This window comes from Streptomyces sp. NPDC031554, assembly GCF_055580685.1.
Window position 1 is genome coordinate 172,614 of the sequence record NZ_JBVIKX010000001.1, and the last position, 56,668, is coordinate 229,281.

The 56,668-nt window shown below is 71.9% G+C and carries 49 protein-coding genes and 5 tRNA genes (1 of these 54 running past the window's edge); 20 read left to right on the top strand and 34 right to left on the bottom strand.

Annotated features, from left to right (window positions below; translation table 11 throughout):
* Nucleotides 1-1,990 carry the 5' portion of an ATP-dependent DNA helicase RecG gene (recG, locus tag ACZ5FU_RS00730; RefSeq protein ID WP_451526273.1) on the bottom strand. Its footprint begins 215 nt before the window's first position, so 1,990 of the gene's 2,205 nt are visible here — the first part of the coding sequence; its start codon is at nt 1,988-1,990; its stop codon lies off the left edge, out of view.
* Between the two features lie 167 nt (nt 1,991-2,157).
* Here recG and ACZ5FU_RS00735 point away from each other — a divergent pair, with 167 nt between their 5' ends.
* Both ACZ5FU_RS00735 and ACZ5FU_RS00740 read left to right on the top strand, forming a co-directional pair.
* Nucleotides 2,158-4,002, top strand: coding sequence for an HSP90 family protein (locus ACZ5FU_RS00735; RefSeq protein WP_451526272.1), 1,845 nt, complete (start codon nt 2,158-2,160; stop codon nt 4,000-4,002).
* The gene (locus tag ACZ5FU_RS00740) at nt 3,999-6,983 is read left to right on the top strand and encodes a tetratricopeptide repeat protein (RefSeq protein ID WP_468644997.1); all 2,985 of its coding nucleotides are present in this window, start codon (nt 3,999-4,001) and stop codon (nt 6,981-6,983) included. The genes ACZ5FU_RS00735 and ACZ5FU_RS00740 overlap by 4 nt, the downstream gene beginning before the upstream one ends.
* A 219-nt stretch (nt 6,984-7,202) precedes the next feature.
* On the opposite strand, the gene ACZ5FU_RS00745 is transcribed toward ACZ5FU_RS00740, so the two are convergent.
* Entirely contained in the window at nt 7,203-8,960 is a 1,758-nt protein-coding gene (locus ACZ5FU_RS00745; protein WP_468644999.1) for a DAK2 domain-containing protein, read from the bottom strand.
* Between the two features lie 256 nt (nt 8,961-9,216).
* On the opposite strand from ACZ5FU_RS00745, the gene rpmB reads away from it, so the two are divergent.
* On the top strand, nt 9,217-9,402 hold the full coding sequence (rpmB, locus tag ACZ5FU_RS00750) for a 50S ribosomal protein L28 (protein WP_004924906.1): 186 nt from the start codon (nt 9,217-9,219) through the stop codon (nt 9,400-9,402).
* Nucleotides 9,403-9,579: 177 nt separating this feature from the next.
* On the opposite strand, the gene thiD is transcribed toward rpmB, so the two are convergent.
* On the bottom strand, nt 9,580-10,431 hold the full coding sequence (gene thiD / locus ACZ5FU_RS00755; RefSeq protein WP_451777382.1) for a bifunctional hydroxymethylpyrimidine kinase/phosphomethylpyrimidine kinase: 852 nt from the start codon (nt 10,429-10,431) through the stop codon (nt 9,580-9,582).
* Entirely contained in the window at nt 10,428-11,393 is a 966-nt protein-coding gene (locus ACZ5FU_RS00760; protein ID WP_451526268.1) for a thiamine-phosphate kinase, read from the bottom strand. Before ACZ5FU_RS00760 ends, thiD begins: the two co-directional genes overlap by 4 nt.
* Before the next feature lie 206 nt (nt 11,394-11,599).
* On the opposite strand from ACZ5FU_RS00760, the gene ACZ5FU_RS00765 reads away from it, so the two are divergent.
* Together ACZ5FU_RS00765 and ACZ5FU_RS00770 are read left to right on the top strand one after the other, a co-directional pair.
* The gene (locus tag ACZ5FU_RS00765; RefSeq protein WP_451526267.1) at nt 11,600-11,833 is read left to right on the top strand and encodes an Lrp/AsnC family transcriptional regulator; all 234 of its coding nucleotides are present in this window, start codon (nt 11,600-11,602) and stop codon (nt 11,831-11,833) included.
* Between the two features lie 20 nt (nt 11,834-11,853).
* A complete protein-coding gene (locus ACZ5FU_RS00770; RefSeq protein ID WP_451526266.1) occupies nt 11,854-12,354 on the top strand; it encodes a DUF3515 domain-containing protein in 501 nt (166 codons plus the stop codon).
* 67 nt (nt 12,355-12,421) lie between these two features.
* Here ACZ5FU_RS00770 and ACZ5FU_RS00775 read toward each other — a convergent pair whose 3' ends face one another.
* From ACZ5FU_RS00775 to ACZ5FU_RS00785, 3 genes are read right to left on the bottom strand one after another with little or no spacing between them, the layout of a single operon-like run.
* Nucleotides 12,422-13,579: a D-alanine--D-alanine ligase family protein gene (locus ACZ5FU_RS00775; protein ID WP_451526265.1), complete on the bottom strand. Its 1,158-nt coding sequence runs from the start codon at nt 13,577-13,579 to the stop codon at nt 12,422-12,424.
* A 58-nt stretch (nt 13,580-13,637) separates the two neighbouring features.
* A complete protein-coding gene (locus tag ACZ5FU_RS00780; RefSeq protein ID WP_451526264.1) occupies nt 13,638-14,648 on the bottom strand; it encodes an NAD(P)H-dependent glycerol-3-phosphate dehydrogenase in 1,011 nt (336 codons plus the stop codon).
* The gene (locus tag ACZ5FU_RS00785; protein WP_451526263.1) at nt 14,645-15,436 is read right to left on the bottom strand and encodes a lysophospholipid acyltransferase family protein; all 792 of its coding nucleotides are present in this window, start codon (nt 15,434-15,436) and stop codon (nt 14,645-14,647) included. The genes ACZ5FU_RS00780 and ACZ5FU_RS00785 overlap by 4 nt, the downstream gene beginning before the upstream one ends.
* Nucleotides 15,437-15,606: 170 nt before the next feature.
* On the opposite strand from ACZ5FU_RS00785, the gene cofC reads away from it, so the two are divergent.
* Nucleotides 15,607-16,245, top strand: a complete 639-nt coding sequence (gene cofC / locus ACZ5FU_RS00790; protein ID WP_469044048.1) for a 2-phospho-L-lactate guanylyltransferase — start codon at nt 15,607-15,609, stop codon at nt 16,243-16,245.
* A 10-nt stretch (nt 16,246-16,255) separates the two neighbouring features.
* Nucleotides 16,256-16,459, top strand: coding sequence for a hypothetical protein (locus ACZ5FU_RS00795; RefSeq protein ID WP_392240329.1), 204 nt, complete (start codon nt 16,256-16,258; stop codon nt 16,457-16,459).
* Between the two features lie 151 nt (nt 16,460-16,610).
* Here the strand turns inward: ACZ5FU_RS00795 and ACZ5FU_RS00800 are convergent, their stop codons facing one another.
* From ACZ5FU_RS00800 to leuC, 4 genes are all read right to left on the bottom strand, one after another.
* The gene (locus tag ACZ5FU_RS00800; protein ID WP_451526261.1) at nt 16,611-17,276 is read right to left on the bottom strand and encodes an HU family DNA-binding protein; all 666 of its coding nucleotides are present in this window, start codon (nt 17,274-17,276) and stop codon (nt 16,611-16,613) included.
* A gap of 137 nt (nt 17,277-17,413) precedes the next feature.
* Nucleotides 17,414-17,644, bottom strand: coding sequence for an SCO5555 family protein (locus ACZ5FU_RS00805; RefSeq protein WP_451526260.1), 231 nt, complete (start codon nt 17,642-17,644; stop codon nt 17,414-17,416).
* Between the two features lie 271 nt (nt 17,645-17,915).
* Nucleotides 17,916-18,509 (bottom strand): 3-isopropylmalate dehydratase small subunit, encoded by a 594-nt coding sequence (leuD, locus tag ACZ5FU_RS00810; RefSeq protein WP_451526259.1) that lies wholly within the window; start codon nt 18,507-18,509, stop codon nt 17,916-17,918.
* A gap of 6 nt (nt 18,510-18,515) precedes the next feature.
* Nucleotides 18,516-19,946: a 3-isopropylmalate dehydratase large subunit gene (gene leuC / locus ACZ5FU_RS00815; RefSeq protein WP_451526258.1), complete on the bottom strand. Its 1,431-nt coding sequence runs from the start codon at nt 19,944-19,946 to the stop codon at nt 18,516-18,518.
* 207 nt (nt 19,947-20,153) lie between these two features.
* On the opposite strand from leuC, the gene ndgR reads away from it, so the two are divergent.
* Nucleotides 20,154-20,870 carry an IclR family transcriptional regulator NdgR gene (gene ndgR / locus ACZ5FU_RS00820; protein WP_028806673.1) on the top strand — a complete coding sequence of 239 codons (717 nt, stop codon included), beginning with the start codon at nt 20,154-20,156 and terminating at the stop codon, nt 20,868-20,870.
* Nucleotides 20,871-20,999: 129 nt separating this feature from the next.
* Here ndgR and ACZ5FU_RS00825 read toward each other — a convergent pair whose 3' ends face one another.
* The gene (locus tag ACZ5FU_RS00825) at nt 21,000-21,503 is read right to left on the bottom strand and encodes a DUF4188 domain-containing protein (protein ID WP_468645009.1); all 504 of its coding nucleotides are present in this window, start codon (nt 21,501-21,503) and stop codon (nt 21,000-21,002) included.
* Between the two features lie 80 nt (nt 21,504-21,583).
* Between ACZ5FU_RS00825 and ACZ5FU_RS00830 the strand changes: the two genes are divergently transcribed.
* Nucleotides 21,584-22,228, top strand: a complete 645-nt coding sequence (locus tag ACZ5FU_RS00830; protein WP_451526256.1) for a MerR family transcriptional regulator — start codon at nt 21,584-21,586, stop codon at nt 22,226-22,228.
* Nucleotides 22,229-22,331: 103 nt separating this feature from the next.
* On the opposite strand, the gene ACZ5FU_RS00835 is transcribed toward ACZ5FU_RS00830, so the two are convergent.
* The 9 genes from ACZ5FU_RS00835 to ACZ5FU_RS00875 form a co-directional block, all read right to left on the bottom strand.
* Nucleotides 22,332-22,404: transfer RNA gene (locus ACZ5FU_RS00835), tRNA-Glu, on the bottom strand.
* A gap of 28 nt (nt 22,405-22,432) precedes the next feature.
* Nucleotides 22,433-22,504, bottom strand: a tRNA-Gln gene (locus tag ACZ5FU_RS00840).
* Between the two features lie 20 nt (nt 22,505-22,524).
* Nucleotides 22,525-22,597 (bottom strand) — tRNA-Glu (locus tag ACZ5FU_RS00845).
* A 62-nt stretch (nt 22,598-22,659) separates the two neighbouring features.
* Nucleotides 22,660-22,732, bottom strand: a tRNA-Glu gene (locus ACZ5FU_RS00850).
* Nucleotides 22,733-22,771: 39 nt separating this feature from the next.
* A tRNA-Gln gene (locus ACZ5FU_RS00855) sits at nt 22,772-22,843 on the bottom strand.
* Nucleotides 22,844-22,935: 92 nt separating this feature from the next.
* Nucleotides 22,936-23,667, bottom strand: a complete 732-nt coding sequence (locus ACZ5FU_RS00860; RefSeq protein WP_451526255.1) for an HAD family hydrolase — start codon at nt 23,665-23,667, stop codon at nt 22,936-22,938.
* A 215-nt stretch (nt 23,668-23,882) separates the two neighbouring features.
* Nucleotides 23,883-25,376, bottom strand: coding sequence for a glutamate--tRNA ligase (gene gltX, locus ACZ5FU_RS00865; RefSeq protein ID WP_451526254.1), 1,494 nt, complete (start codon nt 25,374-25,376; stop codon nt 23,883-23,885).
* Complete coding sequence (locus ACZ5FU_RS00870) at nt 25,369-26,145, bottom strand: fumarylacetoacetate hydrolase family protein (RefSeq protein ID WP_451526253.1); 777 nt, start codon at nt 26,143-26,145, stop codon at nt 25,369-25,371. Before ACZ5FU_RS00870 ends, gltX begins: the two co-directional genes overlap by 8 nt.
* Nucleotides 26,146-26,276: 131 nt before the next feature.
* Nucleotides 26,277-26,462: a hypothetical protein gene (locus tag ACZ5FU_RS00875; RefSeq protein WP_451526252.1), complete on the bottom strand. Its 186-nt coding sequence runs from the start codon at nt 26,460-26,462 to the stop codon at nt 26,277-26,279.
* Nucleotides 26,463-27,058: 596 nt separating this feature from the next.
* On the opposite strand from ACZ5FU_RS00875, the gene ACZ5FU_RS00880 reads away from it, so the two are divergent.
* The 8 genes from ACZ5FU_RS00880 to ACZ5FU_RS00915 all read left to right on the top strand — a co-directional run bounded on the left by ACZ5FU_RS00880 (nt 27,059) and on the right by ACZ5FU_RS00915 (nt 37,637).
* Nucleotides 27,059-30,805, top strand: a complete 3,747-nt coding sequence (locus ACZ5FU_RS00880) for a sensor histidine kinase (RefSeq protein WP_451777396.1) — start codon at nt 27,059-27,061, stop codon at nt 30,803-30,805.
* A 9-nt stretch (nt 30,806-30,814) separates the two neighbouring features.
* A complete protein-coding gene (locus tag ACZ5FU_RS00885) occupies nt 30,815-31,228 on the top strand; it encodes a roadblock/LC7 domain-containing protein (RefSeq protein WP_003993189.1) in 414 nt (137 codons plus the stop codon).
* A 113-nt stretch (nt 31,229-31,341) separates the two neighbouring features.
* Complete coding sequence (locus ACZ5FU_RS00890) at nt 31,342-31,740, top strand: DUF742 domain-containing protein (RefSeq protein WP_019058642.1); 399 nt, start codon at nt 31,342-31,344, stop codon at nt 31,738-31,740.
* Entirely contained in the window at nt 31,721-32,296 is a 576-nt protein-coding gene (locus ACZ5FU_RS00895; protein ID WP_030793795.1) for a GTP-binding protein, read from the top strand. The genes ACZ5FU_RS00890 and ACZ5FU_RS00895 overlap by 20 nt, the downstream gene beginning before the upstream one ends.
* Before the next feature lie 380 nt (nt 32,297-32,676).
* Nucleotides 32,677-35,967 (top strand): nitrate- and nitrite sensing domain-containing protein, encoded by a 3,291-nt coding sequence (locus tag ACZ5FU_RS00900; RefSeq protein ID WP_469044051.1) that lies wholly within the window; start codon nt 32,677-32,679, stop codon nt 35,965-35,967.
* A gap of 10 nt (nt 35,968-35,977) precedes the next feature.
* Nucleotides 35,978-36,391 carry a roadblock/LC7 domain-containing protein gene (locus ACZ5FU_RS00905; protein WP_030948713.1) on the top strand — a complete coding sequence of 138 codons (414 nt, stop codon included), beginning with the start codon at nt 35,978-35,980 and terminating at the stop codon, nt 36,389-36,391.
* Between the two features lie 96 nt (nt 36,392-36,487).
* Nucleotides 36,488-37,075 (top strand): DUF742 domain-containing protein, encoded by a 588-nt coding sequence (locus ACZ5FU_RS00910; protein ID WP_469044052.1) that lies wholly within the window; start codon nt 36,488-36,490, stop codon nt 37,073-37,075.
* Complete coding sequence (locus ACZ5FU_RS00915; protein WP_451526248.1) at nt 37,056-37,637, top strand: GTP-binding protein; 582 nt, start codon at nt 37,056-37,058, stop codon at nt 37,635-37,637. Before ACZ5FU_RS00910 ends, ACZ5FU_RS00915 begins: the two co-directional genes overlap by 20 nt.
* Nucleotides 37,638-37,795: 158 nt before the next feature.
* On the opposite strand, the gene ACZ5FU_RS00920 is transcribed toward ACZ5FU_RS00915, so the two are convergent.
* Together ACZ5FU_RS00920 and ACZ5FU_RS00925 are read right to left on the bottom strand one after the other, a co-directional pair.
* Complete coding sequence (locus ACZ5FU_RS00920) at nt 37,796-37,990, bottom strand: acyl-CoA carboxylase subunit epsilon (RefSeq protein WP_451526247.1); 195 nt, start codon at nt 37,988-37,990, stop codon at nt 37,796-37,798.
* 56 nt (nt 37,991-38,046) lie between these two features.
* A complete protein-coding gene (locus ACZ5FU_RS00925) occupies nt 38,047-39,642 on the bottom strand; it encodes an acyl-CoA carboxylase subunit beta (protein WP_451526246.1) in 1,596 nt (531 codons plus the stop codon).
* A gap of 413 nt (nt 39,643-40,055) precedes the next feature.
* On the opposite strand from ACZ5FU_RS00925, the gene ACZ5FU_RS00930 reads away from it, so the two are divergent.
* From ACZ5FU_RS00930 to ACZ5FU_RS00940, 3 genes are all read left to right on the top strand, one after another.
* Nucleotides 40,056-40,664, top strand: coding sequence for a YceI family protein (locus tag ACZ5FU_RS00930; RefSeq protein WP_451526245.1), 609 nt, complete (start codon nt 40,056-40,058; stop codon nt 40,662-40,664).
* 501 nt (nt 40,665-41,165) lie between these two features.
* Nucleotides 41,166-41,801 (top strand): hypothetical protein, encoded by a 636-nt coding sequence (locus ACZ5FU_RS00935; protein ID WP_451526244.1) that lies wholly within the window; start codon nt 41,166-41,168, stop codon nt 41,799-41,801.
* Nucleotides 41,802-42,120: 319 nt separating this feature from the next.
* A complete protein-coding gene (locus tag ACZ5FU_RS00940; protein WP_451526243.1) occupies nt 42,121-42,903 on the top strand; it encodes a serine protease in 783 nt (260 codons plus the stop codon).
* A 135-nt stretch (nt 42,904-43,038) separates the two neighbouring features.
* Here ACZ5FU_RS00940 and ACZ5FU_RS00945 read toward each other — a convergent pair whose 3' ends face one another.
* The 11 genes from ACZ5FU_RS00945 to ACZ5FU_RS00995 all read right to left on the bottom strand — a co-directional run bounded on the left by ACZ5FU_RS00945 (nt 43,039) and on the right by ACZ5FU_RS00995 (nt 56,660).
* Nucleotides 43,039-44,400 carry a hypothetical protein gene (locus ACZ5FU_RS00945; protein ID WP_451777402.1) on the bottom strand — a complete coding sequence of 454 codons (1,362 nt, stop codon included), beginning with the start codon at nt 44,398-44,400 and terminating at the stop codon, nt 43,039-43,041.
* 136 nt (nt 44,401-44,536) lie between these two features.
* The gene (cimA, locus tag ACZ5FU_RS00950) at nt 44,537-46,141 is read right to left on the bottom strand and encodes a citramalate synthase (protein ID WP_468645019.1); all 1,605 of its coding nucleotides are present in this window, start codon (nt 46,139-46,141) and stop codon (nt 44,537-44,539) included.
* Between the two features lie 328 nt (nt 46,142-46,469).
* Nucleotides 46,470-47,081: a TetR/AcrR family transcriptional regulator gene (locus ACZ5FU_RS00955; RefSeq protein ID WP_451526240.1), complete on the bottom strand. Its 612-nt coding sequence runs from the start codon at nt 47,079-47,081 to the stop codon at nt 46,470-46,472.
* Nucleotides 47,062-48,129: an agmatine deiminase family protein gene (locus tag ACZ5FU_RS00960; protein WP_468835698.1), complete on the bottom strand. Its 1,068-nt coding sequence runs from the start codon at nt 48,127-48,129 to the stop codon at nt 47,062-47,064. The genes ACZ5FU_RS00955 and ACZ5FU_RS00960 overlap by 20 nt, the downstream gene beginning before the upstream one ends.
* Before the next feature lie 11 nt (nt 48,130-48,140).
* Nucleotides 48,141-49,850, bottom strand: a complete 1,710-nt coding sequence (locus tag ACZ5FU_RS00965; protein WP_451777404.1) for an urease subunit alpha — start codon at nt 49,848-49,850, stop codon at nt 48,141-48,143.
* Nucleotides 49,847-50,551 (bottom strand): urease subunit gamma, encoded by a 705-nt coding sequence (gene ureA / locus ACZ5FU_RS00970; protein ID WP_451777407.1) that lies wholly within the window; start codon nt 50,549-50,551, stop codon nt 49,847-49,849. Before ureA ends, ACZ5FU_RS00965 begins: the two co-directional genes overlap by 4 nt.
* 185 nt (nt 50,552-50,736) lie before the next feature.
* On the bottom strand, nt 50,737-51,825 hold the full coding sequence (locus tag ACZ5FU_RS00975) for a branched-chain amino acid aminotransferase (RefSeq protein WP_451526236.1): 1,089 nt from the start codon (nt 51,823-51,825) through the stop codon (nt 50,737-50,739).
* A 246-nt stretch (nt 51,826-52,071) separates the two neighbouring features.
* Nucleotides 52,072-53,115: a 3-isopropylmalate dehydrogenase gene (locus ACZ5FU_RS00980; RefSeq protein ID WP_451777409.1), complete on the bottom strand. Its 1,044-nt coding sequence runs from the start codon at nt 53,113-53,115 to the stop codon at nt 52,072-52,074.
* Nucleotides 53,116-53,349: 234 nt separating this feature from the next.
* On the bottom strand, nt 53,350-53,481 hold the full coding sequence (locus ACZ5FU_RS00985) for a hypothetical protein (protein WP_401477846.1): 132 nt from the start codon (nt 53,479-53,481) through the stop codon (nt 53,350-53,352).
* A 366-nt stretch (nt 53,482-53,847) separates the two neighbouring features.
* Entirely contained in the window at nt 53,848-55,479 is a 1,632-nt protein-coding gene (gene pruA / locus ACZ5FU_RS00990; protein ID WP_451777411.1) for an L-glutamate gamma-semialdehyde dehydrogenase, read from the bottom strand.
* A gap of 254 nt (nt 55,480-55,733) precedes the next feature.
* The gene (locus tag ACZ5FU_RS00995; RefSeq protein WP_451526233.1) at nt 55,734-56,660 is read right to left on the bottom strand and encodes a proline dehydrogenase family protein; all 927 of its coding nucleotides are present in this window, start codon (nt 56,658-56,660) and stop codon (nt 55,734-55,736) included.
* Between the last annotated feature and the right edge of the window lie 8 nt (nt 56,661-56,668).

Here is a 56,668-nt window from a genome sequence, read left to right on the forward strand (position 1 = left end):
GGCGCTGTTCGAGGTCGATGCGGGACAGCTCGAAGCCGTCGAGGGTGGCGGCGACCGCGCCGAGCCGGCCGCGGGCGGGACTCGCCTCGGGCATCTCGGTGACGAGGAGGCAGAGTCCCGCGGCCGAACCGCGGCCGACCCGGCCGCGCAGCTGGTGCAGCTGGGAGACGCCGAAGCGGTCGGCGTCCATGATCACCATCGCGGTGGCGTTCGGCACGTTGACCCCGACCTCGATGACGGTCGTGGCGACCAGGACGTCGGTGTCCCCGGCGGCGAACCGGCGCATGACGGCGTCCTTGTCGTCCGGGGGCATGCGGCCGTGCAGCACCTCGATCCTGAGCCCCTGGAGCGGGCCTTCGGCGAGCTGGTCGGCCACATCCAGGACGGCGAGCGGCGGGCGCTTGTCGGCCTCGTCCTCCGGGGACTTCTTCTTCGCCTTCCCGGCGCCGTCCTCCTCGTCGCCGATGCGCGGGCAGACCACGTACGCCTGGTGGCCGTTCTCGACCTCCTCGCGGACCCGCTGCCACGCGCGGGCCAGGAAGTGCGGTTTGTCGGCTGCGGGGACGACGTGGCTGGCGATGGGCGAACGCCCGGCCGGGAGCTGGTCCAGGACGGAGGTCTCCAGGTCGCCGAAGACGGTCATGGCGACCGTGCGCGGGATGGGCGTGGCGGTCATGACGAGCAGGTGCGGAGGCTGCTTGCCCTTGCCGCGCAGGGCGTCCCGCTGCTCGACGCCGAACCGGTGCTGCTCGTCGACCACGACCAGTCCGAGATCGTGGAACTGCACCTTGTCCTCGATCAGCGCGTGCGTGCCGATGACGATGCCGGCCTCGCCGGTGACGAGGTCGAGCAGCGCCTGCCGCCGGCCCGCGGCTCCCATGGACCCGGTGAGCAGCACGACCTTGGTGGCGTGCTCGACGCCGCCCAGCATCCCGCCCTCGGCCAGGTCCCCCATCATCTCGACGACGGAACGGTGGTGCTGCTGGGCGAGGACCTCGGTGGGCGCGAGCATGGCGGCCTGCCCGCCGGCGTCGACGACGGCGAGCATGGCGCGCAGCGCCACCATCGTCTTGCCCGAACCGACCTCCCCCTGGAGCAGCCGGTGCATCGGGTGCTCGGTCGCCAGGTCGTCGAAGATCTCCTTCGAGACCTTGCGCTGGCCCTCGGTGAGGGTGAAGGGGAGGCGGTCGTCGAAGGCGGAGAGCAGGCCGTCCGGGGCGGGTCTGCGGGCGACGGCCGGGAGTTGGCCGTCGGCGTGGCGGCGGCGGGCCAGGGCGACCTGGAGGACGAAGGCCTCGTCCCACTTCAGGCGGGCGCGGGCGTCGTCGACGTCGGCCTTGGTCTGCGGACGGTGGATCCTGAGCAGGGCCTCGGGGAGGGCGAGCAGGCCGCGGCCCTCGCGCAGGGAGTCGGGGAGCGGGTCGAGGGCCTCCTGGGCGCTGGGCAGGACCGTCTGGATGGCCTTGCCGATCTTCCAGGACTCGAGTTTGGCGGTGGCCGGGTAGATCGGGATGAGGGCGCCGGCCCAGGTCTCGACCGTTTCGTCGGTGTCGCCGCGCAGCAGTTCGTAGGCCGGATGGGCCAGCTGGAGGCGGCGGTTGAAGAGGGAGACCTTGCCGGAGAACATCGCGCGGGTGCCCGGCAGGAGGTCCTTGTGGGGCTTGTGCACGCCGTTGCCGAAGAAGACCAGCTGGAGGCGGCCGCTGCCGTCCGTGATGGTGACCTCCAGGCGCTGGCCCTTGCCGCGGGGGGCCCTGGCCGAGGCGAAGGTGTGCAGCCGGGCGTCGGCGACCTGGGCGACCACGGTGACGTGCTCGTCCATGGGGAGGTCGGCGAGGTGCGTGAGCTGGCCGCGCTCCTCGTATCTGCGCGGGTAGTGGTGCAGGAGGTCGCCGACGGTGTGCAGGCCGAGGTGCTCGGCCATCACCTTCGCGGTCGGTGGGCCGAGCACCTTCTTGAGCGGTTCTTCGAGCGCGGGCACGAGATCCATTGCACACCACCCCACTGACATTGCCGTACACGTGTCCTGAAACCCCTGGTCAGGCGGCTCGTTCGGGCTCTAGGATGGCGCGCTCCGGCCATCCCCCGCGGTCACCGCCCCACCGGGACCGCCCGACCCCGCGCCGTCGAGCCTCCCCAAGCCGCGGCGCAGCAGCGATGGACTCCCAGACCTCACCGTCGTCCCAGGCATCCCCGTCACCTCACACCTTCCAGGTCGATCTGCGCGGCCTGGTGGACCTGCTGTCCCATCACCTCTACTCCAGTCCCCGGGTCTACCTGCGCGAACTGCTCCAGAACGCCGTGGACGCCATCACCGCCCGGCGGGCGGAGGAGCCCGGTGCCCCGGCGCGGGTGCGGCTGTCCGCCGCGGGCGGGGAGCTGCGGGTGGAGGACTCCGGTGTCGGGCTCACCGAGTCCGACGTGCACAGCCTGCTGGCCACCATCGGACGCAGTTCCAAGCGCGCCGACGGCCTGCAGGAGGCCCGTTCCGACTTCCTGGGCCAGTTCGGCATCGGGCTGCTGGCCTGCTTCGTGGTCGCCGAGCGCATCCGGGTGGTCAGCCGCAGTTCCCGCACGCCCGGCGCGCCGCCGGTGGAGTGGACGGCCCGTGACGACGGTTCCTACACGGTGCGGACGCTGCCCCACGAGGAGCACCCCGAGCCGGGCACGACCGTGCACCTGGTGGCGCGGGCCGGTGCCGGCGAGTGGCTCGCCGCGCAGCGGGTCCTCGAGCTGGCGCGCGACTTCGGCTCGCTGCTGCCGTACGACGTCACGGTCGGCGAGGAGGCGGTCACCGATCTGCCGGCGCCCTGGGACCGGCCGTACGCCTCTCCCGCGAACCGGCGGGTGGCGCTGGCCCGGCACTGTCACGAGCTGTTCGGGTTCACGCCGTTGGACTCGATCGAGCTGACCGTGCCGCTGGCCGGCATCCGCGGGGTGGCGTACGTGCTGCCGGCCGCGGTCAGTCCGGCCCAGCGGGCCGGTCATCGTGTGCACCTCAAGGGCATGCTGCTGACCGACCGGGCCGAACAGCTGCTGCCGGACTGGGCGTTCTTCGTGCGCTGTGTCCTGGACACCGACAGCCTGCGGCCCACGGCCTCGCGCGAGTCGCTGTACGAGGACGAGACGCTGGCGGCCGTGCGGGAGGCGCTGGGCGAGCGGATCCGGGCCTGGCTGACGGGGCTGGCCGCCGGGGATCCGGAGCGGCTGGAGGCGTTCCTCGCCGTGCACCACCTGGGGGTGAAGTCCCTGGCGCGGCACGACGGGGAGATGCTGCGGACGATGCTGCCGTGGCTGCCGTTCGAGACGAGCGACGGCAGGCTGTCACTGGAGGAGTTCGCGCAGCGGCACCCGGTGGTGCACTTCACGCGGACCGTGGAGGAGTACCGGCAGGTCGCGCCGATCGCGTCGGCACAGGGCGTCGGGGTCGTCAACGGCGGTTACACGTACGACAGCGAACTGGTCGAGGCGCTGCCGTCGGTGCGGCCGGGGACGGTGGTCGCCGAGCTGGACGCGGACACCGTGACCGCGCACCTGGACGCCGTGGACGCGGCGGAGGAGCTGGCGCTGTCGGGTTTCCTGGCGGCCGCGCGGGCGAAGCTCGACCCGCTGGGCTGTGACGTCGTCCTGCGCGCCTTCCACCCGCTGTCGGTGCCCGCACTGCACCTGGACGACCGGGCGGCCCGGCACGAGCAGGCGCGGGCGGACGCCGAGGCGCGGGCCGACGACCTGTGGGCGGGCATCCTGGGCTCCCTGCGCGGCAGCGCCCCGCGCGCGCGGCTGGTGCTCAACCATCTCAACCCGCTGGTCCGGCGGATCGGTTCCCTGCGGGACGCCGAGCTGATCGGCACCGCCACGGAGTCGCTGTACGGGCAGGCGCTGCTGATGGCGCAGCGGCCCCTGCGGCCGGCGGACTCCGCCCTGTTGAACCGGGCGTTCATCGGCCTGCTGGAGTGGGCCACGCACGGGAACGCGACACCTGAGGAGGACGGGCGGCGATGACCGCGATCACGGACTTCGACTCCCTGCGCCGGGCGATGGCGGAGAACGGCGAGCAGCCGGAGGGACCGGCCCGCAACGCGCGCGCGGAACTGCTGCTCGCGGAGGCCGAGAGGCTGGACATCCCGCTCGCCGTGATCGAGGCGCTCGGACACCAGCTGAAGGTCTACAACTACAGCTCCGAGAAGGACAAGATGTTCGTCCCCTTCGCGCGCCTGCTGCGCATGTGGGACGAACGGCCCGAGGACTTCGACGCGCACGAGACGCACGCGCTGCACTGGGTCTTCAAGTGGGTGTCGGCCGGCATGCTCGACCAGCCGCACGTTCCGCTGGCGTCGGTGGAGAAGTGGCTCGGCGAGATGGAGCACCGCTACCGGCTCGCCGGGCACTCCGAGCGGGCGGTGCGCAGCGCCGAGCTCAGCGTGGCCGCGCACGTCGGGGACGTGGAGCGGGCCGAGCGGGCGTTCGCCGCCTGGCTGGCCGCGGAGCGCGACGGCATGGCCGACTGCCACGCATGCGAGCTGCACGGCCAGGGCTGGTGGCGGGCGGAGCGGGGCCGGGACGCGGAGGCGCTGGAGCTGTGGGCGCCCGTCCTGGAGGGCGCGTACACGTGCGCGCACGAGCCGCACACGGTGCTCGCGTCGTCCCTGGTGCCGCTGTTGCGGCTGGGCCGGGTGGACGAGGCCCGGGCCAACCACCTGCGCGGCTTCCGGCTGGTGCGGGCGATGGAGAGCATGCGGGGCGCGTACGCCGACCACGTGGAGTTCTGCGCGCTGACCGGCAACGAGGCGCGGGGGCTGGAGCTGCTCGCGGAGCGCCCGGCGTACTTCACGGACGAGGGCCAGCCGCGCAGCAGGCTGGACTTCCTGAGCGTGGTCGTGCTGCTCATGGAGCGGTTGTCCGCCCTGGGCCTGGGCGGGCAGCAGGTGCCCGGGCCGGCCGGGCGGGCGTGGACGGCGGCGGAACTCGCGCCCCACGCGCGCGAGGAGGCGCTCGCGCTGGCCGCGCGGTTCGACGCGCGCAACGGCACGTCGCACGTCGGCGAGCGGGTACGCGCGCGGATGTCGCAGCGGCCGCTGGTGGAGCGGCTGCCGCTGGGGGTGCGCACGGCACGCCCGTCGGCGCCCGCCGCCGTCCCCCCGGCGCCGGCGGCCACGGCGGCGGCCGGGGAGGGGGCCGGCACGCCGGATCTGCCGGCGCTGCTCGCCGAGGCGCGGCGGCTGTCGGACACCTTGCGGCCGCACGCCGTGGAGGCGTGGGCGGCGGTGGCGGAGGCCGCCGGGGAGGCCGGGGACACCGGGCTGGACGCGCGTGACCGCGCCGAGATGGCCGACCACCGGGCGATGGGGCTGGGCGCGGAGGGCGCCGAGACGTTCGAGCTGGCGGCCGGGCTGTACGCGGAGGCGGGCGACCCCGGCGAGGCTCTGGCGGCACGCACGCGTGCGGCCTACGTCCGCGCGCTCGCGGGAGAGCTGGACGAGGCGGTCGCCGCGGTCGCCGAGCCGTACGACCGGGTCCTCGCGCTGTACGCCGAGGGCGGCACGCAGATGCGGCAGGCGGCGGGGGTCCTGATGGGCCGCGCGCGGATACTGATGCGACGCGTGCACGAGGCCGACGGACCGGTCGCCGCACACGTGCCGGCGGAGGCCGAGGCGGCCGTCCGGGAGGTGCTCGCGCTCGTGGAGGGGCGGACCGGGGACGACGTACGGCTCGTCGCGCGGGTCGCCGAGGGGCACGCGATGCTCGCGGAGCTGGCCGCGCGCTCGGGCGACGCCGCGGCGGGCGCCGAACTGTTCGCACGGGCCGCCGCGGAGTTCGTCGGGGCCGGGCTGCCCTGGTTCGCCGTGGAGTACGAGGCCAGGCTGGCCGCTCTCGCGCACCACCTGGGCGACATGGCGGAGGCGGAACGGGCGCTGCGGGCGGCCCTGGAGCACGGCGGCGGCTTCCTGGAGCCGGTCGGCCGGGCACAGCTGCACCTCCAGCTCGCCGAGGTCGTCGGGGGCCGGGGGCAGGCCGCGGAGGCCGCCGAGCACGCCCTGGAGGCGGCGCACTGGGCCGACGAGGCGGGCGAGGGCCCGACGTTCGGGGCGTGGGCGCGGCACCAGCTGGGCGGGTTCCTGGTGCGGCAGGGCCGGTGGGCGGAGGCCGCGGAGGTGCTGGAGTCGGCGCTGGCGGACCTGACCGTCGAGACGCACGGCGACGGGGCGGTCGTCCAGACACAGTGGTGGCTCGGCGACTGCCTGAGCGAGCTGGGCGAGCACCGGGCCGCCGCCGAACGCCGCCTGCAGGCCGCCGAGACCGCCCGGCACTGGCCCGAGCAGCACGACCACGCCACGCTGGCGCACCTGGCGGCCGAATCCCTCGGCCAGGCCGGGCTGCACGCGGACGCGGACCGGGCGTACGCACGCGCGGGCGAGCTGTGGCGCTCCCTGGGCAACGTGCACGGGCTGGTGCGCTCCTTGCGCGCGCGTGCCTGGCTGGCGCTGCGCGCGCAGGACGGCACGGGGGCGGCGCGGGAGCTGATGGCGGACGCCGTCGGGGAGTGCGCCGACGCGCTGGAGGTCGCGGACGACGAGGAGGCGCGTCTGCGGCTGGTCTTCGAACTCGGTCACACCCACCGTCAGTTCGGCGATCTCCTGGCCCGCTCGGCCGCCGAGGACGCCGACGACGAATCGATCCGCGCCGCCATGGACGAGGCACTGTCCCAGATGTCGGAGGCGGTCGCGGTGTTCGTCCCCCTCGGGGCCGCCGCCCTGCCGCCGCGCACCGGTGCCGAGCTGGCCGCGGGCTGGCTGGAGACCGACCTGGGCCGTCCCGCGCGGGCGGCCGCACGCGCGCGTGCGGTGCTCGCGGCGTACGCGGACGCGGAGCGGGACCCGGACTTCGAGGGCGGGGACGAGGAGACCGTACGGGCGCGGCGGGCGGAGGCGGAGCAGCTGCTGCAGGCGGCGGAGGCGGAACAGGAGGCGACGCGGGAGCCGTAGGCACAGGAGCGGTGGGCGCCGACGCCCCGGCCACGAACGCCTCGGTCACGCGGGCAGCGGGCACGGGGGCAGCGGGTGCAGGGGCGGGCGGTGCGGGCCGGGTTTCGGGAGCGGGCGCAGGGGCGGGCGGTGCGGGCCGGATTTCGGGAGCGGTGCCCGTCGCCTCCCCGGCCGGTCCCGCCGTCTCCCCCGGCCGGGCTCATCGTCTCCCCGCGACCGTCATTCCACGCCGATCAGCAGCAGCGCGCCCTGCCGTCCCCCGCGGTACACCACCGTGTCGACGGCGAGGTACGCCTGCCGCACCCGCGCCTCCAGCCGCTCGGCGACGCCCTCGGGGGCCTCGTCGCCGAGGACGAGGGTGACGAGTTCCCCGCCCGCCGCCAGCATGCGGTCCAGGACGGCCTCGGCGACGGCGGCGACGTCGGCGCCGATGACGGCCACGTCGCCGTCGACGAGGCCGAGGACGTCGTCGGCCTGGCAGATGCCGGCCGTGGTCCAGGACTGGCGTTCGGCGACGGCGACCTCGGCGTGGCGGGTGGCGCCGGCCGCCGAGGTCATCGCGACGACGTCCTCGTCGAAGCGGCGGTCGGGTTCGTGCACGGCGAGCGCGGCGATCCCCTGGACCGCGGAACGGGTCGGGATGAGGGCCACGCGGATGCCCTCCGCGCGTGCCTGCTCGGCCGCCGCGGCCGCGGTGTGGCGCAGATCGGCGTCGTTTGGCAGCAGCACGACCTCGTGCGCGTGGGCCCGCCGTACGGCCTGGACCAGTTCACCGCTGGCGGGCGGCTCCCCGGGGCGCGCGAGGACGGTGGTCGCACCGGCCTCGGCGTACAGACCGGCCAGGCCCTCGCCGGGCACGACGGCGACCACCGCCCGCTGGACGCGCTCGCGCGGCGGACGCCCGCCCCCGCGCGCGTGGACGTCGTCGTCGGCGAAGTGCGTGACGCGGATCCGGTACGGCCGGCCGGCCTCCACGCCCGCCTCCACGGCCGCGCCGGCGTCGTCCACGTGGACGTGCACGTTCCACAGTCCGTCCCCGCCGACCACGACGAGCGAGTCGCCCAGGGCGTCGAGCCGTTCCCGCAGCCGGGCGACGGCGGCGTCCTCGGCCTCCAGCAGGTAGATCACCTCGAAGGCGGGCCCGCCGTTCCCGCCACCGTCCTCGGCACGGGACTCCGCGCAGGACTCCGCGCAGGTCTCCGCACGGGACTCCGCGCCCGTCCCGGCCCCGGGGGCCCGCGGGTCCACCGGGCCCGCGGCGCGGTCACGCCCCCCGCCGGCCGCGAACGCGCCGGTCCCGGAGGGCACCGCCGCCGTCTCCCCCGTGAACGTCTCCACCAGCGCCGCGAGCACCGCCACCAGTCCCCGTCCGCCCGCGTCCACCACCCCGGCACGTTCCAGGACGGCCAGCTGGCCCGGTGTCGCGGCGAGCGCCGCGCACGCGCCCCGGTGGGCCGCCTTCGCGACCGTCCCGCAGTCGCCCTCGGCGGCCGCCGCCGCGTCGGCGGCGGCCGCGGCGACCGACAGGACCGTGCCCTCGACCGGGTGCGCCACGGCCTGGCGGGCGGAGTCGGCGGCGCGGCGCAGCGCCAGGCGCAGTCCCGCCGCGTCGGTGTGCGGCCCCTCCCCCTCGGCGGCGAACACCTGGGCCATGCCGCGCAGCAGCTGCGCCAGGATGGTCCCGGAGTTCCCGCGCGCGCCTATGAGCGCTCCGTGCGCCATCGCGCGCGCGGCGTCGGCGAGGGAGGGGGCGCCGTGCGCGGCGGCGCCGGCCGCGTGGCCGTCGAAGACCGCCTCGACCGCGGTCGCGGCCGACTCCACGGTCAGGTACAGGTTGGTCCCGGTGTCCCCGTCGGCGACCGGGTACACGTTGATCGCGTCGATCTCCTCGCGCGCGCGTCCCAGGGCCCGGAGCGCGAGACCGCACCAGGTGCGCACCGCGAGAGCATCGAAGAATGTCTGCGGCACCTGCGGCACCTGGGCCTCCCTGAGCTGCTGGACTGGGACGCAGCGTAGACCGTGGGCGGGCGTCGGCCGGTGGAGGGCGAGCGCGGGGCCCTCTGAGCAGCCATGGTAGTTTCGTTGTACTGGCGCAGCCGTTGTATGCTGCTCCGGTTGCCCGATCCCATCGGGCCATCCCCCTGGCACCGCCACTCAGATCTCTGATCCCATGATCTTGATCCCGGCATGCCGGGATCAACCGTAAGTGCATCTGAAGTCTTTGGAGTGACCCGTGGCTGCCAACTGCGACGTCTGCGGCAAGGGGCCGGGCTTCGGCAACAACATCTCGCACTCGCACCGCCGTACGCCCCGTCGCTGGAACCCGAACATCCAGCGCGTACGTACCGTGGTCGGTGGGACGCCGAAGCGCGTGAACGCTTGCACCTCGTGCATCAAGGCCGGCAAGGTCTCGCGCTGACGCACATCCCCCACCTCTCGGCTCCGTCCGAGGCGGGGGGACCCCCGTCGCGCGCGGCCCTGCTGGTTGCTGAAAGAGCCGGTCCACCTCTGGTGGGCCGGCTCTTTGCATCACCCGGAGGCCCGAAGGCCCGCGCCCGCCTCACCACCGGCCTCCGCCTCACCACCGGCCTCCGCGTCACCGCGCGGGGACCGTCCTCCTCGTCGCCGCCCCCTCGTCACCGTCGTCCTTCGTCGCGTCCCGCACCCCGAGCCTCCAGCCGTGGTCCACGGGACCGATCCCGCCGCCGAGGGCGAAGCCGGCGGCGATCGCCCCGGTGACGTACTCCTTGGCCGTCGCCACCGCCCGCGGCACGGTCTCCCCCTTGGCGAGCTGAGCCGCGATCGCCGAGGCGAGGGTGCAGCCCGTGCCGTGCGTGTGCCGGTTGTCGAGCCGGGGCGCGCGCAGCCAGTGCTCCTCACGGCCGTCGGTGAGCAGGTCGACGGCGTCGCCGGGCAGATGACCGCCCTTGATCAGCACCCACCGCGGGCCGTACGCCAGGACGGCCGCCGCGGCCTGCCGGAGTCCGCGCTCCGAATCGACCCGTACGCCGGTCAGGCCGGCCGTCTCGTCGAGGTTGGGCGTGGCGACGGTGGCGACGGGAAGCAGCTTGGTGCGGACGGAGTCGAGGGCCGAGGCGGCCAGCAGCGGGTCGCCGTGCTTGGAGACGCCGACCGGGTCGACGACGATCGGGGCGTCGGTGCCGGCGAGCAACTCGGCCACCTCTTCGACGAGTTCCGCGGAGGAGAGCATCCCGGTCTTCACGGCCTGGACGCCGATGTCGTCGACGACGCTGCGGTACTGGGCGCGCACCGCCGCCACGGGCAGGTCCCACGCGCCCTGGACGCCGAGGGAGTTCTGGGCCGTGACGGCGGTGATCACGCTCATGCCGTGCGTGCCGAGCGCGAGCATCGTCTTGAGGTCGGCCTGGACGCCCGCGCCGCCGCCGGAGTCGGAGCCGGCCACCGTCAGCACCCTCGGGGGGATCACGACTCCACGTCCCCGAAGTGGTCCCAGCCGCCCTTGCTGGTCCAGGGCGCCCCGTCGACCGTCACCTGGGGCAGGGCCGAGGGGTTGAGGACCTCGCCGATCACCTTCCAGCGGGCCGGGAGCTTCACGTCCGGCGGGAAGGTCGCCACGATGGCGTGGTCCTCCCCGCCGGTCAGCACCCACTGCATGGGGTCGACGCCGACGGCCTGGCCGATGTCGTTCATCTGGGTGGGCACGTCGATCGCGCCGGAGCGGATGTCGATGCGGACCTTGCTGGCCTCCGCGATGTGCCCCAGGTCGGCGATCAGCCCGTCGCTCACGTCGCACATCGCGGTCGCGCCGAGGGCGGCGGCCGCCGGACCGGCGTGGTACGGCGGCTCGGGTCGGCGGTGGGCCTCGACGAAGGCGCGGGGCGAGCGGAACCCGCGGGAGAGGACCGCGTATCCGGCGGCGGACCAGCCCAGCCAGCCCGTCACCGCGACGAGGTCGCCGGGCTGGGCGCCGGAACGGGTGATCGGCTCCTGGTTGCGCAGATCGCCGAGGGCGGTGATCGACACCATGATCGTGTCGCCGCGCACGACGTCGCCGCCGACCACGGAGGCGCCGGCGACCTGGCACTCGTCGCGCAGCCCGTCCATCAGCTCGGTGGGCCAGGTGACCGGCAGTTCGCCGGGTACGACGAGGCCGAGGAGCAGTGCGGTCGGCACGGCGCCCATCGCGGCGATGTCGGCGAGGTTCTGGGCGGCGGCCTTGCGGCCGACGTCGTAGGCGGTGGACCAGTCGCGGCGGAAGTGCCGGCCCTCCAGCAGGATGTCGGTGCTCGCCACGACCCGGCGGTCGGGCGCGGCCACCACCGCGGCGTCGTCACCGGGTCCGACCCGGACCGCCGGCGTGGTGGTGAGACGGGAGGTGAGCTCCCTGATGAGCCCGAACTCCCCGAGCTCACCAACAGTGCCCTTCATCGCCCCAGCTCTCCTTCTGTCCCAGTTCGTGCCCGGTCGCGTCTCACCGGTGTCCCCGATACGGTCGAGGAGACCGTCAACCTCTGCCGTGCCTGTACCCCGGCGCGCGAGCCGTGGTGCCCGCAGGTCTCCCCGCGGCGAGCGGCGACGCGATACCGTGGCGTTCCTTTTCCCCACATGATCCTCGTGGCCGCCCTGGAGGTTCCGTGGTACAGGCGTACATCCTGATCCAGACCGAGGTCGGCAAGGCCTCGGCCGTCGCCGAGACGATCGGCAAGATCCCCGGCATCGTCCAGGCCGAGGACGTCACGGGTCCCTACGACGTGATCGTGCGGGCCCAGGCCGACACGGTCGACGACCTCGGCCGCATGGTGGTCGCCAAGGTGCAGCAGGTGGACGGGATCACCCGTACCCTGACCTGCCCGGTGGTGCATCTGTAGCCCCCGTCTACCCTTGGCCGGTGAACCTTTCCCGTCACCGGCTCAGTGGTGTGCCCGCCCTCGTTCTGCTCTGTGCCGTCGTGGGCTGCTCATCGGCAGACGACGGCGCGTCGGCCGCGGTTCCCAGTCCCACGACGAAGGTCGCGGGACTGTGCCGGAACCTGGACGAGGCACTGCCGTCGAAGGTGGACGGTAGGGACCGCCGGGATCCCGATCCCGCCTCCGCGTTGACCGCGGGCTGGGGGAACCCGGCGATCATACTGCGCTGCGGTGTGGAACGGCCGCCGAAGATGGCGGATCCGCAGGTGGCCCAGGGCGCCGACCCGGACGCCGTCGCGGGCGGTGTGAACGGCGTCGACTGGCTGATGGAGAAGCGGGACGGCGGGGGGTACCGGTTCACCACCGCCAGTCGCCTCGCCTACGTCGAGGTGACGGTGCGGGAGGGGGCGGACAGTTCGTCGGCACTGATCGACCTGGCCCCGGCCATCAGGAAGGCGATCCCCGAGGGGATCGCCGACTGAGGACCAGGGTGCGTTTCGAAAGTGGCGTCGTCTGCCCGAAGGGCAGACGGGACTTTCCAAACACGCCCTAGCGCAGCCCCGTGGACCTGCGGAGTGCCGCCTGGATCAGGCGTCCCACCAGCTCCTCGTAGCCGATGCCGCTCGCCTGCCACATCGCGGGGTACATCGAGATGGGCGTGAAGCCCGGCATCGTGTTGATCTCGTTGATGACGAACTCGCCGTCCTCGGTGAGGAAGAAGTCCGCCCGGACCAGGCCCTCGCAGGAGGCGGCCTCGAAGGCGTCCACCGCGAGCCGCTGGACCTCGGCGGTCTCCTCCGGCGTCAGCGGGGCCGGCACCAGTCCGGGGGTCGAGTCGATGTACTTGGCCTCGAAGTCGTAGTACGCGTGCGCGTCCGGCGGCGGGATCTCGGCCGGCACGGAGGCGCGCGGCCCGTCCTCGAACTCCAGGACGCCGCACTCGATCTCGCGGCCGCGCAGCGCCGCCTCGACGAGGATCTTCGGGTCGTGGCGCCGGGCCTCGGCGATCGCCTCGTCCAGACCGGACAGGTCGTCGACCTTGGTGATGCCGATCGAGGAGCCGGCCCGCGCGGGCTTCACGAACAGCGGCCAGCCGTGCTCGCCGGCGAAGTCGACGATCTTCTTGCGGGCGGCGGACTCGTGCGACTCCCACTCGCGCGGGCGGATCACCACGTACGGGCCGACCTTGAGCCCGAAGGAGGTGAACACCCGCTTCATGTACTCCTTGTCCTGGCCGACGGCCGAGGCGAGCACGCCCGACCCCACGTACGGCACGCCGGACAGCTCCAGCAGTCCCTGCAGGGTGCCGTCCTCGCCGTAGGGACCGTGCAGGACCGGGAAGACGACGTCGACGTCGCCGAGGGCCTTGGGCACCGATCCGGGCTCGCTGTAGACGACTTCCCGGTTCGCGGGGTCGACGGAGAGCACCACGGCGCCCTCCTGCGAGTCGGCCAGTTCCTCGACGCCGGGGGTGCGGCGCTCGGCGATCGCCATCCGCTCCGGCTCGTCGGCGGTGAGCACCCAGCGGCCCTCCCGGGTGATGCCGATCGGCAGGACCTCGTACGCCGTCCGGTCGATGGCCTTGAGGACGGCGCCGGCGGTGACCGTGGAGATCCCGTGCTCGGAGCTGCGTCCGCCGAACACGACGGCCACACGCGGCTTACGAGACGGCTGCTCAGGGCTCTGGGGAAGGTTCTCGGTGCTCATATCGGGATGAGAGTACCCGGTGGTAGGGCGCGGATACAGCGTCGACTCAGGGGGTCGCTCAGCGTCGTTCCGGCTTCGCGCTGCGCGACATCAGCTCCTTGAGGGCGACCATCGGCGGCTTGCCCTCGTGGACGATCCCGACGACGGTTTCCGTGATGGGCATGTCGACGTCGTGCCGGCGGGCCAGATCCAGCACGGACTCGCAGGACTTGACACCCTCGGCGGTCTGCCGGGTGACCGCGATGGTCTCCTGGAGGGTCATGCCCCTGCCGAGGTTGGTGCCGAAGGTGTGGTTGCGCGAGAGCGGCGAGGAGCAGGTCGCCACCAGGTCGCCGAGGCCCGCGAGGCCGGAGAAGGTCAGCGGGTCGGCGCCCATCGCCAGGCCCAGCCGGGTGGTCTCGGCGAGTCCGCGGGTGATGAGCGAGCCCTTGGCGTTGTCGCCGAGACCCATGCCGTCCGCGATGCCCACGGCCAGGCCGATGACGTTCTTCACGGCGCCGCCGAGTTCACAGCCGACGACGTCGGTGTTGGTGTACGGACGGAAGTACGGCGTGTGGCAGGCCGCCTGGAGCCGCCGGGCGACGTCCTCGTCGGTGCAGGCGACCACGGCGGCGGCCGGCCTGCGGGAGGCGATCTCCTTGGCGAGGTTGGGCCCGGTGACCACGGCGATCCGGTCCCTGCCCACCTCGGCGACGTCCTCGATCACCTCGCTCATCCGCATGGTCGTACCGAGTTCGACGCCCTTCATCAGCGAGACGAGGACGGTGTCCGCGGCAAGCAGCGGGCGCCAGGCGGCGAGGTTGGCACGCAGGGTCTGCGAGGGGATCGCGAGGACGGTGAAGTCGGCGTCGCGGGCGGCCTCGGCGGGGTCCGCGGTGGCGCGCAGGTTCGCCGGGAGCTCGATGCCGGGGAGGTAGTCCGGGTTGGTGCGCGTGGAGTTGACCGTGTCGGCGAGCGCGGCGCGGCGCGCCCACAGCGTCACCTCGCAGCCCGCGTCGGCGAGGACCGTGCCGAAGGCCGTACCCCAGGAACCGGTGCCGAAGACGGCGGCCTTGACGGGCTTGCTCACTTGCTGTTCTCCCCCTTGTGGCCGGTCCGTGCCTGGGACCTGCCGTGGCTGGTCTGCGCCTGGGTGCGGAGCCCCTGCTCGATCCGCTCCCGGCGCGGGTCGTAGGGCCTGTCGGGCGCCTTCTCGCCGCGGATCTCCTCCAGCAGGCGGGTGACGTCGGCCATGATGACCTCCGTGGCCTCCTTCAGCAGCTCCGGGGTCATCTCCCGGTCGTAGAACCGGCTGAGGTCCACGGGCGGGCCCGCCAGGACGCGGTGGGTCTTGCGCGGCAGGAGGTCGGGCTTCTTGGCGTAGGGCGGCAGCAGTTCGTTGACCCCCCACTGCGCGACCGGGATCACCGGGCACCGGGTCTGCAGGGCGACGCGCGCGGCCCCGGTCTTGGCGGTCATCGGCCAGCCGTCGGGGTCGCGGGTGAGGGTGCCCTCGGGGTAGAAGGCGACGCACTCGCCGCGTTCGACGGCGTCGATCGCGGCCCGGAAGGCGCTGAGCGCGTCCGTGGACTCGCGGTAGACGGGGATCTGTCCGGTGCCGCGCATCGCGGCGCCGACGAACCCCTTCTTGAAGAGCCCGCTCTTGGCGAGGAATCGCGGCACGCGCCCGGTGTTGTACTGGTAGTGCGCGTAGGCGAAGGGATCGACGTGCGAATTGTGGTTCACCGCGGTGATGAAGCCGCCCTCGGCCGGCATGTGCTCCGTCCCGCGCCAGTCCCGCTTGATCAGAATCACCAGCGGCGGTTTGCAGAGCACCGCTGCGAAGCGGTACCAGAAGCCGATTCTGCGGCGGGGCACGCGAACACCTTCCTCTAGGACTTCCCTGACTTCCCTGACTTCTTCCGGGCCGGGGCCGGACAAGTGTCGCCCCGTACCGCCGGTCTGTCGAGAACACCGTACGCCCCGATCGAGGGGGCGCCGGAAGGACCGGGGGACAATGTCCGCGACGAGAGAGAGACGGTACGCCGGTGCAGTGGAGCTTGGTCATCCCCCTGAAACCCTTGGCGCTGGCCAAGAGCAGGCTCGCGGACACCGCCGCCGACGCCCTGCGTCCGGGCCTGGCCCTGGCCTTCGCCGTGGACACCGTGGCGGCCGCGCTGGCCTGTGCCGCGGTGCGCGATGTGGCGGTGGTCACGGACGACGGGCTGGCCGGGCGCGAACTCGCGGCGCTCGGCGCGCGCATCGTCGCCGACGCACCCCGCGCGGGTCTGAACGCCGCCCTGGCGCACGGGGCGGCCGCCGTGCGCGCCGGGCGGCCCGACAGCGCGGTGGCCGCTCTCAACGCCGATCTGCCGGCACTGCGCCCGGTGGAATTGGACCGCGTCCTGGACGCCGCCGCGGAATTCCCCCGTGCTTTTCTCCCCGATGCGGCAGCAATCGGCACCACTCTTCTCGCGGTGGCGGCCGGCCGTGAATTGCTTCCCGATTTCGGCACCGATTCGCGCGCCCGTCACCGCGCGTCGGGCGCCGTGGAACTCCGGCCGGCGGCGGTGGATTCCGTGCGCCAGGACGTGGACACCGGCGAGGATCTACGGGCGGCGCTGGCGCTGGGGGTGGGTCCCCGAACGGCCGCCGCGGTCGCGCGCCTGCTGATTCCGGGGCAGTAGGCTGCCGGTCATGCAGGCCACCGCATACACGTACGACCCCGGCACCCGCAGCGGGCAGGTGCTGCTGGACGACGGCACCCCGGTGCCCTTCGACGCACCGGCGTTCGACGCGGGCGGGCTGAGGCTGCTGCGCCCCGGACAGCGGGTGCGGATCGAGACCGAGGGCGACGGCGACTCCCGGCGCATCACCCTGATCACCCTCCAGACCTTCTGACCCCGCAGCCCTTCCGACCTGGCAGGACCTCGCCCTTTGGCCCGGCAGGGCCTTCCGGCCGGCAGGAACTCGGGAAACCCGGCGGAGAACGCCGCGGGCCGGACTCCAGGGGAGTCCGGCCCGGCGCGTGAGTGCCGTGAACGCCTGCGCCTCAGCGAGCGGTGGTCTTCTTGGCGGCGGTCTTGCGGGCGCTCGACTTCTTGGCGGGGGCCTTCTTGGCCGTCACCTTCTTCGCCGGGGCCTTCTTCGCGGCGGTCTTCTGGGCCGCGGCCGTCTTCGCCGTGGTCTTCTTCGCGGCGGCCGTCGTCGTCTTGGCGGTCGACTTCTTGGCGGTCGTCTTCTTCGCGGCGGCGGTCGTCTTCTTCGCGGCGGCCGTCGTCTTCTTGGCGGCGGCCGTCGTCTTCTTCGCGGCGGCGGCCGTCGCCCTCTTCGCGGGGGCGGCCTTCTTCGCCGCGGCCTTCTTGACCGTGGCGGCGGCGCCTCCGGTCAGGCTGCCCTTGGGGGCCTTCTTGACGGCGACCTCGCCGCCGCGCGGGAGCTTCTTCGAGCCGCTCACCAGGTCCTTGAAGCCCTGACCGGCGCGGAAGCGCGGCACGGAGGTCTTCTTGACCCGAACCCGCTCGCCCGTCTGGGGGTTGCGGGCGTAGCGGGCCGGACGGTCGACCTTCTCGAACGAACCGAAGCCGGTGACCGAGACCCTGTCTCCCGCGACGGTCGCGCGGACGATGGCGTCCAGGACCGCGTCGACCGCGTCGGCGGCCTGCTGGCGACCGCCGAGCTTGTCGGCAATCGCTTCTACGAGCTGCGCCTTGTTCACGTCTTCCCCTTCGGAGACATTGCCAGAACGAAAGTGTTCAAGCGTTTTCGCACGTTAGGCAGATATATACCGCAAATCAAACACGAAACGGGCTAATCACCCTTGTGCCGCAACGAACTCGGCCGCTCCGGAGGCGATCAACGCTCCTCTTCCGGGACGCGTCCCGCGTCGAGGTCCGCCGTGAACCGCTCCAGCCGTCTTGTCGCGCCGGCGAGATCGTGCTTGGCCGCGGCCGTAATGACCAGCAGCTTCCGGGTCAGCGCCATCCGTACGCCCTCCGGGACTTGCAGTGCGCGCACTCTCGCGTGCGCTTCCTTGAGCTGGTTCGCGACCGCCGTATAGAGCTCGAGTTGGCCGTCGTGTTCCATGCACAGATTGTGCCATCTGGGGCGAGTTGTCGCCCGCCCAGGGGGCAACTGACGCCCGGCGCGGCGCGCCCGGCACCTCGGCGGATCATGTCCTCGATGGGCGCCTACCCCGGTAACCACCCCCGTAACGTGGGAAGTTGTCGACGGCGGCGCGGGCCGGCGGGGCCGGACGGGCGCAGACACGGCCGTACCCCCGATCGGGCCGATCGGGGGTACGGAGGGGATTCGCGGTGGCCGGAATTCGACCAGGGCCGGTCGTCGCGGCCGGCGGTCAGACCTGGAGCGTCCTCGGCTTGTACGACGGCCGCTTGGCCTCGTAGGCGGCGATGTCGGCCTCGTTCTGGAGCGTGATCGAGATGTCGTCCAGACCGTTCAGCAGCCGCCAGCGGGCGTTCTCGTCGAGTTCGAAGGCGGCGACGACGTCCCCGGCGCGCACCTCGCGCCGCTCGAGGTCGACCGTGATCTCGGTGGTGGGGTCCTGCTCGGTCAGCTCCCACAGCGCGTCCACGGTCTTCTGCTCCAGGAGGACCGTGAGCAGGCCGTTCTTCAGCGAGTTGCCGCGGAAGATGTCGGCGAAGCGGGAGGAGATCACGGCCTTGAAGCCGTAGTTCTGGAGCGCCCAGACGGCGTGCTCGCGGGAGGATCCGGTGCCGAAGTCGGGGCCGGCGACCAGGACGGTCGCGCCCTCGCGCTCGGGCTGGTTGAGGACGAAGGACCCGTCCTTGCGCCAGGCCTCGAACAGTCCGTCCTCGAACCCGTCCCGCGTGACCTTCTTGAGCCAGTGGGCGGGGATGATCTGGTCGGTGTCGACGTTGGAGCGGCGCAGCGGGACGGCCCGGCCGGTGTGCGTGGTGAATGCTTCCATGGCTGATCAGACTCCAGCGGGCGTACGGGTCTCGGCGTCGGACAGATCGGCCGGGGAGGCCAGGTGGCCCAGGACGGCCGTGGCGGCCGCGACCTGGGGCGACACCAGGTGGGTGCGTCCGCCCTTGCCCTGCCTGCCCTCGAAGTTGCGGTTGGAGGTGGACGCGGAGCGCTCACCCGGCGCCAGCTGGTCGGGGTTCATGCCCAGACACATCGAGCAGCCCGCGTGCCGCCATTCGGCGCCGGCCTCCTTGAAGACGACGTCCAGGCCCTCGGAGACGGCCTGCAGGCCGACCCGCGCGGAACCGGGGACGACCAGCATCCGTACGCCCTCGGCGACTTTGCGGCTGCGGACGATCTCGGCGGCGGCGCGCAGGTCCTCGATCCGCCCGTTGGTGCAGGAGCCTACGAAGACGGTGTCCACCTTGATGGAGCGCAGCGGCTGTCCGGCCTCCAACCCCATGTACTCCAGGGCCTTTTCGGCGGCGAAGCGCTCCGAGGCGTCCTCGTACGAGGCCGGGTCGGGGACCGCGGCCGACAGCGGAGCGCCCTGGCCGGGGTTGGTGCCCCAGGTGACGAACGGCGACAGCTCGTCGGCCTTGATGACGACCTCGGCGTCGAACTCGGCGTCCTCGTCCGTCCTCAGCGTCTTCCAGTACGCGACGGCGGCGTCCCAGTCCTCGCCCTCGGGGGCGTGCGGGCGGCCCTTGAGATACGCGAAGGTGGTCTCGTCGGGGGCGATCATGCCCGCGCGGGCGCCGGCCTCGATCGACATGTTGCAGATGGTCATCCGGGCCTCCATCGAGAGCTTCTCGACGGCGGAGCCGCGGTACTCCAGGACGTAGCCCTGGCCGCCGCCGGTGCCGATCCTCGCGATGATCGCCAGGATGAGGTCCTTGGCGGTGACGCCGTCGGGCAGTTCGCCGTCGACGGTGATCGCCATGGTCTTCGGGCGGGCCATCGGCAGCGTCTGGGTGGCCAGCACGTGCTCCACCTGCGAGGTGCCGATGCCGAAGGCCAGGCCGCCGAAGGCGCCGTGGGTGGAGGTGTGCGAGTCGCCGCAGACGACGGTCATGCCGGGCTGGGTCAGTCCGAGCTGCGGGCCGACGACGTGCACGACGCCCTGCTCGACGTCGCCGAGCGGGTGCAGCCGGACGCCGAACTCGGCGCAGTTCTTGCGCAGCGTCTCCAGCTGGACGCGCGAGACCGGGTCCGCGATCGGCTTGTCGATGTCGAGGGTCGGGGTGTTGTGGTCCTCGGTGGCGATGGTGAGGTCGAGGCGGCGCACCTGCCGACCGCTCTTGCGGAGGCCGTCGAAGGCCTGCGGGCTGGTCACCTCGTGCAGCAGGTGCAGATCGATGAAGAGGAGGTCGGGCTCGCCCTCGGCGCGCCGGACGACGTGGTCGTCCCAGACCTTCTCCGCGAGTGTCCTACCCATCGCTTTCCCTCCGGCCGGCACGTCGTGCCGGCCCAACTAGAGATCTTGTGGAGGCGACGACGCGCCCCTCCGGCTCACCGGCCGCCCCCGCTTGCCGGGCAGCCGCCGCCTGGCCCGTTGGTCCTCGGGCCGCTGTGTGTCCAAGGGTCGCGCGTCTCACGGAAAATTGAACTTGCGTTTCACAGAGTGAGACGGGAATATCGTTTCATGGACAACAGTAGCGGCGTCGGCGTTCTGGACAAGGCAGCCCTTGTCCTGAGCGCTCTGGAGTCCGGTCCGGCCACCCTCGCGGGCCTGGTCGCTGCCACCGGACTCGCACGGCCCACGGCCCACCGTCTGGCCGTGGCTCTGGAACACCACCGTATGGTGGCGCGGGACATGCAGGGCCGTTTCATCCTCGGTCCGCGCCTGGCCGAACTGGCCGCGGCGGCGGGCGAGGACCGCCTCCTCGCGACCGCCGGCCCGGTGCTCACCCACCTCCGTGACATCACGGGCGAGAGCGCCCAGCTCTACCGCCGCCAGGGCGACATGCGCATCTGCGTCGCCGCGGCGGAACGCCTGTCCGGCCTGCGGGACACGGTCCCGGTCGGCTCGACGCTCACGATGAAGGCCGGCTCCTCGGCACAGATCCTGATGGCCTGGGAGGAGCCCGAGCGCCTCCACCGCGGCCTGCAGGGTGCCCGCTTCACGGCGACGGCCCTGTCGGGCGTACGGCGCCGGGGCTGGGCCCAGTCGATCGGCGAGCGGGAGCCGGGCGTCGCGTCCGTCTCCGCGCCGGTGCGCGGCCCGTCCAACCGCGTGGTGGCCGCCGTCTCGGTGTCCGGCCCCATCGAGCGCCTGACCCGCCACCCGGGCCGGATGCACGCCCAGGCGGTCATCGACGCGGCGGGCCGGCTGTCGGAGGCGTTGCGCCGCACCGGCTGACCCGGGAGACCGGAAGCCGGCAGGCCCGTACCGCGGAACGGGGAAGCCGGGCGGGGCACGGGAAAGCGTCACAGCAGGGAACCGAGCGGGCCTCAACGCCGCGGCACGCCCGGTTCCCCCGATTCCCGCCTACGACGCCGGGGCGCGCCAGGCGAGCCGGTCCTTCCCGGTCCGTCCCCGCTCCGCCAGCGGCACCTGGCCGTGCGCCGCCGCGAGCCCGAACGCCGGCATGTCGCCGTAGACCGCCTCGTACCGCCCCTCCGGCACGATGTACGCCTCGTGCCAGATCCCCACGTGCCCGCGCACCTTCCCGCCCCGCTCCATGCGGTTGACCCGCGCCCACACCTCGTGGTGGAAGGCGTCGGGCGCGCCCGCGTAGGCGTACAGCTTCTCCGCCGACTCCCAGTACTGGACGACGTAGTACGTCCGCGGCGAGGCCGTCAGGAGCACGTGGGAGAGCAGTCCGCGGCCCGGGTCCTTCTTCAGTTCGGCCAGCATGCGGAACATCGCCAGCATGACCGGGACCCACTGGTGCACGGCCCGGAAGTGGTTGACGCGCATCCCGATGAGCAGGACGACGACGTCGCCGCGGGCGTCGGCGGTGGTGCGGTCGGCGGTGGGTTTCGCGGACATGTGCTCCCCCTGGTCGGCTAGCGGTGCTCTCCAAGCGCTCCTGATTGGATAGTGACGCTGACCAAGGAGGGGCGCAAGGGATGAGACTGGCCGAGTTGAGCGAACGCAGCGGGGTGTCCACCGCGACGATCAAGTACTACCTGCGCGAGGGCCTGCTGTCGCCCGGCCGTCAGGTCAACGCGACGACCGCCGAGTACGACGAGGAGCATCTGCGCCGGCTGCGGCTGGTGCGGGCGATGATCCAGGTGGGCGGGGTGCCGGTGGCCACGGTCCGCGAGGTCCTCGGGCATGTCGACGACGACTCCCTGGGCCGCACGATCCGCCTCGGCGCGGCCCTGTGGGCCCTCCCCCAGGTGCCCGAGCCGGACGCCGACGACGACTGGGTCCGGGCCGCCCACCGCGAGGCGGGCGAACTCCTGCGGACCCTGGGCTGGCGTAACGCCGAACTGCTCACCAGCATCTCGCCCGCCTATCGCTCCCTGGTGGTGGCGGTGGCCGCGATGCGGCGGCTCGGCTACGACTGGGACGCGGAAATCCTCGTTTCCTACGCCCGGTTGATGCACCGCGCGGCCGTCCTCGATCTCGATTTCGTGGAGACGCGGGAGTCGGAGGAGGAGCGCGTCGAGGCGGCCGTGCTGAGCGCGATCCTGGTCGAGCCGATGCTCCAGGCGCTGCACCGGCTGGCCCAGGAGGAGGAGTCGGCCCGGCGCTACGGCTTCGAGTGAGCGGCGAGCCGTACCGGGCGTGCGACGACGAGGGCCAGGACGGCGACGGCGAACGGCGAACGGCGAAGGCCCCCCACCGAAGTGGAGGGCCTTCCCTGATACGTACCCCCGACCGGATTCGAACCGGCGCTACCGCCTTGAGAGGGCGGCGTGCTAGGCCGCTACACAACGGGGGCGTGGACTCTGCGTTTCCGCAGGTCCGAGCTGGTCTACCTGGACTCGAACCAAGACTAACTGAACCAGAATCAGTCGTGCTGCCAATTACACCATAGACCAAAGTGGTTTAGACCAGACAGTACCCCCGACCGGATTCGAACCGGCGCTACCGCCTTGAGAGGGCGGCGTGCTAGGCCGCTACACAACGGGGGCCCTAGCGATCCTGCATCGGCGACAACGGGTGCGACCCGAACTGTCACCGCGGGAAGGATCTGTACCCCCGACCGGATTCGAACCGGCGCTACTGCCTTGAGAGGGCAGCGTGCTAGGCCGCTACACAACGGGGGCTTTGCGGATGTGATCCGCGACGCAGATGAGCTCTGCGAGCTGGCCTACCTGGACTCGAACCAAGACTAACTGAACCAGAATCAGTCGTGCTGCCAATTACACCATAGGCCACTGGAACTCAAGCCCCCGGAGGGGATCTTGTTCTAGTTCGCTCCCCCGGTTCCTGGCCTTTCGGCCCGCTCCCCGGCGGCGCAGGAAGAACATTACCCGAAGGTGGACCGCGCTCCAAAACGGCTTTCCGTGCCGAGGAGCGCGGGAAGTTCGGCGAGCGTGACGATCCGGTGCCGGCCGGAGGGGAGGTCGACGGTGGCCGTGCCGCCGCTGCGGTCGATCCACACCGAGAGCAGACCGGCGTCCGCGGCTCCCCGTCCGTCGATCTCCGGGTGGTCACCGACGTACGCCACCTCGTGCGGGGGCAGGGCCAGGGCCTCGCAGGCCGCGAGGAAGGCCGCGGCCTCGGGCTTGGAGACGCCCAGCTCGGCCGCGCACAGGATGGACTCGAAGCGGTCGTGCACGCCGAGGACGCGCAGCTTGCGGTCCTGGACGTGGATGCTGGAGTTGGAGAGCACCGCGTGCCGGTGGCTGGTGGCGAGGGCGTCCAGGACGGGCAGGACGTCGGGGAAGAGGGCCCAGGCGGTCTCGTAGTGCACCAGGTAGCGCCGGAACCAGGCGTCGGCCTCGGCGTCGTCCATCTCCCGCTCCAGGAAGGCGCGGACCCGGTCGCGACGCTGCTCCTCGAAGGTCACGCCGCCGGCGGAGAAGCGCGCCCACTGCCGCTCGGTGACGTCCCGCCACCGCTCCAGGGCCTGCTCGGCGGTGCCGTACCGGCCGAGGAGCCTCTCCGCCGCGAGGTGGCCGCGCATCCCCTCACGGTCGGCGGTCGTGTAGTCGAAAAGGGTGTCGTCGACGTCCCAGACGACGGCTGTGATCGCCATGACACCGACGGTACCCGGACCGGCCGGGGACTCGGGGGGCGTTCCCCGACGCCGGGGTGTCGAGAAGGGTGCCGTCGGCGTCCCGGACGGCGGCCGTGATCGCCGTGACACCGACCGTGACGTGCGGGCGGGGCGCGCGGGCGGGTGCGTGTCCGGTGGAACGGGTGAGGTGCGACACCCGGGCGGGGTGCCGCACCTCACAGGTGCGGGACGGTTCAGGCGGCGAGCCTGGCCAGGGCCGCGTCGATGCGGGCCAGCGCCTTCTCCTTGCCCAGGACCTCCAGGGACTCGAAGAGGGGCAGGCCCACGGTGCGGCCGGTGACGGCGACGCGGACCGGCGCCTGGGCCTTGCCGAGCTTGAGGCCGTGGGCCTCGCCGGCGGCCAGGACGGCCTCCTTGAGCGACTCCGGGCTGCTCCAGTCGGCCGCGTCCAGCTTCTCGCGGGCCGTGGCGAGCAGGGCGTCCGAGCCCTCCTTCATCGCCTTCGTCCAGCTCGCCTCGTCGACGGCCGGCTCGGGGAGGAAGAGGAAGTCGACGTTGTCGGTGATCTCCGAGAGGACCTTGAGGCGGGTCTGGGCGTGCGGGGCGATCGCCTGCCACTTCGCCTCGTCGAAGTCCTCCGGCGCCCACGGGGCGAACGGGGCCCCCAGCCACGGACGGCAGCGCTCGGCGAAGTCCTCCGCCCCCAGCAGACGGATGTGGTCGGCGTTGATCGCCTCGCACTTCTTCAGGTCGAAGCGCGCCGGGTTGGGGTTGACGTCGCCGATGTCGAAGGCCGCGACCATCTCGTCCATCGTGAAGACGTCCTGGTCGGCCGAGAGGGACCAGCCGAGCAGCGAGAGGTAGTTGAGCAGGCCCTCGGGGAGGAAGCCGCGCTCCCGGTAGAGGTTGAGCGAGGACTCCGGGTCGCGCTTGGAGAGCTTCTTGTTGCCCTCGCCCATCACGTACGGCAGGTGGCCGAAGGCGGGGATCTCCTTGGCGACGCCCAGTTCGATCAGCGCCTTGTACAGGGCGACCTGGCGGGGGGTGGAGGAGAGCAGGTCCTCGCCGCGCAGGACGTGGGTGATCTCCATGAGGGCGTCGTCGACCGGGTTGACCAGCGTGTAGAGCGGGGCGCCGTTGGCGCGGACGATGCCGTAGTCCGGGACGTTCTCCGGGGTGAAGGTCAGCTCGCCGCGGACCAGGTCCGTGAAGGTGATCGTCTCGTCGGGCATCCGGAAGCGGACGATCGGGGCGCGGCCCTGGGCCTGGTACTCCTCGACCTGCGCGGCGGTCAGCTCGCGGCAGTGGCCGTCGTAGCCGGAGGGCCGGCCGGCGGCGCGGGCGGCCTCGCGGCGGACGTCCAGCTCCTCCTGGGAGCAGTAGCAGCGGTAGGCGTGGCCGGCGGCGAGGAGCCGGTCGGCGACGTCCTTGTACAGGTCCATGCGCTGCGACTGGCGGTAGGGCGCGTGCGGGCCGCCGATCTCGGGGCCCTCGTCCCAGTCGAAGCCGAGCCAGCGCAGCGAGTCCAGGAGCTGGTCGTAGGACTCCTCGGAGTCGCGGGCCGCGTCGGTGTCCTCGATACGGAAGACGAATTGAGCACCGCTGCCCTGGTGGTGCCTGGCGAACGCCCAGTTGAACAGGGCGGTGCGGACCAGGCCCACGTGGGGGTTACCGGTGGGCGACGGACAGAAACGGACGCGTACGGGGGAGCCGGGTGCGCTAGCCACGCTTGACAACCTTGTTGGTGAGAGTGCCGATGCCTTCGATGCTGACGGAGACCTCGTCGCCGGCAGCGAGCGGGCCGACCCCTGCCGGGGTGCCCGTGAGGATCACGTCGCCGGGGAGCAGCGTCATGGCCTCGGTGATGTTGACGATCAGATCCTCGATCGAGTGGATCATCTCGCTGGTGCGGCCGAGCTGCCGCTGCTGCCCGTTGACCGTCAGCTGGATGGTGAGGTCGCTCGGGTCGAGGTCGGTCTCCACCCAGGGGCCGAGGGGGCAGGCGGAGTCGAAGCCCTTGGCCCTGGCCCACTGCTTCTCGCGCTTCTGGACGTCGCGCGCCGTGATGTCGTTGGCGCAGGTGTAGCCGAAGATCACGTCCTTGACGCGCTCCCGCGGGACCTCGCGGCACATCCGGCCGATGACCACGGCCAGTTCCGCCTCGTGGTGGAGGTCCTCGGAGAAGGCCGGGTACCGGATGTCGTCCCCGGGTCCGACCACGGAGGTGGACGGCTTGAAGAAGGCGAACGGGGCGTCGGGCACCTCGTTGCCGAGTTCGCGCGCGTGCTCGGCGTAGTTGCGGCCGAAGGCCACGACCTTGCTGGGGAGCACGGGCGGCAGGAGCCTGACCTTGCTCAGCGGCACCTTCGTGCCGGAGAGCTCGTGCTCCGTGAACGGGATGCCTTTGATGATGTCGAGGACGAGCTCGTCCGGCTTGTCGCCCTCGACCGCGCCGAAGGCGACGTTCCCGTCGATGGAGAACCTGGCGATGCGCACGGGTTGGTTGGCCCCTCGATGAGCTGGCTGGAGTCTGACGCTCCAGGCTAACGCGGAAGGGCGTCCCCGGCCGGGGACGCCCTTGACATTCGGGGCCGCCGCCTTGAGCATGCGGCGGCCGGCGTGCGTATCTACTCGGCGGAGGAGGCCACGGGGACGTCGACGAGGACGGTGCGCCGGGGGTTGGCGGTCTGGGCCGGAAGGTCGACGGAGTGCTCCTGCTGCTCCGGGAGCCGCAGTTCGTCGGCGTCCTTGAGGTGCGCCAGCGTCGTGCGCCGCGGGTTGGCGATCTTGTGGAACATCGTCGTCGTCTTCACTGTTGTCCTGAGCCCTGTCCTGTCGGGGCGCGGGGCGGCCGCGGGGGCCTCCCGTAAGCGCTGCTTGTCTGATTTGCCATTTCTGTAAAGCGTCAGGCTAAACACGCGATTCCCAGGGAACGCGTGAAGGTCTCATGATCAGAGTGTGAGTTTGCTCACGAATCGGCACTCAAACCGGTCAATCCAGACCCTTGGGCGACCGCCGCGAAACGGACATTGCACACCTGAAGCTCTCATTCCGCTCCTGATCATGGCGACTGGGACACCGTCCGGAGGTCGGCCGTTCGCCCCTTTGTGCACGAATTGCCCAGGATCAATTTCTACGTCCGGTGATGTGTCACTCACCCGCTGTCACGGATGTCACAGCCCGGCCAACAAGCCTTGTTGGAGATCCTGCACTGTGCTGGAATTCCACGGACCGCCGCGGGAACGAGCCGGCGCGCAGGGCGCACAGCAGCGCCGAGCGGCGGCTGGAAGGGGGAGCCAGCGCCGGTACTCACGACCGTTCGGGGGGCGTATTCAGGGCGCCCCTCAAGACGCCGACACCGTCCTTCCGTTCACGCGGAGGGGCGCCTGGTCCAGAGGTTGCGACGCTAGTGCAGGGACGTTTCAAGAGGGATGGCAGCGCTTCGGCCGAGCCGGAGCCGCACGGCGGGACTGGCCCGATGGCCGGCAGCTCCGCGCCCCAGCACGCCCAGAACCCGGGCCCGACCCCGTCCGGCGACGGCGGTGAACGCCCCGGTCGCCCCGGCGCGTCCGCGTCGCCGAGCACCCCGGCTCCCACGGTCAAGCCACCGGCCGGCACCCCCGGTCCCGGACCGCGTGTGGCCCTGCGCAACTGGCGCATCTCCACGCGTCTGGTCGCGCTGCTGACGCTGCCCGTGGTCGCGGCCACCACGCTGGGCACGCTCCGCATCAACCAGTCCATGGACGACATCCAGCAGCTCGACAACATGAAGCTGCTGACGGACATGACCAAGCAGGCGACCGAGCTGGCCATCCGGCTCCAGGACGAGCGCGACAAGTCCGCCGGTCCGCTCGCCCACGGCAAGTCCGCGGCCGACTTCACGGTCAAGGGCGCCCGCGAGAAGACCGACCAGACGCTGGACGCCTTCAAGGACGCCTCCGAGGAGATCGACGCCTCCAGCACGGACGGCAACCTCCAGGGTGTCCGCGACAGCCTCGTGGGTCTCCTCAGCGACCTCGGCAACATCGCGAAGATCCGCAAGACGGCCTTCGCCGAGCAGAAGAACTCCACCCAGACGGTGGAGGCCTACCACCGCCTCATCTCCCACCTGCTGGACCTCTCGCAGGACATGGCGCAGGCCACCAGCAACCCGGACATGATCCAGCGCACCCGCGCGCTGTCCGCCTTCTCCGCCGCCAAGGAGTACTCCTCCATCCAGCGCGCCGTCCTCGCGGCCGCGCTGCCGGTCAACGCCGACTCCTACGGTGAGATATCGGAGAACGACCGGCAGTACGGCGAGGCCGCGCTGGAGAACCAGGACTCCGAACTCGCCAGCTTCCGCAGCATCTACGGCGACGAGGGCGCCGAGGAACTGCTCCAGCCCGTCGAGAAGGGCAGCCCGACCATCGAGGACGCCGAGACGTACGCCACGCGTGCGCTCAGCTCCCCCACCGGTCTGAGGTCGCTGGACAAGCGGTCGTACCAGGACTGGTTCGACGCGAGCACGACCAAGATCCGCCAGATGAACAACATCGAGACCACGCTGCTCGAGGACATGGAGCAGAAGGCCCGTGAGCTGCGCGCCGAGTCCGAGCGCGAGGCGATCATCTCCGGTGCGATGATCCTGCTGGTGCTCGGTGTGTCGCTGGTCGGCGCGTTCGTCGTCGCCCGGTCCATGATCCGCTCGCTGCGCCGGCTCCAGGAGACGGCCACCAAGGTCGCCCAGGACCGGCTGCCCGAGCTGGTCAAGCAGCTGTCCGAGTCCGACCCGCAGGACGTCGACACGTCCGTGGAGTCGGTCGGTGTGCACTCCCGGGACGAGATCGGCCAGGTGGCCGCGGCCTTCGACGACGTGCACCGCGAGGCCGTCCGCCTCGCCGCCGAGCAGGCCCTCCTGCGGGGCAACGTCAACGCGATGTTCACCAACCTCTCGCGCCGCTCCCAGGGCCTCATCCAGCGTCAGCTGTCGCTCATCTCCGAACTGGAGTCGCGCGAGGCCGACCCGGACCAGCTGTCCTCGCTGTTCAAGCTCGACCACCTCGCGACCCGCATGCGCCGTAACGGCGAGAACCTCCTCGTCCTCGCCGGTGAGGAGCCCGGCCGTCGCTGGACCCGGCCGGTCCCGCTGGTCGACGTGCTCCGTGCCGCCGCCTCCGAGGTGGAGCAGTACGAGCGCATCGAGCTGTCCTCCGTGCCGACCACCGAAGTGGCCGGCCGGGTCGTCAACGACCTCGTGCACCTCCTCGCCGAGCTGCTCGAGAACGCGACCTCGTTCTCCTCCCCGCAGACCAAGGTCAAGGTCACCGGTCACGCGCTGCCCGACGGCCGCGTCCTGATCGAGATCCACGACACCGGCATCGGCCTCTCTCCCGAGGACCTCGCAGCGATCAACGAGCGGCTCGCGGCGCCGCCCACCGTGGACGTCTCCGTCTCCCGCCGCATGGGCCTCTTCGTGGTCGGCCGGCTGTCGCAGCGGCACGGCATCCGCATCCAGCTCCGTCCGTCCGACTCCGGTGGTACGACCGCACTGGTCATGCTGCCCGTGGATGTCGCCCAGGGCGGCAAGAAGCCGCAGCCCAAGCCCGGTCAGGGCGGTGTGTCCGGCGGTCCCGCCGCCGCGCAGGCCGCCGCCGGCGTCGCCGCGGCCCGCCGTCAGAACGGCCAGGGCGGTGCCCTCGGCGCCGGTGCTCCGGGCGGCGGCGCCCTCGGCGCCGGCCAGGGTCCCCGGGCCGCGCTGCCCGGCCGTGACGGCGGTGGCCGTCCCGGTGCGCCGCGCGGGCCGCAGGGTCCGGCCTCGCCCCCGCAGGGCCGCCCGGCTCCGGCCGGCGCCGGTTTCGGCGGCCAGGCCCCGGGTGCGCCGCAGGGCTTCCAGACGTCCGGCACCGGTACGCCGGGCCAGGGCCAGGACCTGTTCGGCGGCGGGCGTCCGCCCGCGCCGCGCCAGAACGACAACCGCGGTGAGCAGGGCGGTCGCGGCCGTGGCCGTCAGCCGCAGCTGCCGCCGCGCGGCGGTCCGCGCGCCGAGCTGCCGGGCGGCGACCAGCAGCCCCGCGGCACCAGCTGGGGCGACGAGAACGCCCAGCCGCCGGTCGCGCGCACCCCGCTGGACGCCCCGCGCGGCCACGACGAGCCCGATGTCGCGCAGACCTCGCGGATGCCGCGCGTCGACGACCGCCAGGGTCCCGGCGCCACCGCCGAGATCCCGCGGATCGACGAGCACCAGGGTCCGGCCGGCCCCGCGGACTTCGCCCGCCCCGGCACGAGCGCCCCGCAGCACACCGGTCAGTACCAGGACACGGGCCAGTACACCGGGCTGAACGGCGCCCAGGACACGGGCCAGTTCCCGGCTCCGGGCGCGCAGGACGGCTTCGTCCGCAACGACGTCTTCGGCACGCCGGGCGGGCAGAACACGCAGGCCGGTCCGGGCCGGTTCGCCGCCCCGCAGGCCTACGACAACGGCTCCACCGGTCAGTACCCGGCCCTGGGCCAGGACGGTTCCGGCACCGGTCAGTACCCGGCCCTGGGCAACGACGGTTCCCACACCGGCCGGCACTCGCTGCCCGGTCGCCAGGACCCCTCGTCCACGGGCCAGTTCGACCGCCCCCAGAACGCCGACGGCGGCAGCGGCTACGGCTCCCCGCAGCAGCAGTCCCTCCCGCCGCGCCCCGCCGCCCGTCCCGAGCCGGAGGCCCTGCCCCCGGCCGGTCCGGGAGACGGCCGCACCCCGCTGTTCGACACACTGGAGACCAACTGGTTCCACGGACAGCAGGCGGGCGGGAACGGCAACGGCTCGGCCCCCACGCCGCAGCAACAGCAGCCGCAGGCTCCGGCTGCTCCCCAACGTCCCGCGGCGACCGGCGCCTCCTGGCGCACCTCGCCGAACGACGAGCTCGTCCGTCAGGCCGAGCGCGTCCGGCAGCCCGCCGCGGGCGGCGTCACCACCTCCGGCCTGCCGCGCCGGGTGCCCAAGGCGAACCTCGTCCCGGGCACGGCTCAGCAGCAACAGCACCAAACCGGTCCGCAGGTCTCGCGTGCGCCTGACGACGTACGCGGACGGCTGACCAATCTCCGTCGGGGCATCGCACAGGGTCGACAGGCCGGCAACGGTCCGCAGACCGGCAGTTTCCCCAGCCCCACTCACCAGCAGGAGCGTTAGTTGAGCCAGATGAGCCAGGCGGCACAGAATCTGAACTGGTTGATCACCAACTTCGTGGACAACACCCCTGGGGTGTCCCACACCGTTGTCGTGTCCGCCGACGGCCTTCTGCTCGCCATGTCCGAGGGCTTCCCGCGCGACCGCGCCGACCAGCTGGCGGCCGTCGCGTCGGGTCTCACCTCGCTGACGGCGGGCGCCTCCCGGATCTTCGAGGGCGGCAGCGTGGCGCAGACCGTCGTCGAGATGGAGCGGGGTTTCCTCTTCCTCATGTCCGTCTCGGACGGCTCGTCCCTCGCCGTGCTCGCGCACCCCGAGTGCGACATCGGCCTCGTCGGCTACGAGATGGCACTCCTGGTCGACCGCGCGGGTGCGGTGCTGACGCCCGACCTGCGCGCCGAACTACAGGGCAGTCTGCTCCACTGACCCGCCCAGGTACCACCCGCCTCACGAAATCACCGTCCGGCCGACACAATCCCCCCACCGGCCTCGACGGACGGCACGACTGACCGAGACTTGCTGTCCCGCCCGGAGGATTCATGACCCCGCCCACCGCCTCTCATGATCCGTACGCGGAGCCGTACGGGGATGAGGGCGACCAGCCGCTGGTGCGTCCTTACGCGATGACCGGCGGCCGGACCCGGCCGCGCTACCAGCTCGCCATCGAGGCACTGATCAGCACGACGGCCGACCCGGCAGCGCTCATGGGGCTGCTCCCCGAGCACCAGCGCATCTGCCACCTCTGCCGTGAGGTGAAGTCGGTGGCAGAGGTCTCGGCGCTCCTCGCCATGCCGCTGGGTGTGGCTCGGATCCTCGTGGCGGACCTCGCCGAAGCCGGACTGGTGGCCATTCACCAGCCGGGCGGCGACGAGAACAACGGTGGCGCACCTGACGTGACGCTGCTCGAAAGGGTGCTCAGTGGACTTCGCAAGCTCTGACGGAGGGCGGGCCACCACCTCCGCGAAGATCGTGGTGGCGGGAGGCTTCGGCGTGGGCAAGACCACGTTCGTGGGCGCCGTCTCCGAGATCAACCCGCTGCGCACGGAGGCCGTGATGACGTCCGCGAGCGCGGGCATCGACGACCTCACCCACACCGGGGACAAGACCACCACCACGGTGGCCATGGACTTCGGACGTATCACGCTCGACCAGGACCTGATCCTGTACCTGTTCGGTACGCCGGGTCAGGACCGCTTCTGGTTCATGTGGGACGACCTGGTGCGCGGTGCCATCGGTGCCGTGGTGCTGGTGGACACCCGCCGGCTGGCCGACTGCTTCCCGGCGGTGGACTACTTCGAGAACTCGGGTCTGCCGTTCGTCGTCGCCCTCAACGGCTTCGACGGCCAGCAGCCGTACCAGCCGGAGGAGGTCCGCGAGGCCCTCCAGATCGGGCCCGACACCCCGATCATCACGACCGACGCCCGGCACCGTTCGGACGCCAAGTCGGCGCTGATCACCCTGGTGGAGCACGCGCTCATGGCCCGCCTGCGGTAGGCGGGACCCTCATGCGCGGCGCCGTACGCCGGTCGTCGTAGGCGTTCCGGAGCCGGCCGTGGACTTGGACACGGCCGGCTCCGGTGTTCATAACGTTTCGGCAGAGGAATCAGGTGACCCCGCCACGCGTCGCGGTCGCTCGATGCCGCTGCGCACACGAAAGCCCCGTCATTTGGCGGGGCTCGTTCTTTTTGACCGTTTTATCTGCGTCTTACATCACTACGAACCAGCACCTCTGCTTGTTTGGAACTGCACTGGTCGTCGTGCTGGAATGCCTGAACTGCCCAATAGTCAATGACGTACTCATGGTCGATGGCTGACCGGGCTCTGAGACACTGCGGCACGACGAAGGTGCCGACCGCCGAGAGGTTGTTGGTCGAGTGAGGCGAAGCAAGAAAAGTCCCGAGCCGGCGGCCCGGGGCAACTTCACCCCGCCGCCGCGCGGAGCGGCGCCCGCCCCTGTGCCCGGCTCGGGGCCGGCGGCCGCTTCCGCGAAGAGCGGCGGTCGCCTCTCCCCGCGCAACTGGCGGGTGCCCACCAGGCTGAACGCGATCCTGCTCATACCCGTGCTGGTCGGCCTCGTCATGGGCGGCTTCCAGGTGAAGAGCTCGATCGACACCTGGCAGGAGGCGGAGGACGCCCAGAAGACCGCGCAACTGGTGCGGGCTTCCCTGCTCTACGCCGACGCCCTCTACAACGAGCGTGACGTCAGCGCGGCACCGCTGCTGCTGAACAAGGACGAGGACGTCGTCACCGACGCCCGCAAGAAGACCGACCAGGCCGCCGACGTCTTCGACCAGGCCGCGCAGGACATGCCGCAGAAGTCCGGTCTCCAGCGCCGTCTGAAGCTGTTCCGCGACGAGGAGCCCGCGCTCCAGACCCTGCGGGCCGGCGCCTACGTCTCCCCCAAGCTCACCGGTGTCATGACCGAAGAGGGCTACACCACGATCGCGCACCCCTTGATGGAGTTCGCGAACGAGCTCGGTCTGGGCACCGGAAACATCACCAGCTACGGCCGTACGGTCTACGCGATCTCGCTCACCAAGGCGGCGCTGTCGCTGGAGCGCTCCATCGGCATGCACCTGCTGGTCAAGCCCGGCCCCAGCAAGGGGAGCTTCGCCAGCCAGAAGGTCGCCCTCTCCTCCTACGCCTACCTCGAGCGCATCGCGCTGGAGGAGTACACCGGCGGTGGCACCGAGGCCGACGCGCAGAAGCTCGAAGAGGCGAAGGCCAAGATCGAGACGGACGGCGCGGCGATGGCCAAGGAGGCCGAGGCCGAGGACTCGGACTACGTGGCTCCGCCGTCCGATCCCACCGACATGATCTCGGCCGTCGCGACGCTGCCGTCCACGGACGCGAGCGACCGCCAGACGCTGGCCGCGGGCGGTGTCACCGCGGAGAACTGGTGGGCGGTCAACACCCTCAAGTACAACGCGTACCTGAAGATCGAGTCGGACCTGACCGACAAGGCCGTGAGCGAGGCGGCCCAGATCGCCGACGACGCCAAGCAGTCCGCGATCATCACCGGCGCCGCCGTCGTGATCGCCCTGCTCGCCGCGTTCATCCTGGCCGGCATGGTGGCCCGCCAGATGAGCCGCTCCATGCGCCAGCTGCGCAACGCCGCCTTCGGCATCGCCGAGCAGCGGCTGCCGATGCTGGTCGACCAGCTCTCGCGGACCGACCCCGGCCGGGTCGACACCCGGGTCACGCCGATCCCGATCACCACCACCGACGAGATCGGCGAGGTCGCCCGCGCCTTCGACCAGGTCCACCGTGAGGCCGTCCGGCTCGCCGCCGAGCAGGCCCTGCTGCGGGGCAACATCAACGCGATCTTCACCAACCTCTCGCGCCGCAACCAGTCGCTGATCGAGGGCCAGCTGACCCTGATCACCGACCTGGAGAACAACGAGGCCGACCCGGACCAGCTGGAGAACCTCTTCCGCCTGGACCACCTCGCGACCCGTATGCGCCGCAACGGCGAGAACCTCCTGGTCCTCGCCGGCGAGGAGCCCGGCCGCCGCTGGGACCAGCCGGTCCCCCTGGTCGACGTGCTGCGCGCCGCCTCCTCCGAGGTGGAGCAGTACGAGCGCATCGAGCTGTCGGGCGTCCCGGAGGCCGAGATCCACGGCCGTGCCGTGACCGACCTCGTGCACCTGCTCGCCGAGCTGCTGGAGAACGCCACCACGTTCTCCTCCCCGCAGACCAAGGTCCGTGTCACCGCGACCCGTCTCCCCGACGGCCGCGTGATGATCGAGATCCACGACAAGGGCATCGGCCTCACCGCCGAGGACTTCGCCGACATCAACCACAAGCTGGCCAACCCGCCGACCGTGGACGCCGCGATCTCGCAGCGCATGGGCCTGTTCGTGGTCGGCCGGCTGTCCGACCGACACGGCATCCGCGTCCAGCTGCGCCCCTCGGGCGAGCAGGCCGGCACCACCTCGCTGGTCATGCTGCCCGACGCGATCACCCACGGTGGCGGTGGCGAGCAGCCCGAGCGCGGCGACTTCACCGTCTCGCAGATCATCCCGGAGCAGCGGTTCCCGGGTGAGGACTTCAACCACCAGCCGCTGCGCACGGCGGCCGAGCTGGGCTTCGACGACAGCCAGTACACGGAGGTCCCCGACGACCCCCGCGACCTGGACCCGGTCAACCGCTCCCTGATGCGCGAGGAGCGCCGGGCGGCCCTGGACCCCCCGGCCCAGGACGGTCCCGGGCAGCAGCGGCCCGCCGCGACGCCCGCCTACGGCGACGGTTTCGACGAGTCGCAGCAGCAGCCCGCGTTCGACGCCTCCCCCGAGGGCTACGCCCCGGCGCAGAACGGCTACGACAACGGCACGACCGGCTACGCCGGCCGGCCGTCGGCGTACGACCGGCAGACGTCGTACGAGGAGCAGCAGCAGACGGCGTACGAGGACCCGTACGGCACGTCCAACGGCGGTACGCCGCAGGGCGATGCCTTCCCGGCGAACGGCGCGGGGTCGCAGAACGGTGCCTTCGGGCAGCACGGCGGCTACCCCGACCCCGCGTATGCGGAAGCCGCCCAGGAGGAGCGGGCGCCGGAACGGCAGGCCGCGCCGGAGGGCTTCCAGCCGTACGAGGAGCAGCCCTACCAGGACGACTGGCCGCAGCAGAACAACTACCAGGGCGGCTACCCGGACCAGTACGCTCCGCAAGCGGAATCCGCGCAGGCCGCTGACGCCGGTGCGCAGGACAGCGTAGGCTTCGACCGGCCGGGACCGGCCTCCGCCGCCCACCAGATGACCGACGCCGGACTGCCCCGCCGCGGATCCCCCGCGGCGAGCGGTGCGAACGGTGCGCGGCCCGCGGCCCAGGAAGCGCCGGCCTCCGCCGCGGACGGTCCCGCCGACTGGCGTTCGGCGAACGACGAGCGCTGGCAGCAGGCCGCCCAGCTCAAGAAGCCGCGGGCGGGTGGAGTCACCTCCTCCGGCCTGCCGCGACGGGTGCCCAAGGCCAATCTGGTCGAGGGCACCGCCGAGAGCACCCCCCAGGGAGGCCCCCAGGTCTCCCGCGCCCCGGAGGACGTCCGAGGCAGGTTGAGCAACCTGCGTCGAGGCGTCGAGCGTGGACGCAACGCAGGAAGTGAACCGAACGGTCAGGACCGGAACCAGCACAGTGGTCCTGACAGCACCTACAACCAGGAGCGTTAGTGTGAGCCCGATGAGCCAGGCGGCACAGAACCTGAACTGGTTGATCACCAACTTCGTGGACAACACCCCGGGGGTGTCCCACACGGTGGTGGTCTCCGCCGACGGACTCCTTCTGGCGATGTCCGAAGGCTTCCCCCGCGACCGTGCCGACCAGCTCGCGGCCGTCGCCTCCGGTCTGACGTCGCTGACGGCAGGCGCCTCCCGGATCTTCGAGGGAGGCAGCGTGAACCAGACGGTCGTGGAGATGGAGCGGGGATTCCTGTTCCTCATGTCCATCTCCGACGGCTCCTCGCTCGCGGTTCTCGCACACCCCGAGGCGGACATCGGCCTCATCGGGTACGAGATGGCCCTTCTGGTGGACCGGGCAGGTACGGTCCTGACCCCCGACCTTCGTGCGGAGCTCCAGGGGAGCCTCCTCAACTGACAGACAGGCGGTGCGTTTTGGCGTCCCGAGGCCGTAGGGTTTCGGGACGCGGCTTCCACGTGATGGGTGCCAGGCACAGTCGAAGGAGGAGAGAAAGTGGCAACACCCCCAGGCGGTTCCCATTCGGGCAACTGGTCGTACGGCCCTGCACAGGGCCAGGGTGACGGTTCGCAGAACCCGAACCGTTACGCCTTTCCCTCCGCTCCGAACCAGCGTCAGCCGTACGCGCCCCAGGGTCCGCAGGGCCCCGGGCCCTCGCCGTACGACCAGCCGCACCAGCCGCACATCCAGCCCGTGCAGCCGCAGCGCCGCGCCCCCGAGCCGTCGCCCGCCGGGACGACGAACAACCCCTTGGTGCGTCCGTACGCCATGACCGGCGGCCGGACTCGCCCGCGGTACCAGCTCGCCATCGAGGCGCTGGTGCACACCACCGCGGCTCCGCACCAGATGCAGGGGCAGCTGCCCGAGCATCAGCGGATCTGCAACCTCTGCCGGGAGATCAAGTCGGTGGCCGAGATCTCGGCCCTCCTGACGATCCCTCTCGGTGTGGCCAGGATCCTCGTCGCCGACTTGGCGGAGGCGGGACTGGTCGCCATCCATCAGCCCGGCGGCGACGAGAGCGCCGGCGGCCAGCCAGACGTGACACTGCTCGAAAGGGTGCTCAGTGGACTTCGCAAGCTCTAGCGGCGGTCCTTCCCGCTCCACCACCTCGGCGAAGATCGTGGTGGCGGGTGGCTTCGGCGTGGGCAAGACCACGTTCGTCGGGGCCGTCTCGGAGATCAACCCGCTGCGTACCGAGGCCGTCATGACGTCTGCTTCGGCAGGCATCGACGACCTCACCCACACCGGGGACAAGAAGACCACGACGGTCGCCATGGACTTCGGACGCATCACGCTGGACCAGGACCTGATCCTGTACCTCTTCGGTACGCCCGGCCAGGACCGCTTCTGGTTCATGTGGGACGACCTGGTGCGCGGCGCCATCGGCGCGATCGTCCTGGTGGACACCCGCCGGCTCGCCGACTGCTTCCCGGCGGTCGACTACTTCGAGAACTCGGGTCTCCCCTTCGTGATCGCCCTCAACGGCTTCGACGGCAACCAGCCGTACCAGCCGGACGAGGTGCGCGAGGCCCTCCAGATCGGGCCCGACACCCCGATCATCACCACCGACGCCCGGCACCGTTCGGACGCCAAGTCGGCGCTGATCACCCTGGTGGAGCACGCGCTGATGGCGCGCCTGCGGTAGGACTTCCGTGAAAAGGCCCCTGTGCCCCTCCCCGGGGAGGCGCGCAGGGGCCTTTTCACGTCACCGGGCCCGACGGCGGCTCCACCGGCCGCCGGACCGCGCGCGAAGGCCCCGGCCGCCCGTGGGGCGTCGGGGCCTTCGTCGTGTTCGCGGGCGGGTCAGCGCCAGCTGTGCGGGGCGCGGAAGCCGCCCTCGCGCTCCAGACGGCGCCAGCCGGCCCGGAGGCGGCCGTGGTGGACGCCGGCGGGCTCGGCGGAACGGGAGGCGGCGCGGGCCAGCAGGATCGCCGTGAGTGCGGCGACCTCCTCGGGCTCGGCGTGGCCCTTCTCGACGCGGATGTCAGGCGTGGTCATGGTGTCAGTCTCCGTAAGAGAGGTTTCCGCAGGGGGTGCGCGGAGGGTCCGCCGGGTTACTGCGGGGGGTTGCCGTGCTTGCGCGAGGGCAGGTCGGCGTGCTTGGACTGCAGCATCGCCAGGGACCTGACGAGGATCTCGCGGGTCTCGGCGGGGTCGATGACGTCGTCGACGAGGCCGCGCTCGGCGGCGTAGTACGGGTGCATCAGCTCGGACTTGTACTCCTTGACCATGCGGGCCCGCATGGCCTCGGAGTCCTCGGCCTCGGCGATCTGGCGGCGGAAGATGACGTTGGCGGCGCCCTCGGCGCCCATGACGGCGATCTCGTTGGTCGGCCAGGCGTAGGTGAGGTCGGCACCGATGGACTGGCTGTCCATGACGATGTAGGCACCTCCGTACGCCTTGCGCAGGATCAGGGAGATCCGGGGCACGGTCGCGTTGCAGTAGGCGTAGAGGAGCTTCGCGCCGTGGCGGATGATTCCACCGTGCTCCTGATCGACGCCGGGCAGGAAGCCAGGTACGTCCAGAAGGGTGATGATCGGGATGTTGAAGGCGTCGCACATCTGCACGAAGCGGGCGGCCTTCTCGCTGGCCTCGATGTCGAGGACGCCGGCGAGGCTCTGCGGCTGGTTGGCGACGATGCCGACGACCTGGCCGTCGAGCCGGGCCAGGGCGCAGATGATGTTGCGCGCCCAGCGCTCGTGGACCTCCAGGTACTCGCCGTCGTCGACGATCTCCTCGATGACCTTGGTCATGTCGTACGGCCGGTTGCCGTCCGCGGGGACCAGGTCGAGCAGGACGTCGCCGCGGCGGTCGGCGGGGTCGGTGGACTCGTGGCGCGGCGGGTTCTCGCGGTTGTTCTGCGGGAGCAGCGACAGGAGGTAGCGCACCTCCGCGATGCAGGTCTCCTCGTCGTCGTACGCGAAGTGGCAGACGCCGGAGGTCTCGGCGTGCACGTCGGCGCCGCCGAGGCCGTTCTGGGTGATCTCCTCGCCGGTGACGGCCTTGACCACGTCCGGCCCGGTGATGAACATCTGCGAGGTCTCGCGGACCATGAACACGAAGTCGGTGAGGGCGGGGCTGTAGGCCGCGCCGCCCGCGCACGGGCCGAGCATCACGCTGATCTGCGGGATGACGCCGGACGCCTTGGTGTTGCGCTGGAAGATGCCGCCGTAGCCGGCGAGCGCGGAGACGCCCTCCTGGATACGGGCCCCGGCGCCGTCGTTCAGCGAGACCAGCGGGGCCCCGGCCGCGATGGCCATGTCCATGATCTTGTGGATCTTGGTGGCGTGGGCCTCGCCCAGCGCACCGCCGAAGATGCGGAAGTCGTGGGCGTAGACGAAGACCGTACGGCCCTCCACCGTGCCCCAGCCGGTGATGACACCGTCGGTGTACGGCTTCTTGGCCTCCAGACCGAAACCGGTCGCCCGGTGCCGGCGCAGCTGCTCCACCTCCTGGAAGGACCCCGGGTCCAGCAGCAGCTCGATCCGCTCCCGGGCGGTCAGCTTGCCCTTGGCGTGCTGCGCCTGGGTCGCCTTCTCGCTCGGCCCGGCCAGCGCCTGCGCACGGATCCCGTGCAGCTCGGCGACGCGCCCGCGCGCGTCCGTGGGCTCGGCGGTCGGCTCACCGGTCGTCTCTTCCAAAACGGTCATGTAGTGACCTTACGAAGACCATCAAGGAAAGTGAGACGTCGACTCCGTACAGTCTCCGGCGCGTTTTCCTGGTACCCCTGAACAGAACCGCGCCGACACACAGGCTTTCCGACTGCTCAGGCCCCGTACCGCTTGTGGGGGTCACACAAAGGGCGAACGTGAGACCAACGTCACATCATCGCCCGACAGGCGCCACCCAGTGGAGTGACGAGGTCCGTCGAGGGTCCCGCAGGAGCGGTCTCCGCGCAACGATGGAAGGGCGTCCGGAAGACCTGCGCACGCAATGTTGAAAGTTGAACGGAATAGGTCTACGGTCTGCCGTGTTGGAAACATCGTTGAACATTCAACATCATCGTCCGTCCCCTCGATCCGCCGACCGGTCCCCGGACCGGTCCGTCCCCAAGGAGCACGACATGGGCATCTTCGGCCGCAAGAACACCGGCGAGACCACCGTCACCACGGCCGCCGCCGTGAACCCGGACCTCGCCGCCCTGACCGGCGACTACACGATCGACCCGGCGCACTCGACCATCGGGTTCGTCGCCCGGCACGCGATGGTCACCAACGTCAAGGGCAAGTTCAACGAGTTCACCGGCTCGCTGCACCTCGACGGGGCCGACCCGGCCAGGTCCACCGCCACCATCGACGTGACGATGCGCAGCGTCGACACCGGGTCCGCGGACCGCGACAACCACCTCAGGACCGCGGACTTCTTCAAGACCGACGAGTTCCCGACGATGACCTTCCGCTCGACCGGCGCGGAGGCCCTGGGCGGCGACGACTACCGTCTCACCGGCGACCTGAGCATCCTCGGCGTGACCAAGCCGCTCACCATCGACCTGGAGTTCAACGGCTCCGCCAAGGACCCGTTCGGCAACGAGCGCGTCGGTTTCGAGGGCAAGGCGGAGATCCTGCGCTCCGAGTGGGGCCTGACCTGGAACGCGGCGCTGGAGACCGGCGGCGTCCTGGTCTCCGACAAGATCAAGCTGAACTTCGACATCTCGGCCATCAAGAACGCGTGACGCGTCACCGACGCCACGCCCCCTGAGCGCGCCCGCCCTCCACTCCCCCCGTGGGGAGGGCGGGCGCTCGGCATGTCCGGGTGCGGGCGACGGGGCCGCGGGGCGGGGTGGGCGAGCGGCGCGGACGGGCAGGGGCGTGCGGGGCGTGTGCGCCAACCGGGCTCCGGCGCGTGGAGCGTGGGCTCGGGACAGATGGGCGCCGGCGCGGAGGGGGCGCGCGCGGAACGCGGGCGCGGGCCGGGACGCCGGAGCGGGCGCGGGCCGGGACGTGCCCGCAGGTCCGGGCGCGGACGCGGGGCGCGGCGCGTGCCCGGTGCTCCGCGCGGCGCGGGCACGGGTGCCCGCGCGAGGCGGGGCCCGGGGCCCCGGCGGGACGGGACGCGAGGGCGTGGCGGGCCCGGACACAGGTACGGGGCGTCCGGACGCACGACGGTCGTGGACGTCGGTCGTTCATCAGGGCGCCCCGCCGACGCGGCCGGGGACCGTGACCGAGGAGGCGCCATGACCAGGACCGGACCGCAGCACTACCCCGGCGCGCACCGTGACCACTGGTACCAGGACGACTTCGGCGGCGACCGGATGGAGGTCAACGCCGTCGTCCTGCACACCACCGAGGGCCGCTCGCTGCCCGGCTACCAGGGCGGCGCCTCCGCGCCCAACCTGACGGCGGTGCCGGACCTCGCGGCGAGGAAGCTGACGTGGTACCAGCACTTCGACATCGACATCTCCTCCCGCGCCCTGCGCAACAGGCCCGGCGGGGTGCAGACCAACACGCTGAACGTCTGCCAGGTGGAGCTGGTCGGCACCTGCGACCCCGAGCGGCACACCAAGTGGCAGACGGGCGGGAAGCCCCACGTCCACTGGCCGAAGGCGCCGGAGTGGGCGCTCGTCGGTCTCGCCGGCTTCCTGGCGTGGATGCACGAGGAGCACGACGTGCCGCTGCGTGGCCCGGCGCTGTGGCCGGCGTACCCGAGGTCCTACGGGAACGGGGCCGGACAGCGGATGAGCGGGGCGCGCTGGAACGCGTTCAAGGGCGTGTGCGGCCACATGCACGTGCCGGAGAACGACCACGGCGACCCGGGAGCCCTCGACTTCGACGAACTGATCCGGCTGGCGAAGGCCGCCGTGCGGGGCTGACCGCCCCCGCCGCAGGGCCGGCGGCGCGTCGGGCGCCGTCGGCCGCCGCCTCCGGCCGCGCGACGGCGGGCGCTCGACGACGGTCGACGCCCGAGCGGTCCGCCCCCGCGGGGAACGGCGTGGCACTCGGGCGTGGCCGGATCGCCCCCCTTGTGCGAAGGCTTGCGGCGTTCTCATAATCCAGCAACAGATTTGACCCGCCCATGCCAGCAAATGGGCGTTTCTTCGTTGCCGATGTTGTCATGCGCGCGTCAATTCCGTGTTTCGGGCACCACCAGATCCCCCGACCCCGGGTCAACCCCCCACGGAAGGCATCACGTTGAAGAAACTCCTCACGGCGCTCAAGAGACTCGCGGCGGTCGGCGCCGCCGCCCTCGCGATCGCCAGCCTTCAGCCCGTCTCGTCCGCCCAGGCCGCGCCCTCGCCCGTGGTGGGCGGAACCCGCGCGACACAGGGCGAGTTCCCGTTCATGGTCCGGCTCTCCATGGGCTGCGGCGGCGCGCTCTACACCCAGCAGATCGTGCTCACCGCCGCGCACTGCGTGGGCTCGACCGGCGCCAACACCAGCATCACCGCCACCGCCGGCGTCGTGGACCTGCAGTCCACCACCGGCCGGGTCCAGGTCCGCTCCACCTACGTCTACCGGGCCCCCGGCTACAACGGCAACGGCAAGGACTGGGCCCTCATCAAGCTCGCGCAGCCCATCAACCTGCCGACGCTGAAGATCGCGACCACCACGCAGTACAACACCGGCACCTTCACCATCGCCGGCTGGGGCTCGGCCACCGAGGGCGGCTCCCAGCAGCGGTACCTGCTCAAGGCCACCGTGCCGTTCGTCAGCGACGCCACCTGTCGTTCCTACAGCGGGTACAGCGGCCTGATCGCGAGCGACGAGATCTGCGCCGGGTACGCGGCCGGCGGGGTCGACACCTGCCAGGGCGACTCCGGCGGCCCGATGTTCCGCCGCGACTCGGCCAACGCCTGGATCCAGGTCGGCATCGTCAGCTGGGGCATCGGCTGCGCCCGGCCCAACGCGCCCGGCGTCTACAGCGAGGTCTCCACGTTCGCCTCCGCCATCGCCTCAGCGGCGGCCTCGCTCTGACCCGCCCGTAGCCCCACCACCGCGTCCGTACGACGTCCACGGGCCCGGCGCTTCCGGCGCCGGGCCCGTGCGCGGCGGTCGGCGGTCGGCGGTCCACTGCACGCGGTCGGTGGCCGGCCGGCCGGAGGCCGAAGGTCAGAAACCGCCGCCGAAGTCCCCTCCGCCCCCGAAGTCCCCTCCCCCGCCACCGCCGAAGTCACCGAAGTCCCCGAAGCTGCCGGGGTCGAAGTCCGCTCCGGACACGTCGCCCCCTTCGTAGCCGCCGCCGAAGTCGCCGTAGCCGCCGCCGTAGTCGGAGGCGTAGGAGGGGGTGGCCATCAGGCCGCCGAGCATCGTGCCGACGAGCAGGCCGGGCAGCAGGCCGCCGCCGAAGTAGCCGCCCGCCCAGGGGCCGTAGGCCGGGCCCGCCTCCCAGTAGGGGCGGCGGCCGTGGTCGGTGTCGACCTCGCGGACCACGGGATCGCGGCCGTCCGCGAGACGGGTGCGGTCCGCCGCGCAGACCGGGACCTGACGGGCTGCCCCGCCGGGCGGGGTCCAGGCGGCGTCGGTGACGGAGGGGCCGTGGCGCGGGTCGAAGAAGCACGGCGGGCGGCGTTCGGGCAGCGGTTCGCCGGCCCGGCGGGCCGCGAGCCGGGCCAGGGCGAAGCGGCCGTCCTCCAGGACCTCGGTGACGGGGCGCACGTCCTCCGGTCTCGTCGCGTCCGCCATGTACGACTTGGCCCTCTCGTAGGCGTCGAGGGCGTGCGCGTAGTCCCCGCGCATCGCGTCGTCGGCGCCGGGCTCGGCCGGGTGGAAGTCGAGCCGGTCGAGTTCCTCGCCGAAGGCGGTGATGTCCTCGTCGACGACGACCCGGAGCCGTTCCAGAGCGGCCCGCTGCTCCTGCGCGTGCCGCCGGCGGTTGCGCCGTACGAGGGTGTACGCGCCGGCTCCGCCGACCGCGACCAGCACACCCGCCGTGACCAGGCCGGCCGTCGACGCCCCGCCGCCGCGGTCCGGGGAGCCCCAGCCCGTGGGTGCGGAGCCGCCCATGTCGGCGACGGCCCGGTCGGTGAAGTCGTTCAGCTGGGCAGCGGCGTCGCTCTCGCCCTGGACGCTGGAGACGAGGTTGCGCACGGCGGCCGCGGGCAGGACCGAGGAGTCGGCGCGGGCGTCGAAGCGGTCGCCGAGGCGGATCGCGTAGAGGCCGGTCACGCCGGTGGCGGTGCGCAGGTCGGTGAAGAGGTTCTCCGTCGGGTAGCCGGCGGGGAGGACGGCCACGAAGACGGGTCTGTCGGCGTCCTCGATCTTCTTCTGGAGGGCGTGGGCGTCGGCCTGGGAGAGCTGGTCGGACGCCGCCGGGTCGACGTAGACGGGGCTCTCGCGCAGGGCCGCGGCGATCGTCGACACACCGGTCTCGGCTTCGGCGCGCGGGGCGCCCGCCGACAGCAGGGTCAGGGCGGCGAGCGCCAGCGCGAGGAACAGTCCGGCGAGACCTCGGGTCGAAAGTGCGACCTTCATACTTCGAAGCTACCTCCTACAGGGAGGAAGTCACCTCGTACGGGGACGGAACAGGGCGGGCGGAGCGGGAGCCGCACGGCGCAGTCGGCCGGAAGTGGTCCCGGCGGTGGTCCCGGTGGCCCCGCCCCTGCTCGGCCTACTCGGCCGGGGTCACCCCCGCCCGCAGCAGTCCGTAGGTGTAGGCGTCCTCCAGGGCCTGCCAGGACGCGGCGATCACGTTCTCGGCGACGCCCACCGTGGACCACTCGCCGCTGCCGTCGCTGGTGGAGATGAGCACGCGGGTCGTGGACTGGGTGCCGTGCACGCCCTCCAGGATGCGGACCTTGTAGTCGACCAGGTCCAGGTCTGCGAGCTGGGGGTAGATCTTCTCCAGGGCCACGCGCAGGGCGCGGTCGAGGGCGTTGACCGGGCCGTTTCCCTCCGCGGTGGCGACGATGCGCTCGCCCTTGGCCCACAGCTTGACGGTGGCCTCGTTGGCGTGGGTGCCGTCGGGGCGGTCCTCGACGATGGCGCGCCAGGACTCGACGGCGAAGTACTTCAGCGGCCGGCCCTCGGCCTCGGCGCGCAGCAGCAGCTCGAAGCTGGCGTCGGCCGCCTCGTAGGTGTAGCCCTTCAGCTCGCGTTCCTTGACCCGGTCGACGACCCGGCCGACCAGTTCGCGGTCGCCGCCCAGGTCGACGCCGAGCTCCTTGCCCTTCAGCTCGACCGAGGCGCGGCCGGCCATGTCGGAGACCAGCATCCGCATGGTGTTGCCGACCAGCTCGGGATCGATGTGCTGGTACAGGTCCGGGTCGACCTTGATCGCGGAGGCGTGCAGGCCGGCCTTGTGGGCGAAGGCGGAGACCCCCACGTACGGCTGGTGGGTGGAGGGCGTGAGGTTGACGACCTCCGCGACGGCGTGCGAGATGCGGGTCATCTCGCGCAGCCGGCCCTCGGGGAGGACCTTCTTGCCGTACTTCAGCTCCAGCGCGGCGACGACCGGGAACAGGTTGGCGTTGCCGACGCGCTCGCCGTATCCGTTGGCGGTGCACTGCACGTGGGTGGCGCCCGCGTCGACGGCGGCGAGGGTGTTGGCGACCGCGCAGCCCGTGTCGTCCTGGGCGTGGATGCCGAGGCGGGCGCCGGTGTCGGCGAGGACGGTGGAGACGACGGCCTGGATCTGCGCGGGGAGCATGCCGCCGTTGGTGTCGCAGAGGACGACGACGTCCGCGCCGGCCTCCGCCGCCGCCCGGACGACCGACTTGGCGTACTCGGGGTTCGCCCGGTAGCCGTCGAAGAAGTGCTCGCAGTCGACGAAGACGCGGCGGCCCTGTTCCTTGAGGAAGGACACCGTGTCGGCGACCATCGCCAGGTTCTCGTCGAGCGTGGTGCGCAGGGCCAGTTCCACGTGCCGGTCGTGCGACTTGGCCACCAGCGTGATCACGTCGGCGCCCGCGTCGAGGAGCGCCCTGACCTGGGGGTCCTCGCCGGCCTTGGCGCCGGCCCGCCGGGTGGCGCCGAAGGCGACGAGCTGGGCGTGCCGGAAGTCGATCTCCTGCCGCGCCCGGGCGAAGAACTCGGTGTCGCGCGGGTTGGCGCCCGGCCAGCCGCCCTCGATGAAGCCGACGCCGAACTCGTCCAGGTGCCGTGCGATCGCGAGCTTGTCGGCGACCGTGAGGTTGATGCCCTCGCGCTGGGCGCCGTCGCGCAGGGTGGTGTCGAAGACGTGGAACGAGTCGTCGAGCTCGCTGGTTTCCGTCATGGTCTCAAGGCTCCTGTTTTGGATCTCGGTCTACCGGAATGACCGGCTCCACCGTCCCCCCATGGTCCCGCGCGCCTGTCCCCCGGCTGAAGGTGGGCCAGGAAAACGAAAAACCCCTCGCGGGTGCGAGAGGTCTGCGCGCGGGTCGAGGACGACGATGGCCGCCCGTACCTGGTCGTACGTGGCGGTCACTGCGGACCGGCGCGCCTGCTGCCAATAATCGTGGCGAACGAGAGCACGGAGGGAGTCTGACACAGAGCGGCCCCGCGCTCACGGGCTGTCTCAGGATGCGAACAGGGTGTCCGCCAGGAGGCGAGCGGGGTGCCCGTCAGGAGGCGAGCAGGGTGTCCGCCACGAACTCCGTCACATGCCCGATGACCTGCTCGCGGCCGGTGCCGCGCAGCCCGATCGCCACGTGGATGGAGAAGCCGTCGAGCAGCGCCCGCAGCCGGGCGGCGAACCGGTCGGGGTCGACGGGGCGGAACTCGCCGCGGGAGACGCCCTCCGCCAGCAGGGCCACCAGGTCGCGGTGCCAGGCGCCCTCGATGGCCGCCTGCCGGTCGCGGGCGTCCGCGTCGGCGGCGGCGGTCTGCGAGCGGTTCCAGACCTCCAGCCACAGGGTCCAGTGCGGGTCGCGGTGACCGTCGGGGACGTAGAGGCCGACGTAGGCGTCGAGCCGTTCGCGGGCCGTGGTCCGGCCGGTCAGCAGCCGGCCGCGCTCGGCGCCGAGGCGGCCCTCGCTCCACTCCAGGGCCTGCAGGAGCAGCTCGTCCTTGGAGCGGAAGTAGTACAGCAGGTGCCCGCTGCTCATCCCCACCTCACGGCCGAGCGCCGCCATGGTGAGCTTCTCCAGACCGCGCTCGGCGATCATCGCCACGGCGGCGGCGAGGACGTCCTCGCGCGGTGGGGCGTGCCTGCGCTCACGTGCCGCACCGGGCATCGGGACTCCTGTGGATCTTCGGCTGCTGTTGCGTGATGCAGTGGATGCCACCGCCACCGGAGAAGATCGTACGGGCGTCGACCCGCGTCACCGTCCGGTCCGGGAACAGCCGGCGGAAGACACCGGCCGCGATCTCGTCGCGCGGGTCGTCGAAGCCGCACAGGACGACCCCGCCGTTGCACAGGTAGTGGTTGATGTAGGAGTGGTCGGCCCAGTGGCCGTCGGCCTCCAGGACGGTGGGCGCCAGGACCTCGACGACCTCCAGCCGGCGCCCCCGCGCGTCGGTCTGCGCCCGCAGCAGGCCGGCGGCCTCCTTCGTCACCTCGTGGTCGGGGTGCGCTGGGTCCGGCTGGCTGTGGACGACGACCACGCCGGGGCGGGCGAACGCGGCGACGATGTCGACGTGGCCGAGGGTGCCGAAGCCGTGCGGGGGGTAGTCGCCGGTGAGGCCGCGCGGCAGCCAGATCGCCTTGCGGGTGCCGAGCTGCGCGTGGATCTCCGCCTCGACCTGCGCGCGGGTCCAGTGCGGGTTGCGCTCGGGGCCGAGCTGGACGGTCTCCGTCAGCAGCACCGTCCCCTCTCCGTCGACGTGGATCGCCCCGCCCTCGTTGACCAGGTCCGAGGCGTACGTCTTCGCGCCCGCGAGGTCCGAGACGTACCCGGCGATCTTCGCGTCGTACTCCCAGCGGGCCCATTCCTGGGCACCCCAGCCGTTGAACGTCCAGTCCACGGCGGCCAGTCCGTGCCCGTTCGTGAGGAACGTGGGACCGATGTCGCGCATCCAGGCGTCGTCGAGTTCGCGCTCGACGGTGTCGATGCCCGGCCCGAGCAGGGCTCGCGCGTCCGCGGAACTCCCCGGCGCGCACACCACCGTCACCGGTTCGAAGCGGCGGACCGCACGGGCGACCGACGCCCAGGCGGCGCGCGAGGCGGCCAGGTCGTCCGGGTCGTCGAAGGTGGGGTTGGGGGACGGCCAGGCCATCCAGGTGCGCTCGTGCGGGGCCCATTCGGCGGGCATCCAATAGCCGTCGGCGGCGGCCTTGCTCATCGGGGAGGTCCTCACAGGAAGTAGAGGCGGTTGAGGGGGACGGAGTCGGCCGGCCCGGAGCGCAGCGGTTCCCCGTCGAGGGTGACCAGGCCGGTGCGCCGGTCGACGTCCACCGCTCCGGTACGGGAGTTGAGCCGCAGGTCGGCGGGGCCGATGCCACGGGTGCCGCGGACGGCGACCCGGCGCCGGCGGGTCGGCACGCGGTCGTGGCCCCGGTCCAGCGCGGCCCGCGCGACGAAGGCCACCGAGAGGTCGGCGGGTGTGGCGCCGTACGCGCCGAACTGCGGTCCCAGGACGAGGGGTTCGCAGGTGTCGGTGGCCGCGCCCGGGTCGCCGACGACGCCGTACGCCGGGAAGCCGGACTTCAGGACCAGCTGCGGTTTGGCACCGAAGTACTCCGGCCGCCACAGCACGAGGTCGGCGAGCTTGCCGACCTCGATCGACCCCACCTCGTGCGCGAGTCCGTGCGCGATGGCAGGGTTGATCGTCAGCTTGGCGATGTAGCGCAGGACGCGCTCGTTGTCGTGGTCGTCCGGGGCGCCGAACTCGGCCTTCATCTTCCCGGCCGTCGCGAACGTGCGGCGTACGGTCTCGCCCGCGCGGCCCATGCCCTGGGCGTCGGAGGAGGTGATGCCGATCGCGCCCAGGTCGTGCAGGACGTCCTCGGCGCCCATGGTCGAGGCGCGGATGCGGTCGCGGGCCATGGCGGCGTCGCCGGGCAGGTCGGTCTTCAGGTCGTGGACCGAGACGATCATGCCGTAGTGCTCGGCGACCGCGTCCCGGCCGAAGGGCAGGGTGGGGTTGGTGGAGGAGCCGATGACGTTCGCGACGCCCGCCATCTTCAGCACGTTCGGCACGTGTCCGCCGCCGCAGCCCTCGATGTGGAAGGCGTGGATCGTGCGGCCCTCCAGCACGCGCAGGGTGTCCTCGACGGACAGGCACTCGTTCAGCCCGTCGCTGTGCAGGGCCACTTGCACGTCGTGTTCCTCGGCGACCCGCAACGCCGTGTCGAGCGCGCGGGTGTGGGCGCCCATGTCCTCGTGGACCTTGAAGCCGGACGCGCCGCCCTCGGCGAGGGCCTCCACCAGGGGTGCCGGGTCGGACGACGAACCCCGGGCCAGGAAGCCGATGTTGACCGGCCAGGCGTCGAAGGCGCCGAACGCGTGCCGCAGTGCCCAGGGCGAGTTGACGCCGACACCCCACACCGGCCCGAACTCCTGCCCGATGATCGTGGTCACGCCGGAGGCCAGCGAGGCCTCCATGATCCGCGGCGACAGCAGGTGGACGTGGGTGTCGACGGCACCGGCGGTGGCGATCAGCCCTTCGCCGGACACGATCGACGTCCCCGTGCCGACGACCACGTCGACCCCGTCGAGGGTGTCGGGGTTCCCGGCCCGTCCGATCGCGTGGATCCGGCCCTCGCGGATGCCGACGGACACCTTGCGGACGCCCTGCACGGCGTCGATCACGACGACGTTGCTGACGACGACGTCGCAGGTCTCGCGCACGGCGGCGGCCTTCAGGTGCATTCCGTCGCGGGCGGTCTTGCCGAACCCGGCGAGGAACTCGTCTCCGGGGCGCTGGGAGTCGGACTCGACGCGGATCACCAGCCCGGAGTCGCCGAGCCGGAGGCGGTCGCCCGCGCGCGGGCCGTGCGTGGCGGCGTACTCGTGCGGGGTGAGGCGGCGGGCCTCGGCGGGGTGTCCCGCGGGACGGCTCATCGTCCGTCCTCCTCGTCCGTCGTGCCCGGTACGCCGAGGTAGCCGCAGGCGGCGGCCCTGCGCAGAGCCTCCTCCCGGGCTCCCGGCGCGTCCAGCGGTCCGTCGACCAGGCCGGCGAAGCCGATCGCGATCCGGTCGCCCCCGAGGGGGACCAGTCCGACCTCGGCGCGCTCGCCGGGCCCGAAGCGCACGGAGGAGCCGGCGGGGACGGCGAGCCGCATGCCGTAGGCGGTCGGGCGGTCGAAGCGCAGGCGCGGGTTGGCCTCGAAGAAGTGGAAGTGCGAGGTGACGGAGACGGGCACGTCCGCGGTGTTGGTGACCGTCAGCCGGACCGCCGCCCCGGGTTCGGCGTGTCCGGGCCCCGGCAGCAGCGCGCCGGGCGCCCCGTCCCCGAGACCGCCCCCGATCGGGTCGGAGACCACCGCGAGCCGGGACCCGTCGTCGAAGACGGCCTCGACGTGCACCTCCGTGACGACGTCGGCGACCCCCGGCAGGACGTCGTCGGGGCCGAGGACCGCGCGGGCGCGCTCGACCGCCTCGGCGAGCCGGACGCCGTCGCGGGCGGCCTCGCAGACGGTGTCCGCGATCAGCGCGGTCGCCTCGGGCACGTTCAGCCGCAGGCCGCGGGCGCGGCGGGCGCGGGCCAGCTCGGCGGCGCCGAACAGCAGCAGCCGGTCCCGTTCCGTCGGGGTCAGTCTCATGCCGGACGCCTCCTCGGGTCCTCCACATTAGAACGTCACTCTAATTTATACATCCATGATTCAAGCTTGCCTTTACGATGGAATGCGCATCACATGGAGCGTTGCTCTAACCAGGGTCGGGGAGGTACACGAAAGGGCCGCCCCGGACGTGTGTCCGGGGCGGCCCTGGCGGGGACGGGGGCGGGTCAGCCGATCGTGTGCATCCAGCCGTGCCGGTCCTCGGTCTTCCCGCGCTGGACGTCGAGGAGCGCCTCGCGCAGCTTCACGGTGACCGGGCCGGGCTCGCCGCCGGAGTGCTGCCACTCGGCGCCGGCGCGCTTGACGGTGCCCACGGGGGTGATGACCGCGGCCGTGCCGCAGGCGAAGACCTCCGTCAGGGAGCCGTTCGCGGCGTCGCTCTGCCACTGCTCGAGGGAGACGCGGCGCTCCTCGGACGCGAGACCGAGGTCGCGGGCGACCTGGAGGAGGGAGTCGCGGGTGACGCCCTCCAGGATGGAGCCGGTGAGGGTCGGCGTGACGATCTTGTCGCCGTACACGAAGTACAGGTTCATGCCGCCGAGCTCCTCGACCCAGCGGTGCTCGACGGCGTCGAGGTAGCAGACCTGGTCGCAGCCCTTGGCGGCGGCCTCGGCCTGGGCGAGCAGGGAGGCCGCGTAGTTGCCGCCCGTCTTGGCGTCGCCCATGCCGCCGGGGACGGCGCGGACGCGGTCCTCGGAGACCCAGATGGAGACCGGCTTCACCCCGCCGGCGAAGTAGGCGCCGGCAGGCGAGGCGATGACGAGGAACAGGTACTCGTTCGCGGGCTTCACGCCCAGGCCGACCTCGGTCGCGATCATGAAGGGGCGCAGGTAGAGGGACTCCTCGCCGCCGTGCGCGGGAACCCAGGCCTCGTCCTGGCGGATCAGCGCGTCACAGGCCTCGACGAAGGTCTCGACCGGCAGCTCGGGCATGGCGAGGCGGCGGGCGGAGCGCTGGAAGCGCTTGGCGTTCTGGTCCGGGCGGAAGGTGGCCACGGAGCCGTCGGGACGGCGGTAGGCCTTGAGCCCCTCGAAGATCTCCTGGGCGTAGTGCAGGACGTTCGTCGCCGGGTCGAGCGGGATCGGCGCGTACGGGACGAGCTGGCCGTCGTGCCAGCCGCGGCCCTCGGTCCACTTGATCGTCACCATGTGGTCGGTGAAGTGGCGGCCGAACCCGGGGCTCGCCAGGATCGCCGCGCGCTCCGCGTCGGAGAGCGGGCTGGCGGAGGGCTTGAGCTCGATCGTGGGCGTCGTCATGAGTGGTTGTCCTTCACCGGTGTTGTAGTGACGGGCCGCTTTCGTTCCTGTACGTCCCGTGCGAGGACGTCCGAGCATTCCCTCATTCCGCGGCTCCGCGTTCGATTATCGCGCGCGGTCGGCGGTGGAAGAAACGGGGTGAAACGCGGCCCGGGGTCGATGGTGGCACCCGGCGGGGGACATGCGGAAGCCGCCGGGTGCGCATGCGGCCCGGCGGCTTCGAATGGTTTCGAGGTGGCGCGGGCGTCAGCCGGCCACCCGTACGGCGAGCGCGTCACCGATCTCGGTGGTGCTGCGGGCCGGCTTGCCGACGCGTTCCGCCAGGTCGGCGGAGACGGCGTCCTCGATGCGGGCGGCCTCGGACTCGTGGCCGAGGTGACGCAGCAGGAGGGCGACGGACAGGACCGTGGCGGTGGGGTCGGCCTTGCCCTGGCCGGCGATGTCCGGGGCCGAGCCGTGCACGGGCTCGAACATGGACGGGAAGTCGCCGGCGGGGTTGATGTTGCCGCTCGCGGCGACGCCGATGCCGCCGGAGACGGCCGCGGCGAGGTCGGTGATGATGTCGCCGAAGAGGTTGTCGGTGACGATCACGTCGAAGCGGGCGGGGTCCGTGACGAGGTAGATCGTCGCGGCGTCCACGTGGATGTAGTCCGTGGTGACCTCGGGGAACTCCGCCGCCACCTTGTTGAAGGTGTTCGTCCACAGGTGGCCCGCGAAGGTCAGCACGTTGTTCTTGTGGACCAGCGTGAGCTTCTTGCGGGGGCGGGCCTGGGCGCGGGCGAAGGCGTCCCGCACCACGCGCTCGACGCCGAAGGCCGTGTTCACGGAGACCTCGGTGGCGACCTCGTGCTCGGTGCCCTTGCGGATGGTGCCGCCGTTGCCGGTGTAGGGGCCCTCGGTGCCCTCGCGGACGACCACGAAGTCGATCTGCGGCTCGCCGGCCAGCGGGGTGGCGACACCCGGCAGGAGCTTCGACGGACGCAGGTTGACGTGGTGGTCGAAGGCGAAGCGGAGCTTGAGCAGGAAGCCGCGCTCCAGGACGCCGGACGGCACCGACGGGTCGCCGATCGCGCCGAGCAGGATCGCGTCGTGCTTCTTCAGGGCGTCGAGGTCGGCGTCGGTGAGGGTCTCACCGGTGGCGTGGTAGCGCCGGGCGCCGAAGTCGAACTCCTCGGTCTCCAGCTTCACATCCTGCGGGAGGACGGCGGAGAGGACCTTGAGACCCTCGGCCACGACCTCCTGGCCGATGCCGTCACCGGGGATCACTGCGAGATTGATGCTGCGAGACATGTGAGAACCCTACTCGGCGTCCCATGGAATGACATGGACCGTCCGCGATGCGGACATGGACGGGGGTGCGGCGCGGGTTCCGGAGTCCCGTCCGGAGCCCGCCCCGCACCCCGGCACCGGATGCGGCTCCCGGAGCACGGGGAGACCGGCCCGGCCGGGCCTGCCGACGGCCGGCACTCGGCGGTCGACGGTCGACGGTCGGCGGTCGGCGGTCGGCGGTCGGTCGGCGATCCCTCAGTGGCCGGTCTCGCCGCCGTTGTCACGGCGGTCGAGGGCACGCTGGAGGGCCGCGGCGGCGTTCTTGCGGTCGGACTCGCTCGTGCGGGAGGCGTGGCGGACGCGGCGGCGGACGGTCTTCTCGGCCATGGGAAATCGACTCCATTCGCGGAACCAGGAAGTTCGGCGGGGCTGCGCGACTCCCCCACTGCCCCGAGGGCGTGGGAGATGACCCCTGGAAGGGCCGGGGAGCGGTGCCGCAGGGGTTGCCTGCACGGGCCCGGCTCACGACCGCCACGCGCTCGGTCGAGCGAGACGTTCGGCTCCTACAAAACTAAGTGAGGAGTCCGCGCCTGTCTCCACAATTACTCGGACTTCCTACTATCTGAGACGGCTTCCCGGTCACACCGCCCTGACCTGCGTCTTCACCGGGGAGCGCGCCGCGCCCGGACATGCCGACGGGCCAGGTCGGCAGGACCTGGCCCGTCGGGGTGGGCGCGGGGGCGCCGGGGGGCGTCAGCCCATGTGCGGGTAGGTGTAGTCGGTCGGCGGGACCAGCGTCTCCTTGATGGCGCGGGTCAGCGTCCAGCGCATCAGGTTCTGCGGGGCGCCGGCCTTGTCGTCGGTGCCGGAGGCGCGGCCGCCGCCGAAGGGCTGCTGGCCGACGACGGCGCCGGTCGACTTGTCGTTGATGTAGAAGTTGCCGGCCGCGTAGCGCAGCTTTTCCATCGTGCGGGCCGCCGCCGCGCGGTCGTTCGCGATGACCGAGCCGGTGAGGGCGTAGTCGGACACCGACTCCATCTGGGTCAGCATCTCGTCGTACTTCTCGTCGTCGTAGACGTGCACGGCGAGGATCGGGCCGAAGTACTCGGTCGTGAAGACCTCGTTCTCCGGGTCGGTGCACTCGATGACGGTCGGGCGCACGAAGTAGCCGACCGAGTCGTCGTAGCCGCCGCCCGCGACGATCGTGCAGGACGGGTCCTGCCGCGCGCGGTCGATGGCGGCCTTGTTCTTGGCGAAGGACCGCTCGTCGATGACGGCGCCGATGAAGTTCGACAGGTCGGTGACGTCCCCCATCGTGATGCCGTCGACCTCGGCCGCGAACTCCTCCTTGAAGCCGGAGTTCCAGATCGACGCCGGGACGTAGGCGCGCGAGGTCGCGGAGCACTTCTGGCCCTGGTACTCGAAGGAGCCGCGGGTGAGGGCGGTCTTCAGCACGGCCGGGTCGGCGCTCGGGTGGGCGACGACGAAGTCCTTGCCGCCGGTCTCGCCGACCAGGCGCGGGTAGGAGCGGTACTTCTCGATGTTGGCGCCGACCGTCTTCCACAGGTACTGGAAGGTCTTCGTCGAGCCGGTGAAGTGGATGCCGGCCAGGTCCCGGTGCTCCAGGGCGACCTCGGACACCGCGACGCCGTCGCCGGTGACGAGGTTGATGACGCCCTTGGGCAGGCCGGCCTCCTCCAGGAGCCGCATCAGCAGCACGGCGGCGTGGGTCTGCGTCGGGGACGGCTTCCAGACCACCACGTTGCCCATCAGCGCGGGCGCGGTGGGCAGGTTGCCCGCGATCGCCGTGAAGTTGAACGGCGTGATCGCGTAGACGAAGCCCTCCAGCGGGCGGTGGTCCAGCCGGTTCCACACGCCCGGGGAGTTCGCCGGGGGCTGCTCGGCGAGGATCTGGCGGGCGTAGGCGACGTTGAAGCGCCAGAAGTCGACCAGTTCGCAGGGGGTGTCGATCTCGGCCTGCTGGGCGGTCTTGGACTGGCCGAGCATGGTGGAGGCCGCGAGGGTCTCGCGCCAGGGGCCGGCCAGCAGTTCGGCGGCGCGCAGGATGATCGCGGCGCGGTCGTCGAAGGACATCGCGCGCCAGGCGGGCGCGGCGGCGAGGGCCGCGTCGATGGCGTCCCGGGCGTCCTGGTGGGTGGCGTTGGCGTAGGTGCCCAGGCGCGCCTTGTGGTTGTGCGGCTGCACGACGTCGAAGCGCTCGCCGCCGCCCATCCGCTTCTCGCCGCCGATGGTCATCGGCAGGTCGATCGGGTTGTCCGCCAGCTCCTTGAGCCTGGCCTCCAGCCGGGCGCGCTCGGGCGAGCCGGGGGCGTAGCCGTGCACCGGCTCGTTGACGGGGGTGGGGACCTGGGTCACAGCGTCCATGGGTTACCTCTTCCGAGTGATTCCCTGGCTTCAGCCGAAGGGTGCTGAAGCGGTTGCGTATGGTGAGCGGCGGTCAGGGCTTGACCGTCACGGACTCGTTGCGGCGAGCCGTGAGAAGCCCCTTCGGGGGCGGAGTCACGGGATCCGTGACTCCTTTCCACCACGGATCTGGGCCCGGCTCAGCCGGCCTCGGGGCTGCGGCTGTCGGCTTCCGAGAATCCTCGGAGACCGACAGCCGTGGCTCATCCGGCGCATCACCCCTTGCTGATCATCGAGCGGGCGAAGAATCGCAGGTTGGCCGGCTTCTCGGCGAGGCGACGCATGAAGTAGCCGTACCAGTCGGTGCCGTAGGCGGTGTAGACGCGCATGCGGTGGCCCTCCGCGGCCAGGCGCAGGTGCTCGTCGCCGCGGATGCCGTAGAGCATCTGGAACTCGTACTCGTCGAGCTTGCGCCCGGCCTTGCGGGCGAGTTCCTGGCCGATGGAGATCAGGCGGGGGTCGTGGGACCCGATCATCGGGTAGCCCTCGCCGTCCATCAGGGTCCTCAGGACGCGGACGTACGCCTTGTCGATCTCGTGCTTGTTCTGGTGGGCGACCTCGGCGGGTTCCTTGTAGGCGCCCTTCACGAGCCGGACGCGGCTGCCGCTCGCGGCGAGGCGGCGGGCGTCGGCCTCGGTGCGGAAGAGGTAGGCCTGGATGACGCAGCCGGTCTGCGGGAAGTCCTTCCGCAGCTCCTCGTGGATGGCGAACATCGAGTCGAGGGTGGTGTGGTCCTCGGCGTCCAGGGTGACGGTCGTGCCGATGGCGGCGGCGGCCTCGACGACCGGGCGGACGTTGGCGAGGGCCAGTTCGTGGCCGCCTTCCAGCGCCTGGCCGAACATGGAGAGCTTGACGGACATCTCGACCTTCTCGCCGAGGTCGAGGTCCGCGAGGCGGCCCACCAGCTCCAGGTAGGCGTCGCGGGCGGCGGCGGCCTGTCCGGGGGTGGTGATGTCCTCGCCGACGACGTCCATCGTCAGCTCCAGGCCCCTGGCGGTCAGCTCCTCGACGATCGGGACGATGTCGTCCACCGTCTCGCCGGGGATGAAGCGGTCCACGACCTGCTTCGTCACCGGGGCCGCCGAGATCAGGCGTCGCATCCGGTCGCTGCGCGACGCGGCGAGAATCACGGGACCCAGCACGGGGCACC

Bases quoted from the DNA above. Each gene is read 5' to 3' on its own strand.
- ACZ5FU_RS00735 (WP_451526272.1), top strand. From the start codon at position 2,158: ATGGACTCCCAGACCTCACCGTCGTCCCAGGCATCCCCGTCACCTCAC.
- ACZ5FU_RS00740 (WP_468644997.1), top strand. From the start codon at position 3,999: ATGACCGCGATCACGGACTTCGACTCCCTGCGCCGGGCGATGGCGGAG.
- ACZ5FU_RS00760 (WP_451526268.1), bottom strand. From the start codon at position 11,393: ATGAAGGGCACTGTTGGTGAGCTCGGGGAGTTCGGGCTCATCAGGGAG.
- ACZ5FU_RS00775 (WP_451526265.1), bottom strand. From the start codon at position 13,579: ATGAGCACCGAGAACCTTCCCCAGAGCCCTGAGCAGCCGTCTCGTAAG.
- ACZ5FU_RS00795 (WP_392240329.1), top strand. From the start codon at position 16,256: ATGCAGGCCACCGCATACACGTACGACCCCGGCACCCGCAGCGGGCAG.
- ACZ5FU_RS00805 (WP_451526260.1), bottom strand. From the start codon at position 17,644: ATGGAACACGACGGCCAACTCGAGCTCTATACGGCGGTCGCGAACCAG.
- leuD (WP_451526259.1), bottom strand. From the start codon at position 18,509: ATGGAAGCATTCACCACGCACACCGGCCGGGCCGTCCCGCTGCGCCGC.
- leuC (WP_451526258.1), bottom strand. From the start codon at position 19,946: ATGGGTAGGACACTCGCGGAGAAGGTCTGGGACGACCACGTCGTCCGG.
- ndgR (WP_028806673.1), top strand. From the start codon at position 20,154: ATGGACAACAGTAGCGGCGTCGGCGTTCTGGACAAGGCAGCCCTTGTC.
- ACZ5FU_RS00825 (WP_468645009.1), bottom strand. From the start codon at position 21,503: ATGTCCGCGAAACCCACCGCCGACCGCACCACCGCCGACGCCCGCGGC.
- ACZ5FU_RS00830 (WP_451526256.1), top strand. From the start codon at position 21,584: ATGAGACTGGCCGAGTTGAGCGAACGCAGCGGGGTGTCCACCGCGACG.
- ACZ5FU_RS00860 (WP_451526255.1), bottom strand. From the start codon at position 23,667: ATGGCGATCACAGCCGTCGTCTGGGACGTCGACGACACCCTTTTCGAC.
- ACZ5FU_RS00885 (WP_003993189.1), top strand. From the start codon at position 30,815: ATGAGCCAGGCGGCACAGAATCTGAACTGGTTGATCACCAACTTCGTG.
- ACZ5FU_RS00890 (WP_019058642.1), top strand. From the start codon at position 31,342: ATGACCCCGCCCACCGCCTCTCATGATCCGTACGCGGAGCCGTACGGG.
- ACZ5FU_RS00905 (WP_030948713.1), top strand. From the start codon at position 35,978: ATGAGCCAGGCGGCACAGAACCTGAACTGGTTGATCACCAACTTCGTG.
- ACZ5FU_RS00920 (WP_451526247.1), bottom strand. From the start codon at position 37,990: ATGACCACGCCTGACATCCGCGTCGAGAAGGGCCACGCCGAGCCCGAG.
- ACZ5FU_RS00925 (WP_451526246.1), bottom strand. From the start codon at position 39,642: ATGACCGTTTTGGAAGAGACGACCGGTGAGCCGACCGCCGAGCCCACG.
- ACZ5FU_RS00930 (WP_451526245.1), top strand. From the start codon at position 40,056: ATGGGCATCTTCGGCCGCAAGAACACCGGCGAGACCACCGTCACCACG.
- ACZ5FU_RS00935 (WP_451526244.1), top strand. From the start codon at position 41,166: ATGACCAGGACCGGACCGCAGCACTACCCCGGCGCGCACCGTGACCAC.
- ACZ5FU_RS00945 (WP_451777402.1), bottom strand. From the start codon at position 44,400: ATGAAGGTCGCACTTTCGACCCGAGGTCTCGCCGGACTGTTCCTCGCG.
- cimA (WP_468645019.1), bottom strand. From the start codon at position 46,141: ATGACGGAAACCAGCGAGCTCGACGACTCGTTCCACGTCTTCGACACC.
- ACZ5FU_RS00955 (WP_451526240.1), bottom strand. From the start codon at position 47,081: ATGCCCGGTGCGGCACGTGAGCGCAGGCACGCCCCACCGCGCGAGGAC.
- ACZ5FU_RS00960 (WP_468835698.1), bottom strand. From the start codon at position 48,129: ATGAGCAAGGCCGCCGCCGACGGCTATTGGATGCCCGCCGAATGGGCC.
- ACZ5FU_RS00965 (WP_451777404.1), bottom strand. From the start codon at position 49,850: ATGAGCCGTCCCGCGGGACACCCCGCCGAGGCCCGCCGCCTCACCCCG.
- ureA (WP_451777407.1), bottom strand. From the start codon at position 50,551: ATGAGACTGACCCCGACGGAACGGGACCGGCTGCTGCTGTTCGGCGCC.
- ACZ5FU_RS00975 (WP_451526236.1), bottom strand. From the start codon at position 51,825: ATGACGACGCCCACGATCGAGCTCAAGCCCTCCGCCAGCCCGCTCTCC.
- ACZ5FU_RS00980 (WP_451777409.1), bottom strand. From the start codon at position 53,115: ATGTCTCGCAGCATCAATCTCGCAGTGATCCCCGGTGACGGCATCGGC.
- ACZ5FU_RS00985 (WP_401477846.1), bottom strand. From the start codon at position 53,481: ATGGCCGAGAAGACCGTCCGCCGCCGCGTCCGCCACGCCTCCCGCACG.
- pruA (WP_451777411.1), bottom strand. From the start codon at position 55,479: ATGGACGCTGTGACCCAGGTCCCCACCCCCGTCAACGAGCCGGTGCAC.